54 protein-coding genes and 1 tRNA gene (1 of these 55 only partly in view) are annotated in these 55791 nt (G+C 66.3%); 33 read left to right on the top strand and 22 right to left on the bottom strand.

Annotation, left to right across the window (positions count from 1 at the left end; genetic code table 11):
• Positions 1-87: the 3' portion of a LysR substrate-binding domain-containing protein gene (locus tag ACNA0R_RS21045; protein WP_415828022.1), read on the top strand. It extends 804 nt beyond the left edge of the window; 87 of the gene's 891 nt are visible here — the last part of the coding sequence; the start codon falls outside the window, past its left edge; its stop codon occupies positions 85-87.
• 18 nt (positions 88-105) lie between these two features.
• Here ACNA0R_RS21045 and ACNA0R_RS21040 read toward each other — a convergent pair whose 3' ends face one another.
• The 5 genes from ACNA0R_RS21040 to ACNA0R_RS21020 are packed head-to-tail and all read right to left on the bottom strand — an operon-like array spanning position 106 to position 5503.
• Positions 106-1083 (bottom strand): ABC transporter ATP-binding protein, encoded by a 978-nt coding sequence (locus ACNA0R_RS21040; RefSeq protein ID WP_415828021.1) that lies wholly within the window; start codon positions 1081-1083, stop codon positions 106-108.
• Positions 1080-2075 carry an ABC transporter ATP-binding protein gene (locus ACNA0R_RS21035; RefSeq protein WP_415828020.1) on the bottom strand — a complete coding sequence of 332 codons (996 nt, stop codon included), beginning with the start codon at positions 2073-2075 and terminating at the stop codon, positions 1080-1082. Before ACNA0R_RS21035 ends, ACNA0R_RS21040 begins: the two co-directional genes overlap by 4 nt.
• Position 2076: 1 nt before the next feature.
• A complete protein-coding gene (locus tag ACNA0R_RS21030; RefSeq protein WP_415828019.1) occupies positions 2077-2985 on the bottom strand; it encodes an ABC transporter permease in 909 nt (302 codons plus the stop codon).
• A 2-nt stretch (positions 2986-2987) separates the two neighbouring features.
• On the bottom strand, positions 2988-3905 hold the full coding sequence (locus ACNA0R_RS21025) for an ABC transporter permease (protein WP_415828018.1): 918 nt from the start codon (positions 3903-3905) through the stop codon (positions 2988-2990).
• 29 nt (positions 3906-3934) lie between these two features.
• Positions 3935-5503, bottom strand: a complete 1569-nt coding sequence (locus tag ACNA0R_RS21020) for an ABC transporter substrate-binding protein (protein ID WP_415828017.1) — start codon at positions 5501-5503, stop codon at positions 3935-3937.
• 302 nt (positions 5504-5805) lie between these two features.
• Between ACNA0R_RS21020 and ACNA0R_RS21015 the strand changes: the two genes are divergently transcribed.
• Positions 5806-6858: a serine hydrolase domain-containing protein gene (locus ACNA0R_RS21015; RefSeq protein WP_415828016.1), complete on the top strand. Its 1053-nt coding sequence runs from the start codon at positions 5806-5808 to the stop codon at positions 6856-6858.
• An 84-nt stretch (positions 6859-6942) separates the two neighbouring features.
• On the opposite strand, the gene ACNA0R_RS21010 is transcribed toward ACNA0R_RS21015, so the two are convergent.
• The 3 genes from ACNA0R_RS21010 to ACNA0R_RS21000 form a co-directional block, all read right to left on the bottom strand.
• Complete coding sequence (locus ACNA0R_RS21010) at positions 6943-9072, bottom strand: FUSC family protein (RefSeq protein ID WP_415828015.1); 2130 nt, start codon at positions 9070-9072, stop codon at positions 6943-6945.
• 150 nt (positions 9073-9222) lie between these two features.
• On the bottom strand, positions 9223-10914 hold the full coding sequence (locus ACNA0R_RS21005) for an ATP-binding cassette domain-containing protein (protein WP_415828014.1): 1692 nt from the start codon (positions 10912-10914) through the stop codon (positions 9223-9225).
• Positions 10911-12704: an ATP-binding cassette domain-containing protein gene (locus ACNA0R_RS21000; protein ID WP_415828013.1), complete on the bottom strand. Its 1794-nt coding sequence runs from the start codon at positions 12702-12704 to the stop codon at positions 10911-10913. Before ACNA0R_RS21000 ends, ACNA0R_RS21005 begins: the two co-directional genes overlap by 4 nt.
• A 129-nt stretch (positions 12705-12833) precedes the next feature.
• On the opposite strand from ACNA0R_RS21000, the gene ACNA0R_RS20995 reads away from it, so the two are divergent.
• From ACNA0R_RS20995 to cydX, 3 genes are read left to right on the top strand one after another with little or no spacing between them, the layout of a single operon-like run.
• Positions 12834-14396: a cytochrome ubiquinol oxidase subunit I gene (locus tag ACNA0R_RS20995; RefSeq protein ID WP_415828012.1), complete on the top strand. Its 1563-nt coding sequence runs from the start codon at positions 12834-12836 to the stop codon at positions 14394-14396.
• An 11-nt stretch (positions 14397-14407) separates the two neighbouring features.
• Positions 14408-15556, top strand: coding sequence for a cytochrome d ubiquinol oxidase subunit II (gene cydB / locus ACNA0R_RS20990; RefSeq protein WP_415828011.1), 1149 nt, complete (start codon positions 14408-14410; stop codon positions 15554-15556).
• 17 nt (positions 15557-15573) lie between these two features.
• Positions 15574-15690: a cytochrome bd-I oxidase subunit CydX gene (gene cydX / locus ACNA0R_RS20985; RefSeq protein WP_415828010.1), complete on the top strand. Its 117-nt coding sequence runs from the start codon at positions 15574-15576 to the stop codon at positions 15688-15690.
• A 108-nt stretch (positions 15691-15798) separates the two neighbouring features.
• Here the strand turns inward: cydX and amt are convergent, their stop codons facing one another.
• Both amt and ACNA0R_RS20975 read right to left on the bottom strand, forming a co-directional pair.
• Entirely contained in the window at positions 15799-17037 is a 1239-nt protein-coding gene (amt, locus tag ACNA0R_RS20980; RefSeq protein WP_086064325.1) for an ammonium transporter, read from the bottom strand.
• Positions 17038-17070: 33 nt separating this feature from the next.
• Entirely contained in the window at positions 17071-17409 is a 339-nt protein-coding gene (locus ACNA0R_RS20975) for a P-II family nitrogen regulator (protein WP_066347801.1), read from the bottom strand.
• 243 nt (positions 17410-17652) lie between these two features.
• Here ACNA0R_RS20975 and ACNA0R_RS20970 point away from each other — a divergent pair, with 243 nt between their 5' ends.
• Entirely contained in the window at positions 17653-17970 is a 318-nt protein-coding gene (locus ACNA0R_RS20970) for an accessory factor UbiK family protein (RefSeq protein ID WP_415828009.1), read from the top strand.
• Between the two features lie 130 nt (positions 17971-18100).
• On the opposite strand, the gene ACNA0R_RS20965 is transcribed toward ACNA0R_RS20970, so the two are convergent.
• On the bottom strand, positions 18101-19069 hold the full coding sequence (locus ACNA0R_RS20965; RefSeq protein WP_415828008.1) for a LysR substrate-binding domain-containing protein: 969 nt from the start codon (positions 19067-19069) through the stop codon (positions 18101-18103).
• Between the two features lie 304 nt (positions 19070-19373).
• Here ACNA0R_RS20965 and ACNA0R_RS20960 point away from each other — a divergent pair, with 304 nt between their 5' ends.
• The 7 genes from ACNA0R_RS20960 (at position 19374) to ACNA0R_RS20930 (ending at position 25950) form a co-directional block, all read left to right on the top strand.
• Positions 19374-20735: an acyclic terpene utilization AtuA family protein gene (locus ACNA0R_RS20960; RefSeq protein ID WP_415828007.1), complete on the top strand. Its 1362-nt coding sequence runs from the start codon at positions 19374-19376 to the stop codon at positions 20733-20735.
• 20 nt (positions 20736-20755) lie between these two features.
• Positions 20756-21067 carry a DUF4387 domain-containing protein gene (locus tag ACNA0R_RS20955; RefSeq protein WP_415828006.1) on the top strand — a complete coding sequence of 104 codons (312 nt, stop codon included), beginning with the start codon at positions 20756-20758 and terminating at the stop codon, positions 21065-21067.
• A gap of 46 nt (positions 21068-21113) precedes the next feature.
• On the top strand, positions 21114-22034 hold the full coding sequence (locus ACNA0R_RS20950) for an SMP-30/gluconolactonase/LRE family protein (protein WP_415828005.1): 921 nt from the start codon (positions 21114-21116) through the stop codon (positions 22032-22034).
• A 21-nt stretch (positions 22035-22055) separates the two neighbouring features.
• The gene (locus ACNA0R_RS20945) at positions 22056-23126 is read left to right on the top strand and encodes an Ldh family oxidoreductase (protein WP_415828004.1); all 1071 of its coding nucleotides are present in this window, start codon (positions 22056-22058) and stop codon (positions 23124-23126) included.
• A 74-nt stretch (positions 23127-23200) separates the two neighbouring features.
• Positions 23201-24178: a tripartite tricarboxylate transporter substrate binding protein gene (locus ACNA0R_RS20940; RefSeq protein ID WP_415828003.1), complete on the top strand. Its 978-nt coding sequence runs from the start codon at positions 23201-23203 to the stop codon at positions 24176-24178.
• Between the two features lie 88 nt (positions 24179-24266).
• Positions 24267-25781 carry a YifB family Mg chelatase-like AAA ATPase gene (locus tag ACNA0R_RS20935; RefSeq protein ID WP_415828002.1) on the top strand — a complete coding sequence of 505 codons (1515 nt, stop codon included), beginning with the start codon at positions 24267-24269 and terminating at the stop codon, positions 25779-25781.
• 10 nt (positions 25782-25791) lie between these two features.
• Positions 25792-25950, top strand: a complete 159-nt coding sequence (locus ACNA0R_RS20930) for a hypothetical protein (protein WP_415828001.1) — start codon at positions 25792-25794, stop codon at positions 25948-25950.
• A gap of 157 nt (positions 25951-26107) precedes the next feature.
• On the opposite strand, the gene ACNA0R_RS20925 is transcribed toward ACNA0R_RS20930, so the two are convergent.
• The gene (locus ACNA0R_RS20925) at positions 26108-28405 is read right to left on the bottom strand and encodes a phosphocholine-specific phospholipase C (protein ID WP_415828000.1); all 2298 of its coding nucleotides are present in this window, start codon (positions 28403-28405) and stop codon (positions 26108-26110) included.
• Positions 28406-29061: 656 nt separating this feature from the next.
• Here ACNA0R_RS20925 and rpmI point away from each other — a divergent pair.
• The 10 genes from rpmI to ACNA0R_RS20875 all read left to right on the top strand — a co-directional run bounded on the left by rpmI (position 29062) and on the right by ACNA0R_RS20875 (position 36421).
• A complete protein-coding gene (gene rpmI, locus ACNA0R_RS20920; RefSeq protein ID WP_006387997.1) occupies positions 29062-29259 on the top strand; it encodes a 50S ribosomal protein L35 in 198 nt (65 codons plus the stop codon).
• Between the two features lie 19 nt (positions 29260-29278).
• The gene (gene rplT, locus ACNA0R_RS20915; RefSeq protein WP_086064334.1) at positions 29279-29638 is read left to right on the top strand and encodes a 50S ribosomal protein L20; all 360 of its coding nucleotides are present in this window, start codon (positions 29279-29281) and stop codon (positions 29636-29638) included.
• 100 nt (positions 29639-29738) lie between these two features.
• Positions 29739-30761, top strand: a complete 1023-nt coding sequence (gene pheS / locus ACNA0R_RS20910) for a phenylalanine--tRNA ligase subunit alpha (protein ID WP_415827999.1) — start codon at positions 29739-29741, stop codon at positions 30759-30761.
• Positions 30762-30774: 13 nt separating this feature from the next.
• Positions 30775-33192 (top strand): phenylalanine--tRNA ligase subunit beta, encoded by a 2418-nt coding sequence (pheT, locus tag ACNA0R_RS20905; RefSeq protein ID WP_415827998.1) that lies wholly within the window; start codon positions 30775-30777, stop codon positions 33190-33192.
• Positions 33193-33225: 33 nt separating this feature from the next.
• Complete coding sequence (locus ACNA0R_RS20900; RefSeq protein WP_415827997.1) at positions 33226-33555, top strand: integration host factor subunit alpha; 330 nt, start codon at positions 33226-33228, stop codon at positions 33553-33555.
• A 59-nt stretch (positions 33556-33614) separates the two neighbouring features.
• Positions 33615-34064, top strand: coding sequence for a MerR family transcriptional regulator (locus ACNA0R_RS20895; protein WP_415827996.1), 450 nt, complete (start codon positions 33615-33617; stop codon positions 34062-34064).
• 66 nt (positions 34065-34130) lie between these two features.
• Positions 34131-34207 (top strand) — tRNA-Pro (locus ACNA0R_RS20890).
• A gap of 489 nt (positions 34208-34696) precedes the next feature.
• Positions 34697-35206 (top strand): MarR family winged helix-turn-helix transcriptional regulator, encoded by a 510-nt coding sequence (locus ACNA0R_RS20885; protein ID WP_415827995.1) that lies wholly within the window; start codon positions 34697-34699, stop codon positions 35204-35206.
• Positions 35203-36048, top strand: coding sequence for a sulfatase-like hydrolase/transferase (locus ACNA0R_RS20880; RefSeq protein ID WP_415827994.1), 846 nt, complete (start codon positions 35203-35205; stop codon positions 36046-36048). Before ACNA0R_RS20885 ends, ACNA0R_RS20880 begins: the two co-directional genes overlap by 4 nt.
• Before the next feature lie 172 nt (positions 36049-36220).
• Positions 36221-36421 (top strand): hypothetical protein, encoded by a 201-nt coding sequence (locus tag ACNA0R_RS20875; protein ID WP_415827993.1) that lies wholly within the window; start codon positions 36221-36223, stop codon positions 36419-36421.
• Between the two features lie 49 nt (positions 36422-36470).
• On the opposite strand, the gene ACNA0R_RS20870 is transcribed toward ACNA0R_RS20875, so the two are convergent.
• The 3 genes from ACNA0R_RS20870 to ACNA0R_RS20860 all read right to left on the bottom strand — a co-directional run bounded on the left by ACNA0R_RS20870 (position 36471) and on the right by ACNA0R_RS20860 (position 39590).
• Positions 36471-37568, bottom strand: coding sequence for a porin (locus ACNA0R_RS20870; protein WP_415827992.1), 1098 nt, complete (start codon positions 37566-37568; stop codon positions 36471-36473).
• 191 nt (positions 37569-37759) lie between these two features.
• The gene (locus tag ACNA0R_RS20865; protein ID WP_415827991.1) at positions 37760-38122 is read right to left on the bottom strand and encodes a response regulator; all 363 of its coding nucleotides are present in this window, start codon (positions 38120-38122) and stop codon (positions 37760-37762) included.
• 34 nt (positions 38123-38156) lie between these two features.
• Complete coding sequence (locus tag ACNA0R_RS20860; RefSeq protein WP_415827990.1) at positions 38157-39590, bottom strand: ATPase domain-containing protein; 1434 nt, start codon at positions 39588-39590, stop codon at positions 38157-38159.
• Positions 39591-39888: 298 nt separating this feature from the next.
• On the opposite strand from ACNA0R_RS20860, the gene ACNA0R_RS20855 reads away from it, so the two are divergent.
• Positions 39889-40020 (top strand): glycine zipper 2TM domain-containing protein, encoded by a 132-nt coding sequence (locus ACNA0R_RS20855; RefSeq protein ID WP_415828158.1) that lies wholly within the window; start codon positions 39889-39891, stop codon positions 40018-40020.
• 549 nt (positions 40021-40569) lie between these two features.
• The gene (locus ACNA0R_RS20850; protein ID WP_415827989.1) at positions 40570-40785 is read left to right on the top strand and encodes a hypothetical protein; all 216 of its coding nucleotides are present in this window, start codon (positions 40570-40572) and stop codon (positions 40783-40785) included.
• 66 nt (positions 40786-40851) lie between these two features.
• Here the strand turns inward: ACNA0R_RS20850 and ACNA0R_RS20845 are convergent, their stop codons facing one another.
• Both ACNA0R_RS20845 and hpaI read right to left on the bottom strand, forming a co-directional pair.
• The gene (locus tag ACNA0R_RS20845; RefSeq protein WP_415827988.1) at positions 40852-41235 is read right to left on the bottom strand and encodes a hypothetical protein; all 384 of its coding nucleotides are present in this window, start codon (positions 41233-41235) and stop codon (positions 40852-40854) included.
• A gap of 39 nt (positions 41236-41274) precedes the next feature.
• Positions 41275-42081: a 4-hydroxy-2-oxoheptanedioate aldolase gene (gene hpaI, locus ACNA0R_RS20840; protein ID WP_415827987.1), complete on the bottom strand. Its 807-nt coding sequence runs from the start codon at positions 42079-42081 to the stop codon at positions 41275-41277.
• A 77-nt stretch (positions 42082-42158) separates the two neighbouring features.
• On the opposite strand from hpaI, the gene ACNA0R_RS20835 reads away from it, so the two are divergent.
• From ACNA0R_RS20835 to ACNA0R_RS20820, 4 genes are all read left to right on the top strand, one after another.
• Positions 42159-42377, top strand: a complete 219-nt coding sequence (locus ACNA0R_RS20835; RefSeq protein WP_415827986.1) for a hypothetical protein — start codon at positions 42159-42161, stop codon at positions 42375-42377.
• Complete coding sequence (locus tag ACNA0R_RS20830; RefSeq protein WP_415827985.1) at positions 42374-43504, top strand: AGE family epimerase/isomerase; 1131 nt, start codon at positions 42374-42376, stop codon at positions 43502-43504. The genes ACNA0R_RS20835 and ACNA0R_RS20830 overlap by 4 nt, the downstream gene beginning before the upstream one ends.
• A 183-nt stretch (positions 43505-43687) precedes the next feature.
• Positions 43688-43933, top strand: coding sequence for a hypothetical protein (locus ACNA0R_RS20825; protein WP_415828157.1), 246 nt, complete (start codon positions 43688-43690; stop codon positions 43931-43933).
• A gap of 159 nt (positions 43934-44092) precedes the next feature.
• A complete protein-coding gene (locus tag ACNA0R_RS20820; RefSeq protein WP_415827984.1) occupies positions 44093-44755 on the top strand; it encodes a nucleotidyltransferase family protein in 663 nt (220 codons plus the stop codon).
• Positions 44756-44801: 46 nt separating this feature from the next.
• Here ACNA0R_RS20820 and ACNA0R_RS20815 read toward each other — a convergent pair whose 3' ends face one another.
• Together ACNA0R_RS20815 and ACNA0R_RS20810 are read right to left on the bottom strand one after the other, a co-directional pair.
• Positions 44802-46658 (bottom strand): ABCB family ABC transporter ATP-binding protein/permease, encoded by a 1857-nt coding sequence (locus ACNA0R_RS20815; RefSeq protein ID WP_415827983.1) that lies wholly within the window; start codon positions 46656-46658, stop codon positions 44802-44804.
• 36 nt (positions 46659-46694) lie between these two features.
• Entirely contained in the window at positions 46695-47675 is a 981-nt protein-coding gene (locus tag ACNA0R_RS20810) for a LysR family transcriptional regulator (RefSeq protein ID WP_415827982.1), read from the bottom strand.
• 126 nt (positions 47676-47801) lie between these two features.
• On the opposite strand from ACNA0R_RS20810, the gene ACNA0R_RS20805 reads away from it, so the two are divergent.
• The 3 genes from ACNA0R_RS20805 (at position 47802) to ACNA0R_RS20795 (ending at position 50222) form a co-directional block, all read left to right on the top strand.
• Positions 47802-48608, top strand: a complete 807-nt coding sequence (locus tag ACNA0R_RS20805; protein ID WP_415827981.1) for a Bug family tripartite tricarboxylate transporter substrate binding protein — start codon at positions 47802-47804, stop codon at positions 48606-48608.
• A complete protein-coding gene (locus ACNA0R_RS20800) occupies positions 48581-48817 on the top strand; it encodes a tripartite tricarboxylate transporter substrate-binding protein (protein ID WP_415827980.1) in 237 nt (78 codons plus the stop codon). The genes ACNA0R_RS20805 and ACNA0R_RS20800 overlap by 28 nt, the downstream gene beginning before the upstream one ends.
• A gap of 67 nt (positions 48818-48884) precedes the next feature.
• Positions 48885-50222, top strand: a complete 1338-nt coding sequence (locus ACNA0R_RS20795) for an amidase (protein ID WP_415827979.1) — start codon at positions 48885-48887, stop codon at positions 50220-50222.
• A gap of 34 nt (positions 50223-50256) precedes the next feature.
• On the opposite strand, the gene ACNA0R_RS20790 is transcribed toward ACNA0R_RS20795, so the two are convergent.
• A complete protein-coding gene (locus tag ACNA0R_RS20790) occupies positions 50257-51120 on the bottom strand; it encodes an NAD(P)-dependent oxidoreductase (RefSeq protein WP_415827978.1) in 864 nt (287 codons plus the stop codon).
• A gap of 143 nt (positions 51121-51263) precedes the next feature.
• Here ACNA0R_RS20790 and ACNA0R_RS20785 point away from each other — a divergent pair, with 143 nt between their 5' ends.
• A complete protein-coding gene (locus ACNA0R_RS20785) occupies positions 51264-51977 on the top strand; it encodes a metallophosphoesterase (RefSeq protein WP_415827977.1) in 714 nt (237 codons plus the stop codon).
• A gap of 67 nt (positions 51978-52044) precedes the next feature.
• Here ACNA0R_RS20785 and ACNA0R_RS20780 read toward each other — a convergent pair whose 3' ends face one another.
• Positions 52045-54732, bottom strand: coding sequence for a penicillin-binding protein 1A (locus ACNA0R_RS20780; protein WP_415827976.1), 2688 nt, complete (start codon positions 54730-54732; stop codon positions 52045-52047).
• A gap of 238 nt (positions 54733-54970) precedes the next feature.
• Positions 54971-55791: AraC family transcriptional regulator (locus tag ACNA0R_RS20775; protein ID WP_415827975.1), on the bottom strand; the 821-nt coding region annotated here is incomplete at its 5' end.

Raw genomic sequence — 55791 nt, 5'->3', positions numbered from 1 at the left:
CTGTATCCCGCCAGCAAGCCCATATCACGCATCGCCGAAGCGTTCATGCAGGAGGTGATGGCGGAACTGGCGGGGTTCGCGGAATAGCGAGATCGGCCCGGCGCGCTATTCCGGCGCGGTCGCCGGCGTGTCCCCGCCCGCGGGATAAAGATGGCAGGCGATGCGCGTTTCCTGGTGCGCAAGCAGGGCCGGCCTTTCCTGCGCGCAGCGTGGCATCGCATGCCTGCAGCGCGGGTGGAATGGACAGCCCGCCGGCGGGTCCATCGGATCCGGGAACGACAGGCCCAGGCCCGTGTCGGGGATGCCGAGGCCGGGTTCGGGCGTCAGGACGGACGCCAGCAAGGCCTGGGTGTATGGATGCCGAGGCGCGCGGAAGACCCGCGCCGCCGGACCCGATTCAACGATTCTGCCCAGGTACATGACCGCGACCTCGGTGGCGATGTGTTCGACGACGGCCAGGTTGTGGCTGATGAAGATATAGGTCAGGTTGAACTCGCCGCGCAGGTCCATGAGCAGGTTCATGATCTGGGCCTGGACCGACACATCGAGCGCCGACGTGGGCTCGTCGCAGATGACGACTTCCGGATGCATGACGAGGGCGCGCGCGATCGCCACGCGCTGGCGCTGTCCGCCGGATAGTTGGCCCGGCGTACTGCCGGCCAGCCGCGCGGGCAGTCCGACGCGTTCCAGCATGTCGATGGCCTTGCGTTGGCGGGGATTGTCGATGCCATGCACTTCCAGCGGCAGGGATACGATGGATGCGATGGAGCGGCGCGGATTCAAGGACGAATAGGGGTCCTGGAACACCGGCTGCACGCGCCGCGCCAGTTGCCGGCGAGGCATCTCGCGTATGTCGCTGCCGTCCAGGCGTATCGTGCCGCCGCTGGGCGCCGTCAGGCCGAGCAGCAGGCGGGCCAGCGTCGACTTGCCGCAACCCGATTCGCCGACGATGCCCAGCACGCCGCCGCGCGGCACGGCGAGGTCGACGCCGTTGACGGCATGCAGCGTACGCTTGGGCTTGAACATGCCTGCCCGCACGGAAAAGCTGCGCGCAACGGCCTGGGCCTGGATGAGTGGCGTCATGGCGCCACCAGGGCATCTTCGGCCTGGCGGATGCAGCGCCAGGCATGTTGATCGAGATGGCGGACCGGCACGTGATGGACGCAGGCCGCTTCCGCGCAGGGGCAGCGGTCGCGGAACGCACAGCCCTTCAGCTCGCCGGTGAGCGCGGGCACCACGCCCGGGATCGTGCCCAGGTGCTGGCCCGGCGCGCTGCGGCCGGGCACGGGAATACAGGCCAGCAGGCCCTGCGTATAGGGATGGCGGGGCCGCTCGAATAGCGCGCCCACCGGTCCCTCTTCCACGATCTGGCCGGCGTACATGACGGCGACCCGGCTGGCGATGCGCGCCACGACGCCCAGATCGTGCGTGATCAGGACCAGAGCGATGCCGAGTTCGGCCTGCAGGTCGGCCAGCAGCCGCAGGATCTGCGCCTGGATGGTCACGTCCAGCGCGGTGCTGGGTTCATCGGCGATGAGCAATTCCGGTCCGCACATCAGCGCCATGGCGATCATGACGCGCTGGCGCAGTCCGCCGGACAGCTGGTGCGGGTATTGGCCCAGGCGGCCGCCCGCCGCGGCGATGCCCACCCGCTCCAGCAGTTCGACAGCGCGGTCGCGAGCTTGTGCGGCGCCGGTGCGCCGGTGGTACACGTAGTGCTCGGTCAACTGGTCGCCGATGGTGTATGCGGGATTCAGCGCCGTCATGGGCTCCTGGAAAATCATCGCCATTCTGTCGCCGCGCAACGCGTTCAGGCGCCGGTTGGACAGGGTGGCGATGTCTTTTCCGAGGACCGCGAGGCGGCGCGCGCGGCGGCGCGCGGCCTTGGGCAGCAGTCCCATGATGGCCAGCGACGTCATCGATTTGCCGCAGCCCGATTCGCCTACCAGGCACAAAGTGTCGCCGCGGGCAACCTGGAAGGAAACGTCGCGCACCGCGTGCAGGGGCCCGCGCTGCGTATCGATATCGACGTGCAGGCCCTGCACATCCAGCACGATGTCGGCATGGGTCGCCATGTCAGCTCCTTTCGCCGGGCGCCAGCAACTGGTGCAGTCCGTCGCCGGCCAGGTTGATGGCGAAGATCAACAGGGCCAGCGCGCTGCCCGGGATGGCGATCAGCCAGAAGGAAAAGAACATATAGGCCTTGGCTTCGGAAATCATCAGACCCCACGACGGCGTCGGCGGCTGCACGCCGAGGCCGAGAAAGGACAGTGCCGCTTCCAGCAAAATGGCGCTGGCGGCCTCCAGCGTGGCGATGACGATCAGGTGCGGCATGACGTTGGGCAGGATTTCCCCGCGCACGATGCGCCAGGTGGAAGCGCCCGCCGCGCGCGCCGCGGCGACGTATTCCAGCGAGCGGACCTGCTGGGTCGCGCTGCGCATGACGACCGCGAAGCGGTCCCACTTCAGCAGGCCCAGCACCAGGATGACGACCCACAGCGACCCGCCCAGGATGGCGACCGTGGCCAGCGCGACCAGGATGACCGGCATTGACAGGCGGGTGGAAATCAGGAAGGACACCACCATGTCCACCTTGCCGCCGAAATAACCGGCCGCCATGCCGATGGCCGTGCCGATCACGCCGGATATGCCCGCCACGCAAAGACCGATCAGCAGCGAGATGCGGGCGCCGTAGAACAATCGCGACAGGTAGTCGCGGCCCAGCGGGTCCGTACCGAAGGGGTGCGCCCACGAACCTTTGGCGTACCAGGCCGGCGGTATGTTGCGCGCGGCCAGATTCTGCGCGTAGGGATCGTGGGGGGAAATCCATGGCGCCAGCAGGGCGATCAGGACGATGGCCAGCAGGATACCTCCCCCGATCAGCAGCGCGGCGTTGCCGCCGAGGCGGCGCTGGCGCCTCGATGCCGGCGTGCCGTCGGCGGAGGGCGCTGCCTGGGCGGCGATGGGAAGGGTAGGCGCGGCCATGGTCAGGAAACCCGGATGCGCGGGTCCAGCCACGCGTTGGCGACGTCGGCGGCCAGCGTCAGCAGGACATAGATGACGGACAACAGCAGCACGATCAGCTGCATGACGGGAAAGTCCTTGAACGTGATGCTTTGATACGCCAGGTAGCCCAGGCCGTCGAGCGCGAAAATGGTTTCGATGACGACGGAGCCGCCCAGCAGGTAGCCCAGCTGGACCGCGGCCAGCGCCACGACGGGCACGATGGCATTGCGCAAGGCGTGCTTGAAGATGACCGTGCCGGCGGGCAGGCCCTTGGCTCTGGCGGTGCGGATATAGTCCGCGTCCAGGACTTCGATCATGCCCGCGCGGATCAGCCGCATGAAGGCCGGGGCGACGTAATAGCCCAGCGCGATGGAGGGCATGACGAAGTGCTGCCACGTGCCGCTGCCCGAGACCGGCAGTACGCGCAGCGTCAGCGAGAACAGCATGATCAGCAGCAGCGCGAAGAAAAAGTTCGGCAAGGCCTGGCCCAGCACCGCCAGGGCCAGGCAGAGGCGGTCGATCGGGCCGTTCCTGTACAGCGCGGCGAGCACGCCGAACGGCACGGAGATCAGCAGGGCCACGCCCAGCGAATACAGGCCCAGCAGCAGCGTGGTCCCGAGCTTGGACAGGATCAGCGGCCCCGCATCGGTCTTGAAGTACACCGATGTGCCGAAATGCCCGCGCAGCACATCCCAGAGCCAGTTGGCGTATTGCACGACGATAGGCCGGTCCAGCCCATAGGCCTTGCGGATCATGTCGATGTCGGCCTGCCGCGCGCCTTCGCCGGCCAGCGCCACGGCGGGGTCACCCGAAAGATGCAGCAGCATGAAAGCCAGGATGGACACCGTCAGCGCCACCAGCATGGCCAGTCCCAGTCGACGGATCGTGAAGCCGAGCATGTCGTTTCCTCAGTCTGTTCGTCCGCGGGCTATTTCCAGCTCATCTCCCAGAAGCGCACCAGTTCGTCGGGATAGGGTTTGAAGTTCAGTTCCTGGCTGGCGACGTAATAGACGGGGAGCGACCAGAGCGGTACCGCATAGGCCTGGCTGGAGATCCGCGCCAGGGCTTCCTGGTAGGTGGCGTCGCGCTTGGCCGGGTCGATGGTGCGGTCGGCTTCGTCGAGCAATTGCTTGACCTTCTCATCGCGATTGATGTCGTCGGAGCCGAACGCGAAATACACCGGTGTCGACGCGGATGTGTCGTTCACCAGGTTCGAGCCCCAGGTCTGGTGCGTCAGCGACGCCTTGCCGGCGCGGATCATGTCGCGCATCGCGGCGTATTGCAGGAAATTCAGCTTGGCGCGGATACCGACCGCGCGCAGGTAGTTGATGATCGCTTCCGTCTGGTTGCGTTCGCGATAGGCCACGATGTCGATGTCGAAGCCATTGGGATAGCCGGCCTCGGCGAGCAGTTTTTTGGCTTGCGCGGGATCGTAGTTGTAGATGGTCGCGCCCTTGTCGGTGCAGCCTACCTGCGATGGCGTGCAAATGGTGTTCAGGATCTTCGCATCTCCGCCGACGATGTTCTTGATGATGGCCTCGCGGTCGATGGAAAGAGCGATGGCCTTGCGCACCCTTGCGTCCTTCAACTGCGGGGCGGGGGTGTTGGGCAAGGTATTCATCTGCATGAAGACGATGCGCATCGTGTTGCCGCTGACGGCCTGCAGATTGGGCATGCCGGCCAGCTGCTCGGCCTGGTCCTTGGGCACGCTCATGATGAAATCTTCCTGCCCTGAAATCACTTCCGCCATCTGGGTCTGGCGGTCGGGGATGAAGCGGATGACCACTTTGCCGATCTTCGGCTGCGGCTTGGGAGATTCCTTGAAGTAGTCGGCGTTGCGCTCCAGCGTGATGGATTTGCCGGGCTGGTAGTCGGTCACCTTGTAGGGCCCCGATCCTACCGGCTTGGCGTTCATGCCGGCCGGGCCGACTTGCTTGTAATACACGGCCGGATGGATCACGACCGTGGTGGACAGGTATTCCTTGGCGGCCGGGAAGGGCTCCTTGGTATGGATGCGGACGGTGTATTGGTCGACCTTTTCGACGTGGTCTATCCACTGCACGTTCTGCTGCGTCGTGGCCTTGTTGCGCGGGTCCGCGACGAAATTGAGCGTGTAGACGACCGAATCGGCGTCGAAGGGTTCGCCGTTGTGGAATTTGATGCCCTTGCGCAGCTTGAACTCCAGCGTCTTGTCGTCCGTCTGCTTCCAGTTTTCGGCCAGCTGGCCCTTGTACTCGTTGGTCAGCGGGTCGCGGTACAGCAGCGTGTCCCACACATTGGCCGCGATGATCACGCCCACGCGGACGTTGTTGAAATACGGGTCGACGCTTTCCGGGGCCTGGTCGTAGGCCATGCGCAGCGTATCGTCCTTCTTGCTCGCCCACGCCGGAGCAGCCAGGCACAGCGCGATGGTCGCGACGCATACCGCTATCCGGCGTACCGCCGTTGTAGTGGACGCGGGTGGCGAGACAAGGGAAACAGCGCGACGATCAGCCATGTGGGCTCCTGTGTGGACCTGGAACGGGTACGACAAGGTGCTGCGGTGCTGCGCGAAAGGACTGCCCTGCCTTCCCGGCGATCGAGGCAGTAAGCGGACGACCGCATGGGGAATGCCCTAAATCACCGGTATGGCGCGATGGGATAGAGTGATGCGGCCGCGGCGGCGATCGGCCGCCGCGGCGCTGTCGGGCGAGTGCGTGTCGGCTGTCTTTGTATAACAGAGCTTACGTTCGCCCCATCCATGTTTTCCCTGAACGTGCAAAGCCTGCCTTGCTCCACCAACTGCTTCCGGACATCTTCATGAACAACGCGCTCATGCAACAAGCCATCCAGTTCGCCAACGAGCATGAATCCGCGTGGGATCGTTCGGTGCATGGAGAGTGGGGCGTGCACCAGAAGGATCCGCCACCCTGGAACCGGCTGCTCGGGCCGGTGCATGACCGTGGCCCGGTTTCGGGCACGGTGGTCGTCGACGGCGAGACCATGGCGTCATGGGGGGAACCGCTGCGCGCGGACCTGACCTTCAGCGTTGCCAAGATGTACCTGGCCTTGCTTGCCGGCGTCGCGCATGATCGCGGCCTGCTGCCCGATGTGGACGAGACCGTGGGCAGGCGAGTGCCGGGCATCGGTTTCGACGCAGGGCAGAATGCCGACATCACCTGGCGCCAGCTGTTGCAGCAGACCAGCGAATGGGAAGGCGAACGCTTCGGCGTCCCGGATCAGGTCGATCGCTATCGCGCGGTGACTTTTGGCGATCCGCCTGACGGCAAGAAGGGCGATCCTCGCCCCCTGCGCAGACCGGGCACCTATTGGGAATACAACGATGTGCGGATCAACCAGCTGTCGTTCGCGCTGCTGCATCTGTTCAGACGTCCCTTGCCGGAGATCTTCCGCGAAGCCATTACGCGGCCGATCGGCGCGAGCGAGAACTGGCAATGGGTGGGCTACGACAATGCCTGGGTCGAGATCGACGGCAAGCGCATGCAGTCGGTGCCGGGCGGATCGCATTGGGGCGGCGGCATGTCCATCAGCAGCGTGGACCAGGCCTTGATCGGCCAGATGCTGCTGAACGAGGGCAAGGCCAACGGCCGGCAAGTGCTGTCGGCGGAATGGATACGGGCCATGCGTGAGCCCTGCGCGATCGCGCCTTACTACGGTTTCCTGATCTGGCTGAATCACGAACGCCGCGTGTTTCCCAGCGTGCCGGCATCCAGCTTTTTTGGCGTCGGCGCGGGCAGTTCCTTCACCTGGGTCGAGCCGGAGCGCTGCCTGGTGGCCGTGGTGCGCTGGCTGGATTCCGCTTACGCCGATGCCTTCTTCGGCAAAGTGCTGGGGGCGGTGGACGCGGCTTAAGCGTGTCAGTGGGAAGCGCACCCTGGCGCCTGCACAGGCCTTTGTGTGCGTTCACACGTCCGTTCGCCTGCGTTTTGCGTGCGTCTACGTACCGCTACGCGCCTCCACGCGGCTGGAAGCAGTCCGCCGCAAGGCCGAGGCCAGACGGGCATTGGCGCGTTGCATGGAGCGCGCCGCGCCCAGCAAGGGCGCCAGGCCGGGCAGGGCTTGCGGTTCCGCGCCGGTGTCCGGGATCCGCCTGCGGGCAGCAGGCCTGTTCTCGTCATTGTCCGCCGGCACCGCGCCGTCCAGGGTCCGGTCGACCAGTTCCGCGCCTTGGCGGTAGCCGGCCGGCAGCACGGCGCCATCGTTCGACCGCCGCCACTGTCCCAGTGCGGCCAGCGCCGCGATCATGACGTTGCAGGCGGCGAGCCACATGCCGATTTCGGCGCCGGAGCGCTGCTGCGCGCGCGGCTCCTGCAGCATGCGCTGATGCGCGGCCGTCAGCGCCCTGACGCTGACCAGCGCCGAGCGACGGGTGACGCGGTAACGTGTCATGTCGAAGCCATCGGCGAAGACCGCGGCGGCGTAATCGCGGCAGGCGAGCCGCGCGGCCGCCAGCTTGGCGTCCAGGCCGCGGTATTCCCATGCCGGCAACAGGAAAGCGCCGATCGCCCCGATGGCGCCGCCGATCAGGGTGTCCAGGCCGCGCTGTTCGATCATGGACCACCCCGGCACCAGCAGATGGTAAAGCAGCAAGACGGCGACGGTGCCGAAGAAAACGCTGGGCAGGTAGCTGGCCGGTCGCGCCAGGGCGAAGCAGGTACCGTAGCTGACGACGATCAGGCTTGCCACCAGCCAGGGGGCCTGCACGCCTAGCCAAAGCAGAACCGCCGTGCCCAGGCAGCCCAGCAGCGTGCCGGCGATGCGTTGCCGGCTGCGCTGCTGGTTGGCGCCGAAGGTAGGGCTCATGACGATCATGATGGTCAGGATGACCCAGGTGCTGTGACCCCCGATCCAATTGGCCACCAGGGTGCCGGCGGCCATCGCGGCGGTCAGGCGCAAGGCGTAGCGCGCGGCGGCGGGCGAGGCGCGTACGGCTTGCCACGGCGTCGGCGGCTTGGCGGGCGGGTTCCAGGTGCGCAGGGCGACAGCGACCTCCGCGCGAGCCGCGTCGTCGCTTGCCGACGTGGACTGCATCTTGCCGCCGCGCGCGCCGGCATTCGCATCACGGGCGAGTCGCGTGAGTATGCCGGCCAGCACATCCAGGCGGGCGTTGAAGCCCTGCGCGGGCGCGCCATCCCGGCCGCGCCACGCCAGGCCCGGCGGAGGCGCGGCCACCGTCTTTCCCACCACGTAGCGCGGCACCAGGTCTTCGATCCACCGCGCCATATCCTGGATGGCGTCGTGTACGCGTCGCGCGGCCCTGCCTTCCGCGCCGCCGGTGCGCAGCGCCGTGAAGTCGTCGTGCAGCGCCAGCGAGATGTCGTGGACGTCGATCGCGTCAGTCAGCGTATCGAACAGATGCAGGCGACGTTCCTGCCGGCCAGGCTGGGCGGTGAGATCGCCCAGGACCACATCGCGGGCGATTTGCTGGGCATCGATCGCCGTCGATTGCGCTTCAGCGAGCCTGCGCCGGCATTGGTCAAGCGGTATTCCAGGTATGAAGCATTCCGCGCGCCGCCGCAGATGCGCGGCCGCCGCCATCAAGGATTCGCCTACCGCGCGACGCGCAATCTGCTGCGGGAACAGGGCGCACAGGGCCGTGCTGAAGGCGGTGTACCAGAGACCGCCGCACACCATCCAGCCCATGAACGGCCATGGCGGGCCGCCGGCATCGTGCTGCGCCAGCATCAGATCCACGCCGATCAGCGCGCACAGCCCGATGAGCGTGCCCGGTGTGCCATAGGCGGTGGCCAGTCCCGCGCAGAAGGCGACCACGAGGAGCACCACCCAGGCGGCCAGCGGATGATGCATCACCACTGTGATGGCGGCCGCCGCCAGCCCGAGTATCACCGTCGCCGCCAGCATGCGGCGCGGCTTGAGGCGGAACGCTTCCGGAATGTCCACCAATGACACGCAGAACGCGCCCAGGGCCAGGCCCAGGCCCAGATCGATATTGTCGAACATCAGAACGCCATAGCCCGCCGGCAGCATGACGCCGAGCAGCGTGCGCAAGGCAGTGAACGCATGCTGGCTGTAAAGAAACTGCAAAATGATCTGGGTGGCGGGCATGGAAAACGGCTAAGCGCGGGCAGGACCTGGATGCCAAATGTACCGCGCGTCTCCACGCCAGGCGTGTACGAGATATGGAAACGAATGATTCCGCCCCCATGGAAAAGGCTTTTCCGTCGAGGTCTTTCTATTTTCCGGACAGGGCCGGTTTCAATGATGGGATGATGCGCTGCCTTGCGCTTCGATCCGGGCCCGGCACAGCCGCAGGGGGGCGGGGCGGTGGCTGACCAGAAGCAGGCCCTGGCCGGTAAGGCGTAGACGCCGCTCGAGCGCTTCGATAACCTGGCGTTCCGTACCGGCGTCCAGGCCTTCGGTAGGTTCGTCCAGCACCAGCCATGGCGCCGGCCGCAGCAGCGCGCGCGCCAGTGCCAGGCGCCGGCATTCGCCGCCGGAAAGGGCGAGCCCGCCGTCCCCGAGCCAGGTCTGCAGGCCATGCGGCATGGCGCGGATACGGGTGGCCAGGCACGCATCCGCCAATGCCTGCCAGAGAGCGGTGTCGTCCGCCAGCGGAGCGCCCAGGCGCAGGTTGTCCGCCACGGTTCCCGTCAACGGGCTGGGGTCCTGGGGCACGTAGGCGAAGCAGGGGCGCGCCCAGCCGATGGGATGGTTTTCCAGTGCCGTGCCGTTCACCGCGTAGTATCCCGGGGACGCCGCGCGCAGGCCCAGCAGGGCTTCCAGCATGGCGGTCTTGCCCGATCCGGATGGGCCGGCGATGCCGACCCGCGAGCCCGCGGGAAATACGCTGCCGCCGATGCGCAGGGTGGCGGCGGCGCCCGGCGCCAGCGTGGGATGATCGTGGGGCGTGTCCGGCGCGTCGCGATCCATGGCCTCGTCCAGGCGCGCGCAGGCTTCCTGCAGGGCGCCATGCTGCTGGGCGGCCCGTAGCAAGGGCGCCGTGCCCTCCATGGCCGCCAGCGTGGCGAGCACGGCCAGGGCCAACAAGGGCAGCGCGGCGCCGGCGGACAGCGCGGCGATGGCCAGCAGCGTGGCGCCGGTAATGCCGGCGTGGATGGCGGCGAGATCCGCTTGCGCGTGATTGCGCCGCAGGATCGCGGCCCCGAGTTCGGCGTCGCGCGCCATCACGGCGTCCACGGCGCCCGCCGTCAGGCCGAAGCAGCGCAGCTCGGCGGCGGCAGGCAGATAGGCTCCCACGGCGTCCTTCAAACTGCCCGTGGCGCGCAGCGCGTCGCGGCCCGCATCGCCGCACCAGCGCCGCGCCAGGCGCCGGCCGACGGCGAGTTGGATGCCCATGCCGATGGCGTACGCGGCGGGCGCCCATGGCGAGGCGAGCGCCAGCACCGACAGCGCCGCGCCCGCGGCGGCGGCCGCGACCCAGGGGGCGGGACGCCGCACGAAAGCGGCTTCCACGGCATCGACGTCCTGCACCAGGCGCGCGGATGCCTCGCCGGTGGAAAGCGCGAGCGCCTTGTGGGGCGGGGTGGCGGCGATGCCGGCGAACAGCAGCGGACGCAACTCGGCCAGGGCGGCGAAGGCCGCGCGGTGCCCGAATAGCCTTTCACCGTAGCGGCCCGCCGTGCGCAGGATGGCCAGGCCGCGCATGCCCGCGCTGGGCAGCAGATAGTTGAAGGCCTGCACGGCCGCGGGCCCCGCGCTGCCGGCCAAGGCGGCGCCGGCCAGGAACCAGCCGGACAGCCCCAGCAGCAGGGTCGCGGCGCTGGCCGCGATCGCGCCGCTGGTCGCCGCCAATGCCAGGTCGGCGCGCCGCAGGCGTGCCTGCGTGCGTATGAAGCGTCCGATCGTGGAGCGGCGCGGGACGCGTGTCGCTTCCGGCGCCGGGATGCGCGCGGGGAGATCGGGAAGGAAGGGGAACGACATCTTCATGCCAATCGCAACGTACAGGCGGCCGCGGCGGCCAAGGCATCGGAATGGGTGGCCGCGATCACGGTGCGGTCACGCGCCGCTTCGCGTATCAGCTGGACGATGCGCTGTTCCGACGCGTCGTCCAGTTCGGCGGTGGGTTCGTCCAGCAAGAGCAGGGACGCGGGTTTCAAGAGCGCTCGCGCCAGGGCCAGCCGGCGCCGCTCGCCGCCGGAGAGGCCGGAGCCTCTTTCATCCAGAACGGTATCGCCGCCCAGTGGGCGCCGGGCCAGGGCGGGCCCGAGGCCTACGCGCATGGCCATGGCAAGCGCCGTTTCGCGCGTGGTGCCGGGCGCGGCAGCCATCAGGTTTTCCAGGATGGTGCCCGGCAGGAAGACCGGTGCCTGGCCGGCCCAGGAAACCTGCGCGGGGTCGGCGGTCCAGCTCGGGGTGATGGTGCCTGATTTGAGCGGCGCGCGGCCGAGCAGCGCGGCCAGCAGCGTCGATTTGCCGGCGCCCGTGGGGCCGCGGACGACGGTGAGCGCGGCGGCCGGGGCGTCCAGATTGATCGGCCCGATCTCGAGTTCGCCGGCGGCGACGACGGCGTCGCGGCAATGCACGGCGGGCGCGGATGCCGGAGCCGGCGCCGATGCGGGGTCCTGCGCCGCCGCGCGTGGTTTCGATGCCGATGCGGAAGCGGAGGCCTGCTCCGGCATGCCGGCGGCGAACGTCCCGCGGTCGCGGCGGCCAGCCAGGCGCGTGGCGGCTTGGGAGGATGTTGCCGTCTGGGCGGGGAGAGCGTCCCACAGCGGCAGCAGGCGCGCGGCCGCTGCCTCGCCCAGCTGCTTTTCATGGTACGCGGCCGCCAGGCGCCGTAGCGGCGCATAGAACTCCGGCGCCAGCGCCAGCGCGTAGAACGCGGTGGGAAAAGCCAGGGTTTCCAGCGGCTTGAAGGGCAACAGGCCCAGCAGCGCGAAACCGCAGTACACCGCGACGATGGCTACCGAGATCGCCGCGAAGAACTCCAGCGCCGCCGATGAAATAAAGGCCACGCGCAGCACATTCATCGTGCGGCGGCTGACTTCCCGGGCGGCCGTGGCGACGCGCGCGGTCTCGGCCTGTTCGGCCTGGAAGGCCAGGATGACCGGCAATGCCCGCACCCGATCGACGAAATGGCCGGACAGCCGGGCCAGTGCTTCGAACTGGCGCGTCGCCTCTATGCTGGCGGCGCCGCCGGCCAGCGCCATGACGGCGGCAAACGGCACCAGGGTCGCCAGCAGGATGGCGGCGGCGACCGGGCTGGCCGGCGCCACCGCCGCCGCGATCAGCAGCGGGCCGATGCGGGCGTCCAGTTCGGCGGGGCGATACTGGCTGAAATAGCCGTCCAGCGCTTCGATCTCGTCGACCACGGCGGCCAGGGTGGCGCCCGCGGAGCGTCCGGGACCCGCATCGGCGGTCAGGGGGGCGGTCGCGGTCGGCGTGGAACCCACCACCGCGCCGAGCGCGGCCGTGACGGTCTGGCGGCGTAGTCGCGACTTGATCGCGAAGGCCTGCCAGGCCGCCGCCCGCGATAGGGAGCGGGATACCCAGGCGCGTCCCGCCGTAGCGGCGGCCAGCGCCAGCAGCGAGACCAGTGACGCCGCCTGGACCAGGACCAGCGTCAAGGCCAGCGCCCAGGCCGCCACGCAGGCGGTATGCAGCACGGTCAGCAGCGTCAGCCGGCGGTTGCCGGCGGCATCGCCGCGCGCCAGCGTGCGCAGCGCCCGCGCGGCGGCGCGGGTGTCGGCGTTGGAGCGTTGTAATTCTGCGGACATCGGTGGCGGTGCGAGAATGGGGCAGGCTCAGTGTGCCCCGCTTTATTCGCGCGACCTTTGAGCTATGTCATGGGGCGAGCGGATAAGCCGCCATACGATGGCGCCGTTACGTACTCCAAGGCCGATCTCATGGACGTAGTCGAACTGTCCCGTCTGCAATTCGCCCTGACGGCGATGTACCACTTTCTTTTCGTCCCGCTCACGCTGGGCCTGTCCTTCATCCTGGTCATCATGGAGAGCATCTATGTGATGACCGACAAGCCCATCTGGCGCACCGTTACCCGCTTCTGGGCCACCCTCTTCGGCATCAATTTCGTGCTGGGGGTGGCCACTGGCCTGACCATGGAGTTCGAATTCGGCACCAATTGGTCGTACTACTCCCATTACGTCGGCGACATCTTCGGCGCGCCACTGGCGATCGAAGGCTTGATGGCCTTCTTCCTGGAGGCGACCTTCGTCGGCCTGATGTTCTTCGGCTGGGAGCGGCTGAGCAAGCGTGGCCACCTGTTCGTCACTTTTATGGTGGCGCTGGGCTCCAACTTGTCGGCCCTGTGGATCCTGATCGCCAACGGCTGGATGCAGAACCCGGTTGGCGCCATCTTCAATCCCGACACCATGCGCATGGAAGTCAGCAGCTTCCGTGAAGTGCTGTTCAACCCCGTCGCACAGGCGAAATTCGTGCATACCGTCAGCGCGGGCTACGCCACCGCCTCGGTGTTCGTGCTGGGGGTCTCGGCATGGATGCTGTTGCGCGGCAAGTGGCGCGCCGTGGCGCAGCGCTCCTTCGCCGTGGCGGCCGCCTTCGGCCTGGCTTCGGCCTTGTCGGTGGTGGTACTGGGCGACGAAAGCGGCTATGCGCTGACCGACAACCAGAAAATGAAGCTGGCTGCCCTGGAAGCCATGTGGGAAACCGAACCGGCCCCCGCGGCCTTCACCGCCTTCGGCATCCCCAGCCTGGCGGACCGCAAGACCCACGCCGAAGTAAAGATCCCCTATCTGCTGGGCCTGATCGCCACACGATCGATCGATAAGCCTGTCGCCGGGATTTTCGAGCTCGTCGCCGTATCGCAATCGCGCATCGAAAGCGGCGTGCAGGCCTACGACGCGCTGGAGCGCCTGAAGCAGCAGCCCGGCGATACCGCGGCGCGCGCGCAGTTCGAACAGCACCGCCGCGACCTGGGCTACGGCATGCTGCTGAAGCGCTATGTGCAGGATCCGCGTACGGCCGACCGCGCCACCATAGAGAAGGCCGCCTGGGATACGGTGCCGGACGTGCCGGTCATGTTCTGGGTGTTCCGCATCATGGCCTTGATCGGTTTCATACAGATCGCGGTGTTCGCGGTGGCGTGTGTCATGGCGGCGCGCCGGCGCTTCGACGTGCGCTGGCTGCTGAAGACGGCGATATGGATCATGCCGCTGCCCTGGATCGCCGCCGAAGCCGGCTGGGTGCTGGCGGAGCTGGGGCGCCAGCCCTGGGCGGTGGACGGCGTGCTGCCGACTTTCCTGGGCGTATCCAGCCTGACCGTCGCGCAGTTGTGGACCACGATCGTCGGCTTCACCCTGTTGTACGGCGCGCTCGCCGTCGTCGAGGTCGGCCTCATCGTCCGGACCGTCAAACGTGGTCCCTACGCTCATCACGAACCGGCCCCGCAAGGCCACGACGTGGCCGGTGGCCTGGCCGCTGCTGAATAAGGAAAACCGACATGGATATCCCGCTCGATTACCCGACGCTGCGCGTCATCTGGTGGGCGCTGATGGGCGTGCTGCTGATCGGCTTCGCCTTGACCGACGGCTTCGACCTGGGCGTCGCCGCGCTGCTGCCCTTCGTCGCCCGCAACGACAACGAAAGACGGATGGCCATCAACACCATCGCGCCCACCTGGGAAGGCAACCAGGTGTGGTTCATCCTGGGCGGCGGCGCCATCTTCGCCGCCTGGCCCTTCGTCTATGCCGTCAGCTTTTCCGGCTTCTACATCGCCATGTTCCTGGTATTGGCGGCGCTGATCCTGCGGCCGGTGGGCTTCAAGTACCGCTCCAAGCGGTCGTCGGCCACCTGGCGCAACGGCTGGGACTGGGCGCTGTTCGTCGGCGGCTTCGTGCCCGCGCTGGTGTTCGGCGTCGCCGTGGGCAATGTCCTGCTGGGGGTGCCGTTCCACTTGGACAGCGACCTGCGCGCGATCTATGACGGAAGCTTCCTGGGCCTGTTCAGTCCGTTCTCGCTGCTGTGCGGCCTGTTGTCGGCAACGATGCTGATCACCCACGGCGCCGCATGGCTGACGATAAAGGCCGAGAACGGCGACGTGCGCGACCGCGCGCGCCGCATCGGTTCGGTCTCGGCATTCCTGGTGATCCTGCTGTTCGCCGCGGGCTATGTCTATGTCGCGCATGGCGGACTGGGATACCGGCTGGAAGGCGCGGCCGATCCGGCGGGGCCGTCCAACCCGCTGCGCGCCGGCGCGGTTGCCGCGGCGGGCGCCTGGCTGGCGAATTTTTCCACGTACCCGTGGATGATCGTCGCCCCGGTTCTGGGCTTTGCCGGCGCGCTGCTGGCTTTGATCGGCATACGCCTGGGCCGCGAATGGCCGGCCTTCGGGGGCTCTTCGCTGTCCGCGCTGGGCATCATCGCGACCGTCGGTCTGTCGATGTTCCCCTTCATCCTTCCCAGCAGCGTGGACCCGCGTTCCAGCCTGACGGTATGGAATGCGTCGTCCAGCCATACGACGCTGTTCATCATGCTGATCGTGACGCTGGTGTTCCTGCCCATCGTGCTGCTGTACACGGCATGGGCCTTCAAGGTGATGTGGGGCCGGTCCACGATCAAGGCCTTGTCCACCAATCCCGACCTTTACTGAACGACTGGGAGTACGTCATGTGGTATTTCGCTTGGGTGCTCGGGCTCGGCCTGGCGGTGTGTTTCGGTATTCTGAACGGGATCTGGCTGGAGTATCACCAGCTCGATGACCCGGATGCCGAGGCGCAGCAATAAGGGCTGGCGCGGTACCAAACCCGGGGCATAAACCCCGGGCATAAAAAAGGCGCTCCTTACGGAGCGCCTTCTTCTTTCCAGCGGTCTTTCCTGGACCGATCAGCCGTATCAGCTGTGGTAGGCGGATTCACCGTGGCAGGTGGTATCCAGGCCTTCGCGTTCGACGTCTTCCGGTACCCGCAGGCCGCAGACCATGTCGGCGATCTTGTAGGCGATCCAGGCAACGACGCCCGACCACACCAGCGTCAGGACGACGCCTTCGAACTGCACCCACAGCTGGCCGCCGATTTCGCCGGCCGTCTTCAGGCCCGGGCCGCCCAGGACTTGCGCGTTGAACACGCCGGTCAGCAGGGCGCCCGTGATACCGCCCACGCCGTGCACGCCGAACACATCCAGCGCATCGTCCGCCTTCAGCATGCGCTTCAGGCCGTTGACGCCCCAGACGCAGATCACACCGCCGGCGATGCCGATGACGAAGGCGCCTACCATGCCGACCAGACCGGCGGCCGGGGTGATCGCCACCAGGCCCGCCACGGCGCCGGACGCAGCGCCCAGCATCGAGGGCTTGCCCTTCAGCGCCCATTCGGTGAACAGCCAGGCCAGCACGGCGGCGGCGGTGGCGATCATCGTGTTGAAGAAAGCCAGGGTGGCCTGTTCGTTGGACATCAGCGCGGAACCCGCGTTGAAGCCGAACCAGCCCGTCCACAGCAGGGCCGCGCCGGTCATGACCATGGGCAGGTTGTGCGGCTGCATGGCTTCACGGCCGTAGCCGACGCGCTTGCCGATGACATAAGCGCCCACCAGGCCGGCGATACCGGCGTTGATGTGCACCACCGTGCCGCCGGCGAAGTCCAGCGCGCCCTTGGCGTTCATCAGGCCAGGCGCGGTCTGCGAAGCGAACCACACCATGTGTGCGATGGGCACGTAGGCGAAGGTGAACCAGATGACGGTGAACAGCAGCACCGCGGAGAAGCGGGCGCGTTCGGCGAAGCTGCCGACGATCAGCGCGCACGTAATGCCGGCGAAAGTCGCCTGGAACGAAGCGAACAGGAGCTCCGTCAGCGAGCCGGTCATCGCGTACTTGCCGTCGGCCGGCGAGAACATGCCGGAGAAGAAGACGCGCGAGAAACCACCGAAGAACGCGTTGCCTTCGGTGAAAGCAAGCGAATAGCCGTAGATGAACCACAACACCAAGCCGACGACGAAGGTCCCCATCACCTGCATCAGGACCGACAACACATTCTTGCTTCGTACCAATCCGCCGTAAAACAGGGCGAGGCCGGGTACTGCCATCATCAACACCAGCAGTGTCGAGACCAGCATCCACGAGATATCTGCTTTATCCATTTCTTATGGCTCCAGTAGCGTCTTTATTTATGTTTACAGTGCTGCTTCGCCGGCTTCACCCGTGCGGATGCGAATGACCTGCTCCAGCCCGGCGACAAAAATCTTGCCGTCGCCGATCTTGCCCGTGCGGGCGGCTTGCTCGATGGTCTCGATGGCTTGTTCGACCAGGCTGTCCGGCACGGCGGCTTCCACGCGCAGCTTGGGCAGAAAGTCCACGGCGTATTCGGCGCCGCGATAAAGTTCGGTGTGGCCTTTCTGCCGGCCGAAGCCCTTGACTTCCGTCACCGTCAGTCCCTGGACCCCTATACCGGACAAAGCCACTCGCACCTCGTCGAGCTTGAAGGGCTTGATGATGGCGATGATGAGTTTCATGGCTGGTTCCTCTCATGGTTGCACGTTGGCCCTGCGTCTAAAGCAAAATCGATGCCATCTTTTTGGCTGAGGGCGCGGGCGTTTTGCCGTGGTGAGGGCAAGCCGGCGTGGCCGACTGCACCGCATCGGTGCGCACCGTCAGAAGGCATGCTCGTCATTGGTGCATTTCCGGGTGCGCGCGCTGCAAGGCCCGGCGCAACGCTCTACACTGAGGACTGTCTTAGGCATAGGTAAGAGGACGCCATGAACGCCACCCAATGGATGGAAGACCTGCAGAAGAACATCTCGGACCTGATCGCCCGCAGTCCCGCCGCGGACCTGGAGCGTAATGTCCGCGCGATGATGGCGCAGGGGTTTTCGCGGCTGGACCTGGTCACGCGGGAAGAATTCGACGTACAGGCCGACTTGCTCGCGCGCACGGTGGCGCGCGCAGACCAGCTGGCGGCCCAGGTCACCCAGCTTGAGGCGCGCATCAATGCGCTGGAGGCGGCGCAGGCCAAGGCCGCCCCGGCGGCGCCGGCCGCCGCCGCTACTTCGGCGGGCTCGGCCATACAGGGATAGCGGCCCCGGCGGGCGCGCGGTGGCCATATCGCGTTGTCCGGCCGGAGGCAGCCCGCCGCGCGCATGCGGCCGGCCCGCGGAAGCACGGTAGGAACGGCGCTCCGACAGTAGTGCGCGGCGACGCGGCATGCTAAGCGCCGGCGGGCGCCTGGCGTGTCTGGAACTGGCGGGTCAGGAAGTCCAGCAGCGTACGCGCCGAGGCCGACAGCGTGTCCTCGGATCGGTAGGCGATCAGGATGCGTTTGTTGGCCCACGACTCCGCCAAGGGCACCGCGGCAATGTTGAGGATGTCCTGGTACATATCCGCCAGCTGCTTCAACACGAATGAAATGCCCAGGCCCGCATGCACCATGCGGCACAAGGCGTCGAAACTGTTGACGCGGATTTTCATGCGTATTTCCCTGCCTATCAGCGCGGCCTGCTGCACCAGCTTTGCGTTGTAGGCGCTTTCGGCGTGCAGGCCGATCAGCGGCTCGTCCAGCAGCTCGGCGAAGCGGACCGTGCCCAGGCCGGCCATGCGGTGGGCGCGGGGGAAGATCGCCACCAGGCTGTCTTCGCGATAGGGACGGCTGACGGCGGCGGCTTCGCCCAGGTACCAGTCGTTGCCGATGCCCAGGTCGGCGCTGCCGTCTTCCACGCTTTTCAGGATTTCGCCGCCGCGTTTTTCTTCCAGTTCGATGCTGACGTCCGGGTACGTCTGCGAGAAGGCCGCGATGTCTTCCGGCAGGTATTGGTCGATGGAGGAAATGTTCGCGACCACGCGGACGGTGCCTTGCAGGCCGGACGCGTAGCGGCCCAGGGCCGTGCCCATGTGCTGGAGTTCGGCCAGCGCCGCGGAGGCGTAGCGCAGGACGGTTTCGCCGGCTGCCGTCGGTGTGATGCCACGTGGGGAACGGTAGAGCAGGGGCACGCCGACTGACTTCTCCAGGTCGGAAATTCGCCGGCTGACGGCGGACGGGACGATGCACGCCCGCGCGGCGGCGGCCGCGATGCTGCGCGCTTCGCAGGCGTCGACGAATAGGCGCAGCGATGTCAGGTCCAGCCTGCGCATCAGGGAATCGATTGCGTCGCCTGCGTCGGGCGCGCTGCTCGGGTTCATGTGTCTCCTCCGTGTGTACGGGTGCAGGGTGCTTTGCGGCCTTGGCTGCACGCGCGGCCTGGGCGGTCGCGCCTAGGCGGCCCCGCCTGACCGGCCGTGCCTAGGCGGCCCCGCCTGACCGGCCGTGCCTGACCGGCCGTGCCTGACCGGCCGTGCCGAATCAGCATGCCCCCCCTCTTGAATGATCGCTTGTCGCCGCCGGTCGCCGGGGCGAAAGTGCCGGTCTGTTGTGGCCGGCAAGGCGGCGGCCGGCCAGGCGCGCGGCGAGCCGACATCATTCCACAAAAGCGCGGGAGGTAGACACATGACAAACGAAGTGCGCATGGTTTCGGCCAGCGGAATTCTGGGCTATGGCTTCCCCGAAGCCTCCTTGGAGACCGCCCTGAAGGCGCGCCCGCACATGATAGGGGTCGATGGCGGCAGCTCGGATCCCGGTCCGCATTACCTGGGTTCCGGCAAGACACTGAACTCCGCCCTGCAGATGAAGCGCGACATCCGCCTGCTGCTGCGCGGCGCGATGGAACTGAACATCCCCATGATGATAGGCACCTGCGGCGGCGCCGGCGGCGAACCGCACCTGCAGGCCTGCGCGGCGCTGGTGCGCGAGATCGCGCGTGAAGAGGGCATGCATTTCAAGATGGCCCTGATCCACGCCGAGCAGGACAAGCAAGCGCTGAAGGCCGGCATCCGCGCCGGCCGCGTGCGCCCGCTGGGCAAGGCCGGCCCCTTGAGCGTAGACACGGTGGACCGCGCCGAACGCATTGTCGGCATGATGGGCCCTGAACCGCACCTGGCGGCGTTGCAAGCCGGCGCCCAGGTCATCCTGGCCGGCCGCGGCACCGACCCCGCGCCCTGGGTCGCGCTGGCCACGCATCACGGCATTCCGCCGGGCCCGGCGTGGTACGCGGGCAAGTTGCTGGAATGCGCCTGCAATGCCGCCTTGCCGAAAAAGCACGACTGCCTGATCGCCACGGTCGGATCCGATTATGTGGAAGTCGAGCCCGCCAATCCGGAGCTGCGCTGCACGCCCTTGTCGGTATCGGTGCAGGCCCTGCACGAAAGCGCCAGCCCCATCGTGCGCTACGAACCGGGCGGCGTACTGGATACCAGCGCCTGCGTCATGCAGGCGCTTTCCGATCGCCGCGTGCGCATCTCCGGCATGGTCTGGCAGCCCGCGCCCTATACCATCAAGCTGGAAGCCGCCGCCCGCTCGGGCTACAGCGCGATCGCCTTCGCCGGCACGCGCGATCCGGGCCTGATCGGCCAGCTCGACAGTTTCATCGCCGCGGTTACTGAAGCCGCGCACACCAAGATAGCGGCGCTGGGCATCCCGCGCGACCGCTACCGCATCGTCATCCGCCTGTACGGCAAGGACGGCGTGATGGGCGAGTGGGAGCCGCTGCGCGATGTACGCAGCCACGAGATCGGCATCCTGGCGGAAGTGGTGGGCGAAACCCAGGAAATCGCCAATGCCGCGCTGGCCCTGACCCGCGTGACGCTGCTGCACAGCGATTTTCCTGGCCGCCTTTGCCGCGAGGGCAATATGGCCTTCCCGTTCTCGCCCTCCGACATCGAACGAGGGCCCGTGTACGAGTTCACGATGCAGCACGTGATCCACACCGACGACCCGTTGGGGATGTTTCCCATCGAGTACGAGACCCTCTAGGCCTGTGCGGGAGCCCTTCCATGATCAAACTGAAAGACATCGCCAAGGCCTGCAAAAGCAAGAACGCCGGCCCCTTCGAACTGACGCTGGACATCATGTTCGACAACGCGGAAACCTTCGAAAAAGTGCGCCGCTGCGGCGTGATCACGCGCGAACGCATCGCCGCCCTGTACGGCGTGTCCCCTGAAGACGTGCTGTTCACCGAATATCCGCCGGCGCTCGCCTTCAAGGCGACCTTGCCGCGCCGCATCGTGTCCGGCGCCATCGGCGACACCGATGTCTACGGCGCCCAGCAGCATGCGCCGCTGCTGGACCTGGAGCTGCCGCTGTAGCGCGGGAAGCGTCGCCGCGCGACGCGAACGAAAAAAGGAGACCGACATGTACGCCGCCCCCCCGGTGATGAAGACCGAGGTCTTCACGCGCATACCCGATCGATATCGCAAGGCCGGCCAGTTGTCGGAAGAACGCCTGCGCGCCGGCAAGGGCACGCGCGCCACGGACAGCTACATCGAAGGTCCGTCCTTCGACAGGCAGGGCAATCTGTATCTGGTCGATATCGCCTTCGGCTTGATCTTCCGCGTGTCGCCCGCCGGCGAGGTCACCCAGTTGGTCGAATACGACGGCGAGCCCAACGGCTTGAAGATCCACCGCGACGGCCGCATTTTCGTGGCCGATCACAAGAACGGCATCCTGCTGTTGGACCCGGACGCCGGCCGCGTAACGCCTTATATCCGCCGGGCGCGCACCGAAGGCTTCAAAGGCCCCAACGATCTGTTCTTCGCCGCCAATGGCGATATGTACTTTACCGACCAGGGGCAGACGGGGCTGCAGGATCCGTCCGGCCGGGTTTACCGGCAGGGCGCCGATGGCTATTTCGAATGCCTGCTGGACAACGTGCCCAGTCCCAACGGCATCGTCATGAACCCGGCGGAAACCCTGCTGTACGTGGCCGCGACGCGCGGCAATTGCGTGTGGCGCGCGATGGTGCTGCCGGACCGGTCGCTGACCCGCGTCGGCCTGTTCATCCAGATGTCCGGCGGCGCCGGGCCGGACGGCATGGCGGTGGACCAGGCCGGCAATCTGTATGTCGCGCATGCCGGCATGGGCGCGGTGTGGAAGTTCTCGCCACGGGGCGAGCCGCTGCTGCGCATCGATTCCTGCATGGGGCACATGACGACCAATATTGCCTTCGGCGGCAAGGACAATCGCGACCTGTTCATCACCGAATCGGAAACCGGCAGCGTGCTGGTGGCGCGCATGGATACGCCGGGCCGGCCGATGTATTCGCACGCGGACTGAACACGACTCATAGGAATCATCATGGAAGACACCACATCCGCCCAGGCGGGCGCAAAACGCGTGGACCCCGCACGCGTGCGCGAACTGGCCGCCGCCGTCTACGAAAGCGCCGGCGTGCCGGTCCAGGACGCCTTGCTGGCGGCCGATACGCTGGTGCAGGCCGACCTGTGGGGCCATCAGTCGCACGGCATGCTGCGCCTGGGCTGGTACTACGCCCGCCTGCGCTCCGGCGCCATGAAGGCGGTCACCGAAACCCGCCTGGCAGTGGATGCCGGCGCGGTCGCCGTCCTGGACGGCGGCGACGGCCTGGGCCAGGTCGTGGCGCGCCGCGCCGTCGACGAAGCGGTGGGGCGCGCGCGCAAGCATGGCGTCGGCGTGGTCTCGATCCGCAATTCGAATCACTTCGGTACCTGCATGTACTACACGCGCATTGGCGCGGAGCAGGGCTGCGTGATGATGTTGATGAGCAACGCGGGGCCGAACATGGCGCCCTGGGGCGGCCTGAAGAAAAAGATAGGCACCAATCCCTGGTCCATCGCCGCGCCGGGCGGCAGCCACCCGCCGGTCGTGATGGACATGGCCAATTCGGGCGTGGCGCGCGGCAAGATCTATCTGGCCAACAAGCGGCGCGAGCCCATCCCGCCGCACTGGGCCATCGACGCGCAGGGCAACCCCACGACCGATCCCAAGGCCGCGCTGGAAGGCTTCATCCTGCCCATGGCCGGGCACAAGGGCTATGTGATGGGCGTCATGGTCGACGTCCTGTCCGGCGTGCTGTCGGGCAGCCAGTTCCTGGATCGCGTGCATGGTCCCTACGATCCGGTCAATCGCAGCGGGGCGGGGCATCTGATGATCGCCTTGAATGTGGCGGCATTCCAGCCCATCGAGGAATTCAACCGCCGTATCGACGAGTACATCGCGTCCCTGAAGGATGTGCCGGTGGCGCCGGGGCATCGCCAGGTCTATTACCCCGGCGAGATGGAAGTCCAGGCCGACGCGGAAAACCGCGCAAATGGCCTGCTGCTGCCCGCCGATACGCTGGCCGACGTCGAGCGCGTGGCGCGCGAAGCCGGCGTGCCGTATCCATTCTGACCCTTTCGAGTTCGGCCGCATCGGCCGTCTCACGTGCAATCGGGGCGGGACCCCAAAAAAAAGGAGGAGATTCCATGAACCGCAGACTGATCATCCAGGCCGGCGTCGCCCTGTGCGCGCAGGCCATGATCGCATCGGCGTCGGCCCAGGCCGCGGCCGACTTTCCGACGCGCACCGTGCGCATCGTGTCCGGCCTGGCGGCCGGCAGCAGCATGGATCTGGTCGCCCGCACCATCAGCCCCAAGCTGGCGGAGCTGTGGGGCCAGGCTGTCATCGTCGAGAACCGCGCCGGTGCGGCGGGCAATATCGCCGCCGAGCACGTCGCCCGTGCCGACGACGGCCATACGCTGTTGATCGCGCAGAACGCGATTACCGTCAGCGCGTCGCTGTATCCGCGCCTGAAGTACGACCTGCGCAAGGACCTGAAGGCGGTCTCGCAAGTGACCGCCATGCCGCACGTGGTGGTGGTGACTCCGACGCTGCCGGTGAAGAACCTGCAGGACTTCATCGCCCTGGCCAAATCCAAGCCCAACCAGCTGAACTTCAGCTCCGCGGGTATCGGCAATGCCGACGATATGGCGGCCGAGCTGTTCGCCACGATGGCCCATTTGCAGATGATGCATGTACCGTACACCGGAGGTTCGCAGGCGCTGACGGCGGCCGCGGCGGGCGATGTGCAGCTGTATTTCCCGGGTCTGCCGGTCAGCCTGCCGCTGGTCAAGGCCGGCAAGGTGAAGGCATTGGCGGTCACCGGCAAAACCCGCTCGCCTGCCTTGCCGGACGTTCCCACCATGCAGGAAGCCGGCTTGGCCGGCTACGAAACCGTGCTGTGGTATGGGGTGTACGCGCCGGCGTCCATGTCCGACGCTACCGTCGAGCGCATCTCCGCCGACATCCGGAAAGCCTTGCAGATGCCCGACGTGAAGGAAAAGTTGAGCGGCGCGGGCATCGATGTGGTGGGCAGCACGCCGGCGCAATTCCAGGCCTTCACCAATGCGGAAATCGACCGTTGGGCGATTATCGTGCGCGAGCGTAATTTGAAGGTGGATTGAGTTTTACGCGTGACAATTTCATCTCCGCCATCACATTCGATGGCGGTTTTTTTTCATACTGCGCTTTTCCGTTTGAACAAGCGTAGCCATGAGTCTTGCGGTCTTGAACAGCCGCGCGCTGGTGGGGCTGCACGCGGCGCCTGTCCACGTTGAAACACACCTGGCCGCGGGCTTGCCGTCGTTCGCGGTGGTCGGCCTGGCCGACGTGGCGGTGCGCGAAAGCCGCGAGCGCGTGCGCGCCGCGATCCAGAACAGCGGTTTCGAGTTTCCCGCCGGCCGGCTCACCGTCAGCCTGTCGCCGGCGGACCTGCGCAAGGAATCGGCGCGCTTCGATCTGCCGATCGCGGTGGGCGTCCTGCTGGCCTCGGGTCAGATCGCCATGCCGGAATTGCTGTGCGGGAAGGGTGTGTCCACGCTGTCCAGGCTGGTCATGGCGGGCGAGCTTTCCTTGACCGGCGTGCTGGTTCCCGTGGCCGCGCCCTTGGCGATCGCGCTGGGCGTGGCGCGCGACCAGCCGGACGCTACGGTGATCCTGCCCGCGGCCAGCGCGGCGCAGGCCGCCCACGTGCCGGGATTGCGGGTGTTGTCCGCCGGGACGCTGGCCGACGTGGTGGCCCATTTATGCGAGCAGGCACCTTTGCCCGTCGCGCAACCCGCGCCGTGGCCTGTCGTGGCGGAAGGCCCTTGCTTGTCCGAGGTAAAAGGGCAGGGCGGCGCCCGCCGCGCGCTGGAGCTCGCGGCCGCGGGCGGGCACAGCTTGTTGATGGTGGGACCGCCCGGCGCGGGCAAGAGCATGCTTGCGCATCGGCTACCTGGGCTGCTGCCGCCCTTGGCCCATGTCCAGGCCCTGGAAGTATCCGCGATCGCCGGGCTGGCGATGGGCGATGCGGCCTTCAGCCTGCGGCCGCCGTTTCGCGCGCCGCATCATGGCGCCACCGCGGCGGCGCTGGTGGGCGGCGGCTCGCGCGTGCGCCCCGGCGAAATCAGCCTGGCCCATCATGGAGTGCTGTTCCTGGACGAACTGCCGGAGTTCGACCGCCGCGCGCTGGAGGCCTTGCGCGAGCCGCTGGAAACCGGCCGCGTGTCGATCGCCCGCGCGGCCCGCACGCTGGAGTATCCCGCGCGCTTCCAATTGATTGCCGCCATGAATCCCTGTCCATGCGGCTGGCGTGGCCATCCGCGCATTGCCTGCCGGTGTACGCCGGAGCAGGCGGATCGCTACCGCGCCAGGCTGTCCGGCCCCTTGCTGGACCGCATCGATCTGCAGGTGGAGCTGCCGCCGCCAGCGGCCGACTGGATGGACGCCCCGCCCGGCGAGCCTTCGGCGCACGTACGTGAAAGGGTCGTGGCCTGCCGCGAGCGGCAGCAGGCCCGGCAAGGCAAACTGAATGCGCGGCTCGATGCGCGTGAATTGGATCAGCATTGCAGGTTGACCGGCGAGGCCCGCGCTTTGCTGAGGCAGGCGATGATCCGCCTGAACGCCTCGGGCCGTGCCGCGCATCGCGTGCTGCGGGTGGCCAGGACCGCGGCCGATCTGCAAGGCTCGGATATAGTCGGTCCCAGTCATATCGCCGAAGGCGTTCAGTTACGGCAGCCATCATGAGGAGATGAACATGCATGACCGAACGAAGGCCCGCGCTGCCATTGCCGCCATCCTGCTGGCGATGCTATTGAGCGGCTGCGCCGCCGATCCCGCGCATCGCGTGAACGGGGACGCCTGGCGCTACGGCTTCAGCTATGCCGGCCCCAACTACCCGGATACGGGATGGTGATCGCGCCGGCGGCCATGCGCGCCGCACGGTGCGGCGTGCAGGTTTGCTCGGACCGTCCCGCCATCCCTGCACGGGATTGGCATTGCTGGCCGAGCGGTCGGGACCGGCCGCGCCGGCCGACCCAGGCCGGCGCGTACCAATGGGAGGCTGGAACGGCTCAGAACCCGTCCGCCAAGCCCATGGCCGGATCGCTGACGGAATGGCGGCCCGTCTCGATGCGGCCCGCCACGCGGCGCACGAAGCTGGGGTCCGAATCCGCCGTCACCAGCAGGTCGTACCAGTTGCCGGTGTCGCGCAGCACCAGCGTCATGATGGCCTGGCGGCCGGGGCGCACCGTGGCCGTCCATGCGCCATTGCGCCGGTTGAGGTCGAAGTCGCCGCCGCGGGCCCGCAGGTCGCCGTAGGCCTTGTTGGACTTGACGGTGAATTCCACCGGACGGTCGCCGTCGTTGCGGGCGGTCAGGCGCACATTGCCGCTACGGCCGTCCGGCTCGAATTCGATCTCCGGCGCGGCGGCGCGGCGCTTATCCTGTACGCCCAGGTCTCCCGCCAGATGGCGGTGGAATCCGTTGGGACCCAGGATCCACAGGTCGTACTTGCCATTGTCGGCGCTCACCGCCCAGTCGTCCTGCAGCGAGCGGTGCGCCTCCACCACGTAGCGGCGCGGCACGCGATCCAGGTGCAGCTTGTCGTACACATGGAAGACCGCGCCGGCGTCGCCCGTATTGACGAACTTCAGCGTCACCTGGTCGCGGCGGGCGTCGGTGTCGACCTCCAGGCCCAATTCGTAGGGCAGGGCGCGCGACGGGCGTATGCCGCTGGCCTGGACCGGCATATTGGGCGTGGTCGGCGGGGTGATCTTGGGCGCGCTTTGCTGCGACGCCGTTAGCGCGTCCACCTGATCCTTGGTCGCGCTGCCGTTCAGCACGGGCAGCGGTTCGTTATTGGGGTTGTCGAAATTGAACGCGCTGGTCAGGTCGCCGCACACCGCGCGGCGGTATTTGCTGATCTGCGGCTCTTTCACGCCGAAGCGCTTCTCCAGGAACATCAGGGTGGACGTATGGTCGAAGACCTGCGAATTGACCCAGCCGCCGCGGCTCCAGGGCGAAACCACCCACATCGGTACGCGCGGTCCGGGACCATAGGGCCGGCCGTCCTGTGCCGGCTGGCTGGGCGTCGCCGGCGTGTAGTTGTGGTATTCGACCGCCATGTCCTCGGCCCGCAGCGTGGCGCCACCGGCCAGGCTGCCGTCCGGATTGTGCGACGGCGCGGTCGGCGGCGGCAGGTGGTCGAAAAAGCCGTCGTTCTCGTCGTAGTTGATCAGCAGGACGGTCTTGCTCCAGACGTCCGGGTTGGCGGTCAGCGCGTCCAGCACTTCCTGCACGTACCAGCCCCCCTTGATCGGGCTGGACGGGCCGGGGTGCTCGCTATAGGCCGACGGCGCGATGATCCACGATACTTCCGGCAGCTTGCCGGCCTGGATATCGGCGCGGAAAGTTTCCAGGAAACCCTGTGGCATGGTGTTGGCGAAGCCCTTGGCCAACGGGCTGAGCGCGTCGTCGGTCAGCGGATCGTAGGCCGGGCCGGCCAGGTTCACGTCCTGCGTGATGTCGGTCTTGGGCACGTAGACGGGGCGGCGCGACGGCGGCATCTTCTCGATTTCGGCGCGCCAGTGGCGAAAGCTCATCATCTCGTTGCAGCCGTAGTTGTCGATCAGGCTCTGGTAGACCTTCCAGGATACGCCCGCCTTTTGCAGCCGGTCGGCGTAGGTGGTCCAGGTCCAGCCTTCGGTGGACGGGCCGATGTCGTTGCCGCCGTTGTATTGGTTGTTCAGCACGGCGACGTTAACCGGGCCGCCTTCCGCCGGATCGCGGCCGTTCGGACCGTTAGTGCCGGTCCAATAGAACAGGCGGTTGGCGATCGTGCCGGTATGCATGCCGCAGTGGTAGTGGTCACAGAGCGTGAAGGCCTCGGCCAGCGCGCGCTGGAAGGGCACCTCGGCTTCTTCGTAATAGCCCATCGACAGCGGATTCTTGGCATCCGGCCAGTTGCTCATGCGGCCCTGGTCCCACGCCGCCTGCGTGTCGGCCCAGCTGTGCGGCGTGCTGCCGGCGCGCTGTGCGTTGCCCTGGTTTTCATCCAGGTGATAGGGGGTGTAGGTGGTGGGCGGGCTGGTCTTGCTGTAGGTCTGGTAGAAGATGTTCTGGCCGTTGGCGGCCGGCGCCGCGAAGCGGTCGCCAAAGCCGCGCACGCCGCGGAACGTGCCGAAGTAGCTGTCGAAGGACCGGTTTTCCATCATCAGCAGGACGACGTGCTTGACGTCCTTGATGGTGCCGGTGTCACGATGCGCGGGTATGGCCAGGGCGCGGCGGATGCCGGGCGGGAAGGTGGCCAGCGCGGCGGCCGATAGGCCGGTGGTGGCGACGTTCTGTAGGAACTGGCGGCGGGAAGTCATTGGATGCGTTTCCTTGGGCGTGGCTGCGAGGCCGCCGGAATCGGCGACGCGACAGAGCCTAGGGATGGGATGTGACCGTTGATTGGCGAGTCTTCGGAACGGGCGGCGCAGTCGCCCGGGACGGCCGTAGTGTGGGCAGATTCCGCAACTTAAGTAACAATTGCTGACATTGCCTGGCGAGGGGATAGGCGCGTGGCCGCCGGGCGCTCCGCCGCGCGGCCGGGAAGGGATTAGCTCGTGTGGCGTAAAAAGTGTTTCGAATTGGGAAATTGCGCGCGAGGCGGGCGGGTCGTCGCCTAGGCGCTACACCGCCGCGTTGAAATACGACTGCAATTTGCCTCTGTCCCTGGGCGCCGGCTCCCGACCCGGCCACGCCGGCGGTGTTGGCACCATGTGCCGGCGGGGTTGGACAGGCCGGCTAAAAATGCCATATAATCAAAGGCTTTCCAGCTTCAGCGTAGGCTGGAGAATCCAGCAGTACCCAAGTAATAGCCAAGCAATACCCAAGCAATACCCCCCACAAATGGTCCGGGTGGCTGAAAGCCATCGAAGACTTGCGTCGGGAATACCCGGCTGGCAAGCACCTGCGAGGCCATAACGTTAATCAACCTGCGTCCGGCAATGGACGTCACTCCGAAAGGAAGCAAGGGACTATCATGCCCAAGATGAAGACCAAGAAAAGCGCCGCCAAGCGCTTTCAGGTTCGCGGCAGCGGATCGATCAAGCGAGGCCAGGCGTTCAAGCGCCATATCCTGACCAAGAAGACCACCAAGAACAAGCGCCAGCTGCGCGGTTCGGCGGCCGTGCACGAGACGAACGTCGCCTCGGTCAAGGCCATGATGCCTTTCGCTTGATAGATTACGGAGATCCACTATGCCTCGCGTCAAACGCGGCGTTACCGCCCGCGCCCGTCACAAGAAAGTTCTCAACGCCGCCAAGGGTTATCGCGGCCGCCGCGGCAATGTATTCCGCATCGCCAAGCAGGCGGTCATGCGCGCCGGGCAATATGCCTATCGCGATCGCCGCAACAAGAAGCGCACCTTCCGCGCCCTGTGGATCACGCGTATCAATGCCGCGGTGCGTGAGCACGGCGTCACCTACAGCGTGTTCATCGCCGGCCTGAAGAAGGCGTCCATCGATCTGGACCGCAAGGTGCTGGCCGATCTGGCCGTGCGCGACAAGGCCGGCTTTGCCGCCGTGGTCCAACAGGCCAAGGCTGCCCTGTCCGCCTGATCGTTTTCGACGTATCGCGCATTGCTGCAAACGGGGCTGTCATGGCCCTGTTTGCGTTTTTGACGGCCGCATTCCGTGCCGCGTTTCCTAGGCTGATGCCATGACACTGTTGGTCGATGACCTGATCGCCCAGGCGAAAGAACGATTCGCGGCCGCGCCCGACGCCGCCGCGCTGGAAAACGCCAAGGCGCGCTTCCTGGGCAAGGAAGGCGCGTTGACCGTGCTGCTGCGCGGCCTGGCGCAACTGACGCCGGAAGAAAAGCGCGAAATGGGCGCGCGCGTGAATCGCGCCAAGCAGCAGATCGAAGAACTGCTGAACCAGCGCCGCGCCGAACTGGCGCAGGCCGAACTGGACCAGCGCCTGGCTTCCGAAACCATCGACGTGACACTGCCCGGCCGGGGGCGCGGCGTGGGCGGCATCCACCCGGTGATCCGCACCTGGGAACGGGTTGAAACCATCTTCCGCTCCATCGGTTTCGACGTGGCCGACGGTCCCGAAATCGAAAACGACTGGACCAACTTCACGGCGCTGAACAATCCGGAAAACCATCCGGCGCGTTCCATGCAGGACACCTTCTACGTCGACATGAACGACGCCCAGGGCCTGCCGCTGCTGCTGCGCACGCACACCAGCCCCATGCAGGTGCGCTATGCGCGCATGAACAAGCCGCCGATCAAGGTGATCGCGCCGGGCCGCACCTACCGTGTGGACAGCGATGCCACGCACTCGCCGATGTTCCATCAGGTCGAAGGCCTGTGGATCGCCGAGGACGTCTCCTTCGCCGACCTCAAGGGCGTCTATACCGACTTTCTGCGCTGCTTCTTCGAAAGCGACGATCTGGTGGTGCGCTTCCGCCCGTCGTTCTTCCCGTTCACCGAACCGTCGGCGGAAATCGACATGATGTTCACCAACGGCCCGAATCGCGGCCGCTGGCTGGAAATTTCCGGGGCAGGGCAGGTGCACCCCGTGGTCGTGCGCAATTTCGGCCTGGATCCCGAGCGGTATATCGGCTTTGCGTTCGGCTCCGGCCTGGAACGGCTGGCCATGCTGCGCTATGGCGTGAACGACCTGCGCCAGTTCTACGAAGGCGATCTGCGTTTCCTTCGTCAGTTCAACGAATAACCTACGGCTGATCATGCAATTTCCCGAGTCCTGGCTGCGCGCGCTGGTCAATCCCTCCATCGACACTCAAGAACTGGCGCATCGGCTGACGATGGCCGGCCTGGAGGTCGAAGACCTGCAGCCCGCCGCGCCGCCGTTTTCCGGCGTGGTCGTTGCCCATATCGTCGAGATCGCCCCGCACCCGAACGCCGACAAGCTGCGTGTATGCCAGGTCGACGATGGGTCGGGCCAGCCGCTGCAGATCGTGTGCGGCGCGCCCAATGCGGCCGCGGGATTGAAGGTGCCGCTGGCGCGCCTGGGCGCGCAACTGCCTGGCGACATCAAGATCGGCAAGGCCAAGATGCGTGGCGTCGAATCGGCCGGCATGCTGTGCTCGGCGCGCGAGCTGGGCCTGTCGCAGGATCACGGGGGCCTGCTCGAACTGCCCGCGGACAGCGTGCCCGGCACCTCGCTGCGCGAGCTGCTGGATCTGGACGATACGCTGTTCACGCTGAAGCTGACGCCCAATCGCGCCGACTGCCTGTCCATTCTTGGCGTCGGCCGCGAAGTCGCGGCGCTCACCGGCGCCACGCTGAAGCAGCCCGTCGCCGAACCTGTGCTGCCGTCCTTCGACGAGGTGCTCTCCGTCGATATCCAGGCCCCCGACCTTTGCGGCCGCTTCGCCGGACGCATCATCCGCGGCGTAAACGCCCGCGCGGCCACGCCGCAATGGATGAAGACGCGCCTGGAGCGCGCCGGCCAGCGTTCCGTTTCCGCGCTGGTGGACATCTCCAATTACGTGATGCTGGAACTGGGCCGGCCCACCCACGTGTTCGACCTGGACAAGGTGTCGGGCGGCCTGACGGTGCGCTGGGCGCGACCCGGTGAATCGCTGAAGCTGCTGAACGGCCAGGAAATCGCGCTGGACCAGGACGTCGGTGTTATTTCGGCCGGCGAGACCGTAGAGAGCCTGGCGGGCATCATGGGCGGCGACGCCACCGCGGTGACGCTGGACACGCGCAACATCTATGTGGAGGCCGCCTTCTGGTGGCCCGAAGCCATTGCCGGCCGCGCGCGCCGCTACAAATTCAGTTCCGAAGCCAGCCATCGCTTCGAACGCGGCGTGGATTTCCAGGATATTCCCGAACACCTCGAAATCATCACGCGCCTGATCCTGGATATTTGCGGCGGCGAATGCGGTCCTATCCACGACAAGACCGTCAATCTGCCGCGCCGCGAGCCGGTGCGCATGCGCCTGTCGCGTTGCGAACGCGTGCTGGGCATCCAGATTCCGCGCGATGAGATTGCCGGTATCTTCACGCGGCTGGGCCTGCGCCACCAGATCGACGGCGACGTGGTGACGGTCGAGCCGCCGTCCTATCGTTTCGATCTGGCCATTGAAGAAGATCTGATCGAAGAAGTGGCGCGTGTCCACGGCTTCGAACGTATTCCGGACCAGCCGCCCATGGCGCTGGCCAAGATGCGCGTGCCCCGCGAAGCGCGGCGCGGCCCCCACGCGGTACGGCGGCAGATGGCGGCCCTGGACTACCAGGAAGTCGTGAATTTCAGCTTCGTCGAAGCCGACTGGGAACGCGATTACGCCGGCAACGCCGATCCCATCAAGCTGTTGAATCCCATCGCCAGCCAGCTGGCGGTCATGCGTTCCAGCCTGCTGGGCGGCCTGGTGGCGAACATCGTGCACAACGCCAATCGCAAGCAGTCGCGGGTGCGCGTGTTCGAACTCGGCCGCGTGTTCTTCCGCGATGCCTCCGTGGCCGATGGCGAGCTCGCGGTGGCCGGCGTGCGGCAGCCGCTCAAGCTGGCCGGCGCCGCCTGGGGCCCCCATCTGGAAGAACAGTGGGGCGCGCCGACCCGGCCCGTCGATTTCTACGACGTCAAGATGGATGTGCAGGCCCTGTTCGGCGCGCGCGGCGAAGACTTGCGTTTCGAAGCCGCTGAGTATCCGGCGCTGCATCCGGGCCGCGGCGCGCGCATTTCGCTGGACGGCAAGGCCATAGGCTGGATAGGCGAACTGCATCCGCGTTGGGCGCAGAAGGCGGAACTGGCTCATGCGCCCGTACTGTTCGAACTGGACGTGGAAGCCGTGCTCGAAGGCCGCCTGCCGCGGGTGCGCGAGCTGTCGCGCCAGCCCGTGGTGGTGCGCGATCTTGCCATGTGGGTGGATGCCGCGCTGCCCGCGCAGGCCATGCTGGACACCATCGAGCAGGCCATCGCCCGGGATCCGCAACTGTCCATCGTGCAGGACGCAAGGCTCTTCGACGTTTGGAGAGAAAAGACGCAAGTCGATGATTCTGCTAAAGAAAAAAGCCTTGCTTTCCGCTTCTGGCTACAGGACACTGACGCAACGCTGGACGAGCCGCGCGTCGCGGACTGCCTGAACCGCATCAGGGACAAGCTTATCCAGGCCCATGGCGCGCGCCAGCGCGCCTGACGCGCGCAGGGGTAAAAGAGGGGATTACAAACCATGCTTTCCGAGCCACGCACATTGACCAAGGCCGAACTCGCGGAGTTGCTGTTCGAACGGGTAGGTTTGAACAAGCGCGAGGCCAAGGACATCGTCGACACCTTCTTCGAGGAAATCCGCGACGCCCTGGCGCGCGGCGATTCCGTCAAGCTGTCTGGTTTCGGCAATTTCCAGGTGCGCGATAAACCGCCGCGTCCGGGACGCAATCCCAAGACCGGCGAGACCATCCCCATCGCCGCGCGCCGCGTGGTCACCTTCCACGCCAGCCAGAAGTTGAAGAGCATCGTCGAGAACACCGCGACGCCCGGCGAGTCCTCGTCGACCGATTGACGCAGCCGGCGCCGCGATGTGTATCCGGCCGCATGGGCCATGCCGCTAACGATCCAACCATGACTCGACCAGAACCTGCCGTTGTCTTGCCGCCGATTCCGGCCAAGCGTTACTTCACCATTGGCGAGGTCAGCGAACTGTGCGGCGTCAAGCCGCACGTGTTGCGCTACTGGGAGCAGGAGTTCACGCAACTCAAGCCGGTCAAGCGTCGCGGCAATCGACGCTACTACCAGCACCATGAGGTGCTCCTGATCCGCCGCATCCGATCGCTGCTTTACGAACAAGGGTTCACGATCAGCGGCGCGCGCAATCGCCTGGGCGACACGCGCGAAGCGCCGCCGCGCGATCAGGATGCCGCCGTGCGTTTCACCGGCGCGGAGATGCAGTCGCTGCGCGCCGAGCTGAGCGGCGTGGCGGCGGTGCTGTCGGAGGCCTTGGGCAGTGTGAAGCAGAACGCCGTGTCGGACACCGACGGCAGTGCGCGGACGTCCGCGGACGATACGGACTGAATACTGCTCGGTCGATGAGCGCGTGCCGCGCACGTACTCAATTCATCTGATATACTCTCGGTCTTTCGGGGCGTAGCGCAGCCTGGTAGCGCACTTGCATGGGGTGCAAGGGGTCGCGAGTTCGAATCCCGCCGTCCCGACCAGTAGTTCCAAGGGTGTTAGTGATAACAGTCACTAACACCCTTATTCTTTTGCGTGGCTTTTGCGTGGCTTTCGTCTGCGCGTCATGCCGCTCTCCTTCTCAAAATCGTCAATGCCGGACGACGCGTATCGGTGGTTGATACTCTGTCGGCGAACTCGATTCGATCGGCCTTCCCCGGCCACCATTTCGATCATGGGCACGGTGTGCGACCAAGGGCGCTTCTGATCGTCTCGCCATTCGCCATTCGCCGGCGCACAGATTCAGGAACCGCACCACGCGCTGCAAAGCGATGTTGATGGTCCGCGGTGCTGGTCCTCCGCTTCTTGACGGCCGCCGCCCTCGCCAGCCGCCGGACCCCGCGACAGTAGAGGGTAAACGCTAGCAGCCAGGCACTATGCAGACGGACTCTTATGGCCATACTAGTTGATAGATCAACTAGTTGTCTCGAATGAGATGTCGATAGCTTGGATAGATGGAAATTGCCTCGACTATGAGCCACACAGACCAGGATGCGGAGCCGTCCGCTTCGCCCCGCGCCGAAGGCAGAATGATCGCGTTCAGGCTGGCGAGAGTGGACGCACGACTCAATGCCCAAGCTGCCCAGCTTGTCGCGAACGCCGCCGGAATTTCGCTTGTCCAGTTCCGCATCATGCTCAGCATCGAGAAAATCGGAGCGGCAACCCCGACCGATATCGGCCGCCACTCGGAGTTCGACAAAGGACAGCTCAGTCGCGCCATCAAGGTAATGTTGGACGAAGGACTACTGAGAGCGAGTCATAACGCCGGCGATCTGCGCTCCCACCTGCTTTCCTTGACGCAGAAGGGCAGGCAGAAATTCGAGGCCGCGCAGATCCCCATGCTGAAACGCCAAGCGCAGCTTCTGAATGCGCTGCAGGGCGATGAGCTCTCAGTCTTAATGACGATACTGGATAAGTTGGAACGGGCTTCAGCGGGCGACATCGATGCGCCGCCGGATCCTAAAGGCAGGAAAAAGAAATGAAGAAAGCTTCAAACATGCTTGTCATCATGTCTGATGAGCATCAGGCCAGGGCGATGGGTTGCGCCGGTCATCCACTTGTGAAGACGCCCAATCTCGACGCGCTCGCCGCCCGTGGCGTGCGCTTTACGAATGCGTATACGCCCTCTCCGATCTGCGTCCCAGCACGCGCCAGTTTCGCGACCGGCCGATATGCCCACCAAACCCGGCTCTGGGACAATGCCATGCCTTACACCGGAGCGATACCTGGCTGGGGACATGCGCTCCAAGCGAAGGGAATTCCCGTCGAATCGATCGGCAAGCTTCATTATCGTTCCGAGAGTGACCCGAATGGGTTCGACGGCGAGCATCTCCCCATGATGGTTGCGGGCGGTGTCGGCATGGTCTGGGCTTCGATCAGGAATGAAGAAGATCGCATACATGGCCGGACTCGCATGCTGGGCGACTACATCGGACCCGGGGACAGCAGCTACACACGGTACGACGACGCCATTACGACTCGCACGGTCGCCTGGCTCAAGGATCGCGCGGCAAACAGCAACGCCAGTCCGTGGTGCCTGTATGTCGGTCTCGTGGCGCCCCATTTCCCGCTCGTCGTGCCGGACGCTTTCTACGATCTTTACCCTCTCGATCAGCTACCCGTTCCCAAGTTACGCCTGCAGGACGGTTATGTGCGGCGCCCGTGGGTCGAGAAGCAGAAGGCGTACCAGAACAGCGAAGCGCTCTTCAAGGACGACGAGGAAAGGCTACGCGCCACGGCGGCCTATTACGGTTTATGCACATGGCTGGACCACAATGTCAAACTCTCCGACGCCATGCATCGCGGCTGCCGGACTGAAGGCTGAATAAGCATGCCGGAGGCGGGAAGAGCGCCGGCACATGGGCGATGCCACGGCCCGCCGACAGCCCGCCTGAATCTTTTGGCGAACGCCGCAAGCGTGCTCGCGGACTCGCGGGACCGCTGCGCGAGCACATTATTTGCTATGTCTTGGTCAACTTTCCCAACGAGAGGAAATTATGCCCAAGAAGAAAGTCACCGCCGCGAAATTGCGCGACATCCTGCACGACGAGTTCACCCTGGTCGCGGGCGGCAATGTGCCGGCGCCGAAAATCGAACGCCGTGATGGCGACGATCCTAACTGGACGGTCGCCATCGCCAAGGATTCCGAGTTCCGCGCCGCGGTGGAACGGGTGATGGCGGAATACGATATCGAATAGGCCAAGCCGTCACGGAGCGCCGGCCATCGCCGACGCTCCGCCGCCCGGGCTAGAAGATATGCCTGATCCCGGTGGCCACGCCCACTTGGGTGGAACCGCTGGCGATCTCGGCGGTGGATGCGTCGTAGACGCGGTTGAAGTCCACGGTGCCGTAAAGCTGCGTGCGTTTGGACAACGCATATTCCGCGACGGCGACCAGCGCATAGCGCTTGCCTTTATCGCCTTCCTCGATCACGTTCCTGCTTTTGTCGAAGTACGCCGCGCCCGTGAAGGTCCACGGCGTGGCCATGGGTTGCCACGTAACGCCGGCGTAGTAGCCGTTGTCCTTGCGTTGCAGGCCGTTGTCCGGGACGTTGGGGATGCCCATCACCGTGTTGACGAAACCGGTTTCGTCGCGACCGTTGAAATAGCCGGCGAACAGGCGCGTATTGTCGAACAGCCGATAGGCCGCGTTCAGGTTCCAGACGCGTTGCGCATAGTCGGAGTTGGTCTCCGCGCGCGTAAGCTGGTAACCGCCGCCGACGGTCAGCGGGCCGGTGGTGTAGGTCAGCGTGCCGCCATACTGCTGGCCCAGCCTATGGTCGTCGAACGAGTCGCCGAAACCATACGACAGGATCAGGTCGAAGCCGCCCAGCTTGTTATTGCGATACCGCACCGAATCGGAAGTGCGGCCGCGCGACATGGCGACGGGCAGCCAGGAGTTCTGATCGTAATTGCCCACCGTCAAGGGATCGAAGGTATCGCCCAGGATCGTGAACAGCGGAGTGTCCTGCCGTCCCAGCGAAAGCGCGCCGACCTCGCCACCGTCCAGGCCCACGTAGGACTGCCGGTTGAACATGCGGCCGGGGTCGCTCTCGTTGCCGTTCTGTACGTTGAAGCCGCTTTCCAGCCGGAAGAATGCGGTATTCCCGTTACCCAGGTCCTCCGTGCCTTTCAAGCCCCAGCGGCTGTTCGTGATCGCGCCGTTTTCCATGGAGACGCGGCTGTGGTCCGGTTGATAGCCGGGGCCGGTGCTCAAATAGCGGACGCTGACGTCGGCGATGCCGTACAGCTGGACATTCGTTTCGGCGGCCTGCGCGGTGGTGCCGGCCATCATGCCCGCCATGGCCAACGCCATAGCGGATTTCTTCAGCAAAGGGTTGATCATCGATCTGCTTCTCCTCTCCCAGGCTGCGGCACGGGGTTGTGCCGTTCTCCAGAGCCGTGCCACCGTGCGGCGGATAGCCGAGGCGGCCGGCGCAGTATAGGTGAAACATTGTTGCCCACCCTTTAGGGAAAATCCTGTTTTGTGCCGTTATCGATGCAAACCTTGCGGCTTCGATGCAAGGAATTAAACGGTCATGCCCGCCGCAGCAAGTCTTCGATCTGTGCCAGCAGCGCCCGCGGATCGTAGGGTTTGTCGACGACCAGATTGAACAGGTCGGGGCTTTGCCTGGCCAGCAGGCCTTGCGCGCCCGTGACCAGGACGATGGGCAGATTTCGCATGGCACTTTCCGTGCGCACGGCTTCGGCCAATTCCAGTCCCGTCATCAGCGGCATCATGAAATCGGTGATGAGCAGGTCGGGGCGCCGGTCGCGCATCAGCTCCAGGGCCGCCTTGCCGTGCGGCGCCGTGAGCACTTCGTGCCCGGCATCCTCAAGGAGATCAGCCAGCATCTCGGCAAGCAGGATCTCGTCGTCGGCGACGAGTATCAACGCCATGGCGCGCGGCCTCCTGACGCGTTGCGAATCATCGTCAAGATCCGCCGAAGGTGGCCGCCGAGGTGCTCGTCCTGGGGGATGGTCCCAACTTGGGCCCCACGCGCAACCCCTTGCTCGTGATCTCCAGAAGGCGCGTACTGGCGACAAAGTCGCTATCGCGCATTTTCTGGACCGCGATCGTGCGCCTCAGGTCATTGTCATGCATGACTTGCCGCAGCAGGATCACGTTATCGAACATTGCCGACAATTGCTCCGCCGGCGCGGTAACGTCCTGGTCGATGATCTCGCGCAACTCCCAGGTAAAGACAGTGGTGACGCCTATGGCGCGCAGGCGGTTGGTCAGTGTCGTAAAGAATTCGACCAGGCGGGCGCGATGCGTCGCAGCCCGTTCGAACCCGCCTATGCCGTCGATGAACAGTCGCGTTACCTTGTGGCGGCCGACGTGTTCGAGCAGTTGCAGTCCCAGCTTGTCCAGCAGGTTTTCCGCCATCGGCGTCCACTGCACATGCAAATGCTCGGTGGACGGCAAGGTGATTCCCAGCGTGGCGGCTTTCCGCTGCAGCAGCGTCGACGTTTCGAAGAACCCGAAGTGCAGGGCCGGTTCCTGCGCCGAAGCGGCGCTTAAAAAGTGCAGGCCCATGGTCGTCTTGCCCGTGCCGGTGGGACCGACCAACAGCGTTACGGACCCGCGTGGCAGGCCGCCGCCTATCAGCGCGTCGACTTCGGCGTTGCCGCTGGTGACCCGCTGCGCCAATATCTGGGGCGAGGGCGGCATGAGCGGCCAGGACACGGCTTCCACCCGGGGATAGATGGTGACGCCGGCCTGGGTGATTTCATATTGGTGCAGGCCGCCCACGGCGGCGCTGCCGCGCGACTTGCGTACCTGCAGCTGGCGCACCGTGCGCACGCCGAAGATTTCGTCGCTCAGGTCGATCACGCCGTCGACCATGGTGTGCTCGGGGCTGCTGTCGTCCAGGCGCGTGCTGGTCAGGAACAGCACCGTGCAGCCCACAAAACCCGCCTGGCCCTGGACCTCCGCGACGAAAGTCTTGACGTCCAGATCCGTTTCGGCGCGTTCGCGGGCATTGAGCAGGCCATCGAAGACCAGCAGGGTGGCCTTGTGCCGCTTGGTTTCCTGCCGCAGTAGCTTCACCACGGCGCCCAGTCCTTCTTCCCGCAGGGCGTGGAAGACGCTGACATAGGCGATTTCCTGTCCCAGCTTTTCTTTCTGGAAGAAATCCAGCGTGGACATGGCGTGGAATAGCCGTTCATGGCTTTCCGCCAGCAGGGTGACATACAGCACCTTGCCGCCATTGGCCGCATGGGAAAACGCGATCTGGTTGGAAAGGATGGTTTTCCCGGCCCCGGGGCGGCCCTGGATGATGTAGGAAGCGCCTTCGACGAACCCGCCATTCAATATGCGGTCCAGCCCATCGATACCACTCGCCATACGTGCGAGATGTTGCACCACCAAATCCTCCGTTCTTGCCACCGCATCGCGGTGATCGCGCGAAAGTGTCCCGCATGTTGGAATTAGGCGTCAAGCGAAAACGTTAATGCCCCTGGCCGGTTGCGGCAGGGGGTTTGGAGGATCCGATGGGCGAAGAAAAACGCCTTCACGCATAAATCGTGCCCGGCGAGTGGCGCGCTGCCGCGGGACAGGTACGTGGCTTGCATGAGTAAGGTCCCACGTTATAGCCAAGGAGGCTGCTATGTACCGACTACGTAAGATCGCCGCGTTGGCGTTGGCCGCATGCGTCCCTTTGATGGCCGGATGCACCCTGGGCGGCGCCGCGGCCGGTGGCGTCATCGGCCATGAAACCACGCATAGCACGGCCGGCACGGTCGGCGGCGCGGTCATAGGCGGCGTGATCGGCCACGAGATCGGCAAGGATTAATGCTGATAGGCCCGTCCTGTAGCGGTACCTACGGTGTAGGTCCTGCCGCGGCGGGCGGGCTCGAAGACGGATAAGAAGCCTCGCTCGGTATCCGCAGCCATACCAATGGCGGAGGGGCGTGGCATCGGGCCGGCGATACGGATGTGCCGCTTTGGCCGGCAACCTAATATCTAGAGCGGCGGCGCCGGTCCGTATCCGGTGGGTGGATGCTGGCGCCTGGGATGAGTCCAGGCCGTGGCGTGGCGGTCCTTGCGCCCCGCGACGGCGCGAATGGCGTCATCCCTCGGATACCATCCCATCCGGCGAACGCCGGCGGGCGGCGGAGCCCGACGGCGGATCGCGCGGTCAAGCATGCTTGCATTTGCAAGCTTTGACGGTCTTGGCGCACATCGTCCCGCAGTGCGATATTACGCCACGCATCACGTATCAGATGGGCCGGCGTATACGGGGTGGACGCCGGTATTTCTGGCATGGGCCGCCGGGACGTGCTGTTCACCAAGGCGCTGTCCGTGCCATGCCGCTTGCCCCTGGGATGTTCGGAGCGAGCCCATGATCCAGTACAAGGACTTCATCATCGAGTGCGCGGTGGAAACACCGAAGAACGGCTTGTACCAGGCGCGCATCTTTATTTCCATGCTCGAAGGCGGCGATCCGGTGAACGGCTTCGCCTTTCCTCCATATCCCGGTACGTCCATACAGAACGAGAGCCTGGCCCGCACCGGCGCGGAACAATGGGCCCGCGAATGGATCGATGAAAATTTCTAGCGCGGACGCCTCGGCCGGCCGCGGCTGGCCGGCCGCACCTAGCCGGCCGCACCTGGCCGGCCGCACCTATTTGTTCTGTTCGCCCTGGTCCTGCTGCGCGTTCTTGGGCTGCGGAATGGGCGAGCAGGTGAAGGTGACGTAGGTCATCGGCCGCGTGAGCCCGGTCGCATGATTCGAAGACACGTCGGGCTCGGTCATCTTCATGCCCTGTGAAGTGCAAAATTCCCGTGCGCGGTCCAGGGCCTGGCTCTTGAGTTGCACCCACGAGGTAGTCAGGCCGCCGGAACGGCTGGTCAATGTGTACCGGCCTGGTTCGCCGGTGGGAATGATCGGGCCCGTGGTGGTGGTGCATGCCGCCAATCCGGCGAGGGAGCTCAGGAAAAGGGCGGCCCCCACGCTGCGCCGAAGGGTACGGCCCAGTGATCCCCGCAGGGCAAAACGAAAACGCATGTATCCTCCGATGCGGCGTGTGGGCGCTATTTTATGCGTTCAGTAAGGTCCTTGCTGCGCCGGGGCCGTCGCGGGCCGGCCGCGGCCGAATTGGGCGGCCAGCGATTCGGCGGCGCGCGCCAGCAGGATGGCGTCCACGCCGACGGCCACGAACGTCGCGCCCATCTCCAGATAGTGCTTGGCGCGGGCCGGATCGGTGTGCAGGATGCCGGCCGATTTGCCGGAGGCCACGATCCGGCGGATCGCGTCGTCGATCGCGGCGGTCACTTCGGGATGACCGGGATTGCCGAGATGGCCCATGTTGGCCGACAGGTCGGCCGGGCCGATGAAGACGCCGTCCACGCCATCGACGGCCAGGATCTGGTCGAGTTCGGCCAGGCCGGCCGGCGTCTCGATCTGCAGCAGGACACACATCTCGTCATTGGCGCGCGTCAGGTAGTCGGGGATGCGGTTCCAGCGCGACGACCGCGCCAGCGCGCTGCCCACGCCGCGGATGCCGGCCGGCGGATAGCGCACCGCGGCCACGGCGGCCTGGGCCTCCCCCGCGGACTGGATCATGGGAATGAGCAGGTTCTGCGCGCCGATATCCAGGATCTGCTTGATGCGCACGAAGTCGTTCCACGGCGGGCGGACGACCGGGGCCACGGGGTAGGCGGCGACCGATTGCAGCTGGGACAGCGTGCTTTGCAGTTCGTTGGGCGCGTGTTCGCCGTCGATCACCATGCAGTCGAAGCCGGCGCCGGCGCAAACTTCGGCTGCGTAGGGATGCGTCAACGCGGTCCACAACGCGATCTGCGGCTTGCGTTCGCGCAGCGCGCGTTTGAAGGAATTGCTCAGCGTGTCCATGCCTGGCCCTCTGTGGCGGTGAGAAAGATGGACGATAATAGGCGATTCCGCCGTCGTGGCGGCACGGAGGCGCGCGCATGGCGATGCATCAATTCAACAAGGGCGAGCTGGCCTATTGGCTGGGTGTCATCGCGGACGACAAGAACGACGCCGCCGAACCCGTGCCGCAGCGTTTCATCGATGCGCTGCTGGTACTGCGCTGCATCGAAATGGATCCGGCCGGCCAGCCGATAGTCACCGATAAGGGTCGCCTGGCGCTGCATATGGAAACCGCCAACCCGTATTCCGGATCATGAGCCTCGGCCATGGCGGGACGACCGATGCGGCGCTGGCGGCCAGCGTGGCGCAATTGCGCGTGCATTACGATGAAGTGGTGCTGCCGCTGTGGTTGACGCGCGGCTTCAATGCCGCTTTGGACCTGCCTTATGAATCGCTGGCCAGCGCGGACGCGCGGCCCTTGCCGCCGCAGCGCTACCGCACGATGGCCTGCGCCCGGCAGTTGTTCGTGTTCTCCATCAGCGATGCCCCGGCCGCGGCGGCGCACGCCGTTCGCCTGTTCGAATCGCTGCAACGGCGGTTCCGTCATTCCGCCGGCGGCTGGGTCTACAGCATAGACAAGGAAGGCGCGCCGCTGGAGACGCAGCACGATCTGTACACCTATGCCTTCGTCGTGTTCGCTTGCGCGACGTATTACCGCCGATCGCGCGACGCCCGCGCGCTGCAGGCCATGCAGGAAACGGTGGCGTTGATCGAGTCGCGCTTCGGCCTGAGCAGCGGCTTGTATGCGGCGCAACTGGCCGACGATGGACGGACGGCGACGCAAGGGCCGTTGCAGAATCCCATCATGCACTTGACGGAGGCGTATCTGGCGGCGCGCGACATCGGTGGCGCCGGCTGGTACGAAGACGCGTTGCGCCGCATCGCGCGCGGCGTGGCGGCGCTTTTCATGGACACGGCCACGCAATGCATATGCGAATTGCCGGCCCGCGAACCGGGCAATCGCATCGAGCCCGGCCACCAGTTCGAATGGTACGCGCTGCTGCAAAGCGCGCCGGAGGTTTTCGAGGATACCCAGCTAGCGGCGTCGATGACCCGCGCGGTGGATTTCGCGCAGCGGCACGGCGTGACGCCGGATGTCGAAGGGGTATGCGCCAGCCTGGACCTGCGCGGGACGGTCACCGACGCCACGCAGCGGATCTGGGCGCAGACGGAGTATGCACGCTGCCTGGCCGTGCGGGGCGATGAGGCTTCGCGGCGAGACCTGGCGCGACAGCTGGCGCGATTTCGTGAGCGCTTCCTGCATGCCCGTGGGTGGTATGAATGCCTGGACGGGGAAGGCCGGGTGGCGCGCGCCGACATGCCGTCGACCACGCCATATCACCTGGCGGCTTGCTACCTGGCGCTGCCCGACGGGACAGTCTGAGCGATCGGCCGTTCGCCCGACAGCCGCGGCGGACCGGCCGGGCGGCCCTGATTGGATGGCTGCTCTACAGTAAGTCCGTCCCCGAATGTTTCAGTTTATTCGGTTTTCTTGCAAAATATTTGGATTTCTGCGATGCTGCGCGCCAACGCCGGCGGCTGGCCGGTTCGTACAGGAGGCGCGGCGATGACTCCCAGGTTGATCAACGGTTTCACGGTTTACGCGTATTCGATTCCGCCCCAGGGGCGGGAACCGGCGCGAGCCTTTATGGAAACGCGAAGAGAAGGCCCGGAAAGCGAGCCGCAGACCTTCGAAATCTTTCTGTCGCGCCGCTTCCGCAGCGGTATCGAGGCAATGTCCGCGGCGCGCAATGCGCTGGCCACCGTCAAGTTCGTGGACGAGAACGGGGTGCCGGACCATCTGCCTGAATAAGGGCGTTTCGCCTTTGCGCCCGTGCCGCCCGGCCGGCCATGGGTCGCGCCAGGCTCACGCCGTCTCATCGCCAGCGTCGCCAGGCCCACGCCACCGCGGTGCCCGCGGTGCGGGCATTGCCCGCACGGGCCGGTCGGCCTCAGTCAGTAAACTAGGCCGATGAGCCTGGTATCGATCGATCGCCGGATCCGCGGCGCCTTGGACAACCGCTGTGTCGGCATTCTTCTCGCGGCCGGCCGCGGTGAGCGCTTTCGCGCATCCGCGGGGCGGGCAGGGGCGGAGAAGCTGCTTGAGTTATTGCCCGATGGGCGCACCGTGGCGGCGGCGTCCGCCGATGTGTTGTTGCGGACCGTGCCGCTGGTGCTTGCCGTGACTCGTCCGGATACGCCGGCCCTGCAGCGGGTTTTGGCCGAGCGCGGCTGCGTGGTGGTGGAAACGGCCGATGCGGCGCGCGGGATGGGCGCCAGCCTGGCGCATGCCGCCCGTGAATTGATGGCCGGCGTTGCGGCCGCGGCGAGCGGGGATGCGGCAGCGCGGGCGCCGCTCGGTTGCCTGGTGGCATTGGCGGACATGCCCTGGGTGATGGACGCGACCGTGCTCGCGGTGCAGGAGGCCGCGCGCGGTCACCGGATCGCCGCGCCGGTATATGAAGGGCGCAGGGGGCATCCCGTGGCTTTCGGGTGGACGCTCATGCCGGAGCTGGCCGGCCTGGATGGCGATGAAGGGGCCCGGGCGCTGTTGAAGCGCCATGGCGTGTGCGAAGTCCCATGCGCGGATCCTGGCGTGCTGCGCGATATCGATACGGTGGACGATTTGTCTTGAGGGCGCGTGGGCGCGGGCGCGCTCGGATGCGCACGCACGAGCTCCGTCAAGCCGCCGGTTCGGCGTCCGCCGGATCCGCGGCCAGGGTCTCTTCGGCGCCGGCGCCGCTGCGTTGCTGCCGATGCCACATGCCGGCATAGATACCGTCGCGCGCCAGCAGATCGGCATGGGTACCGCGTTCCACCACGCGGCCGTCGCCCAGGACGATGATTTCGTCGGCGTCGACGATGGTCGACAGCCGGTGGGCAATGATCAGCGTCGTACGGCCGATGCTGACCTCGCGCAGGTTGGCCTGTATCTCCCGTTCGGTATGCGTGTCCAGCGCGCTGGTGGCTTCGTCGAAGACAAACAGCGCCGGCCGCTTGAGCAGGGTGCGGGCAATGGCGACGCGCTGCTTTTCCCCGCCCGACAGCTTCAGGCCACGTTCGCCGACCACGGTGTCGTAGCCGTCCGGCATATTCATCACCAGGGTATGCACGTGCGCCATGCGGGCCGCGGCTTCGACCTCGGCGTCGCTGGCGCCGGGACGGCCGTAGGCGATGTTGTAGCGGATGGTGTCGTTGAACAGCACCGTGTCCTGCGGCACGATCCCGATGGCCGCGCGCACGCTGGCCTGCGCGACCTGGCGGATATCCTGGCCATCGATCAGGATGGCGCCCCCGCCGACGTCGTAGAAGCGGAACAGCAGCCGCGCCAGCGTCGATTTGCCGGCGCCCGACGGTCCCACCACGGCCAGCGTTTTACCCGCCGGAATGGTGAAGTCCACGCCTTTCAGGATGGCGCGCCGTTCGTCATAGCCGAACGTGACGCCGCGGAACTCCACGCGTCCGCCTTCGATCCGCAAGGCCGGCGCAGCCGGCGGATCCTGGATTTCGCGGTCTTCGCCCAGCAGTTCGAACATGCGCTCCATATCGATCAGCGACTGCTTGATCTCGCGGTAGATGAAGCCGAAGAAGCTGAGCGGATCGTAGAGCTGCAGCAGATAGGTGTTGACCAGTACGAAGTCCCCCAGCGTGTATTGTCCGCGTGTGATGCCGCGCGCCGCCATCCACATCACCAGCGTCAGGCCGACCGAGATGATGACAGCCTGCCCGATGTTCAGCAGCGAAAGGCTGACCTGGCTGCTGACGGCCGCCCGCTGGTACTGCTTGAGCGAGACGTCGTAGCGGCGCGCTTCATGTTCTTCGTTGCCGAAGTACTTGACGGTCTCGTAATTGAGCAGGCTTTCGACGGCCTTGGTGTTGGCTTCCGAGTCCGTCTCGTTCATGCGACGGCGGAACTTGGTGCGCCATTCGGTGATGACCAGCGTATAGGCCAGGTAGAGGATGACCGTGACCGCTGTCGTCAGCGCCAGCCAGATATCGAACATGCGCCAGAGCAGAACACATACCAGGACGATCTCGAATAGGGTGGGCAGTACGTTGAACAGCAGGTATTGAAGCAGCGTCTGTATGCCGCGCGTGCCGCGTTCGATGGCGCGGGTCAGCCCGCCGGTATGCCTGCCCAAATGAAAGCGCAATGCCAGCGCATGGAGGTGGCGGAACACCTGCAGGCCGACTTCCCGCACCGCGTGCTGGCCGACGCGCGCGAAGACGGCGTCGCGCAATTCGGAGAACAGCAGGGACATGATGCGGGCGCCGCCGTAGGCCAGTATCAGCCCCAGGGGCAGGGCGGCGGGGCCGCTGCCCGCGCCGTGGTTCAGCGCGTCCACGGCCGATTTGTACAGGATGGGGATGTAGACCGTGGCCGCCTTGGCCAGGAAGAGGAAGACGACCGCGGCGATGACCCGAAGCTTCAGGTCGTTGCGGCCGGGCGGCCATAGGTAGGGGCCCAGGGCGCGCAGCGTGGCAACGCTGCCGCGCGGCGTCGCCGCGGGCGGCGTGGATGAGGAAGGGGAAGCCATGGTGTTGCCGGGTAAGGCGGCGATGGGAAGCCGCCATTATCGTCCAAGGCCCGGCGTCCCGCGCCGCCCGCCATGCGTGCCGACGGCCTGCATGATGGCGATGAAGCGGTCGATCGCCGGGTTGACGCTGGACGGCTGGCGCGCCGCCAGCAATTCGGCGCGCATGGCGCCCGGCCCGCGCACGCCGGCGTAGACCAGCGTGTCGGTACGCATGCGCGATAGCGCGGCCGGCACGAGCGCCAGCCCGAAACCGGCTTCGACCAGCGTCAGGATGGTGGGGATCATGCTTTCCATGACGATGCGCGGCGGTTTTTGTCCCGCGCCCGGCTGCCCGAGGCCCGTCTGCACGGCGCCCGTCTGCACGGCGCCCGTATGCACGGCGCCCGTCATCAACTGCTGGATCTGGCTGAAGTAGCGCGAGTTATGCCGCGAATAGCCGATCAGGTCATGATCCAGCACCTGATTCATCGTGACCCATCGCTTGCGCGCCAGCGGATGGTCCTTGCGCATCGCCACCAGCATGGGCTCGTCATAGACGCGCAGCGGCGCCAGATCCGGGTCCGCGAAGGGCGGCCGCAGCAACGCCAGGTCCAATTGCCGCAGGTGCAGGGCCTCCGGCATGGCATTGGAGTTCATCTCCCGCAGGTCCAGGCTGACAGTGGGGTAGCGGCGGCGGAATTCATAGAGCACTTCCGACAGGTTGGAATACGCCGCGCTGGGCGTCAGGCCGATGACCAGATGACCGACTTCGCCCTTGGCCGTCTGCTGCACGGCGCGCACCATCGCTTCGGAATCCGCCGACAGCTGCCGCACGCGCCGATGCAGTTCCGCGCCCGCCGCGGTCAGCCGGACCGATCGGGTAGAGCGGATCAGCAGCCTGGCCCCCAGCGCTTCTTCCAGCTTGCGGATGCTTTGGCTGAGCGGCGGCTGGCTGATGTGGAGCCGTTGCGCGGCGCGGCCGAAATGCAGTTCCTCGGCCACGACGGAGAAGACGTGCAGCAGGCGGCTGTCGATCATGATTATGTCGTCGAAGATATTAATCAAGAATTTTTTGAGTATTAGACAACACAATTGCCGCTGCCTAGAATCTGCCGCATCGTAGGCTTGCGTCGCGCGCAGGCCTCGTTTCAAGAGGGGGATTCCATGGGTTCATTGCCACGCCCGGGCCAGGGCGCCCGATTCAAATACATACTGGCCGCCGCGAGTGCGCTGCTTCTGGCCGCGCCGGGACTGGCGCGCGCCCAGGACAGTTATCCGAACAAGGCCATCACCTTCATCGTTCCGTATGCCGCCGGTGGCAGTTCCGATACGCGGTCCCGGCAACTGGCCCAGAAACTGGGCGAGCGCTTGCACGTTCCGGTAGTAGTGGAAAACAAGCCGGGCGCGAGCGGCAATATCGGCACCGCGCAGATTGCGCGCGCGGCGCCGGACGGCTACACGATAGGGTTGGGCAACTTCGCGCCGCTGTCGGTCAACAAGTCGCTGTACGGCGGCAATCTGGGCTTCGATCCGGACCAGGGCATCGCGCCCATCGTGCTGATCGAGCGCGGCGCCATGGTGCTGGGCGTAAACAGCCAGTCCCCGTACAGGAACGTCGCCGATCTGGTCAAGGCGGCCAAGGCCAATCCGGATAAGCTGAACTACGCCACCACCGGCGCGGGCAGCGCGTCGCACCTGGTGACCGAGCTGTTCCAGGGCAATGCCGGCATCGTGGCGACGCACGTGCCGTATCGCGGCGGCGCGCCGGCCGTCAATGACTTGATGGCGGGCAATGTCGACTTCTATCTGGAATTGGCCAGCCTGTTCATCCCTTATGCCAAGGGCGACCAGCCGCGCCTGCGCTTGATGGCGGTGTCGGCCGATAAGCGCCTGGCGGCCTTGCCGGACGTCCCGACCTTCCAGGAGCTGGGCGTGCCCAATATATGGTGGCGTCGAACTGGTTCGGCGTGATTGCGCCGGCGGGAACGCCCGAGCCGGTCATCCGCAAGCTGAACGAGCAGATCAACGCCGTGCTGCGGGATCCCGGCTATCGCAGCGTCGTCGAGTCACAGGGCGCTGAAGTCGCGGGCGGCTCACCGTCGGACTTCACGGCTTTCATCGCCAGCGAGTCGGCGCGCTGGAGCAAGTTGATCGAAGACAAGCACATCACCATCCAATAACCCCACGCGGCTGGCGCGGGCTCCCATCCGGGGGCCTGCGCCGTTTCAGCAGAGAGACAAGACGCGCATGTTGCAGACCTCCCAGCCGGATAGCAAGACCGATCAGAACCGCGTGCGACGGGCCCTGCGCGCCATCGCCGAGGGAGATGGCGAATTGCGGGCCTTCGTGTGGCATGCCGATGCCGATGCCGCGCCGCCGGCCGCCACGGGCGGTCCGCTGGCCGGCATGCCGTTCGCGGTAAAGGACGTTATCGACGTCGCCGGCATGCCGACGCGCTACGGCGCGCAGGCAATGGAGGCGGACTGCAAACCGTTCGATGCGGCCAGCGTGGCGCTGCTGCGCCAGGCGGGCGCCGTGCCCGTGGGCAAGACCGTCACGGCGGAGTTCGCGCACGTCGTGCCGGGGGCGACTCGCAATCCGCATTTGGCCACCCATACGCCGGGCGGCTCATCCAGCGGCTCGGCCGCGGCGGTCGCCGCCGGCATGGCGGACATGGCGCTCGGCACGCAGACCGGCGGATCCGTCATCCGACCGGCCGCGTTCTGCGGCGTGGTCGGCTACAAGCCCACGTTCGGCCGCGTGCATCGCGGCGGCATGCAGGTGCTGTGCGACACGCTGGACACCTTGGGCTGGTTCACTCGCACCGTCGACGACACGATCGCCGTCGCCTCGGTGCTGATGTCGCCCGGTACGTCGTCCGGTCCGCATGTCGCCGCGCCGACGGGCTCGGCGCTGGATACCCCGGCCGGCGCGTCGCTCGGCTCACTGCCGGCTTCGCGGCTGGCGGGGACCGTCCGCGTGCCCAAGGTGGCGGTGCTTCCATGCGCGCGGCTGGGCGTCTTGAGCCCCGCCGCGCAGCTTGCGCTGGAGCAGTGCGTCCAGCGCCTGCAAGCCCGGGGCGCGGCCATCGTGCGCCCGGATCTGGATGCCGACATCGATACGCTGATGGACGCGCATGCAACCGTGATGCGCTATGAATTCGCCCGAGGCCTGCTGCCCATCGCGCGCACGCGGCCGCAAAGCGTGCATGCCACCACGCGCGAAACCGTGCGCAAGGGGCTGGCGATCGGCCATGGCGATTATCTCCAGCACCAGCATCTGCGCGCCCAGGTGGCGGCGCGCTGGCTGGGGGAGCTTGCCGACGTGGATTTCATCGTGACGCCCAGCGCGCCCGGCGAAGCCCCGGCCGGCCTGGATAACACGGGATCGTCGATCTACAACCGGATCTGGTCGCTGCTGGGTTGGCCCTGCATCCACTTGCCCACCGCCACGGGCGAATTGGGCTTGCCGGTGGGCGTGCAATGGGTGGGGCGTCCGGATACCGATGCCGACCTGCTGCGATGGGCCGCCGCGCTGCATGCAAGCATCGATACTCGCGCGTCCACGGACAGGCCGGCGGTTTGATCCCCGCGTTTCGCGGCGCGCGGCCGGCCGCCGGTCAGGACTGCTGGCCCGGCCGCGCTTCCTGCGCCAGGAAAGCGCTTAGCGCATCGATCTCCGCGCGTCCGTCAGCATCGTCGCGGGCCAGGCGCTCGTACAGGCGCGCGGCGCTTTCGAAGAAACGCTGCCCGCTTTCGTCCGGCGCCAGGAAGGCGGCGATTTCTTCCATCTCCGCGACCCAGCGATAAGCCTTGCCGAACATGTCCGGCACGCTGCGCGAGAAATGCTTCAGCAGGTGCGGCTGGCTTTCGGCCAGCTCTTCATACAGGGCCTGCGCGGTGCCGTTGCGCGAGGCGCCCAGCATCATGGTCGATGCCAGCGCGACCAGGCCCTTGGTGATACCCGCATAAGACATCTTCAGCGCCGAGGCCGCGCTAAGCTGATCCGAGAGCACGCGTACGCGCAGCCCCCCTTCGCGCAGCGCGGTGACCGCGCCGGCGGCCGGACCGGAACAGTACAGGGCAGGGCCGGGCGTCGCCGGCCGCGGCGGGCCGCCGATGATGCCGCCGTCGACGAAGGCCGCGCCGCTTTCCAGGATGATGGCGCCGATCTGCTCGGCCGTGCGCGGATTGACGGCATTGCAATCGACATACACGGGCGCGCGGCCGTTCTCCTTGAACAGGCGCGCGAAGCGCCGCGCCAGGCCTATGGCTTCGGCCGGGGGGACGATGGACAGGAAAATATCGGCATGCGCCAATTCGACATCGGTACGGTGATGCATGCCGCACAGGCGCGCGCGCTTCACGCTGGCCTCGCTGCGGCCGGTCAGTGAAGTCAGTACCTGGAATCCATGTTCATCCAGCCGCTGTCCGATGGCGCTGCCCATGGCGCCGGGCGCGACAATGGCGACGCGTGGCTTCATATCGGGTCTCCTTGGCGGGAAATAGCCGGGTAAATCGCATCACTGTACACCCGTGGCCGCGCCGGCCCGCGCGCCGGCCTGCCCTGTAAGATGGACACACCGGAATGGCCGCGACGTGGCATTTCGCCGTACGGAATATCCTCATGCCCATTGATGTCGAACGATTCGAGCGCAATACCGCCGGCCGCGATTGGGCCGTGGGAGACGTCCATGGCCACTTCTCGCACTTGCGCGCGGCGCTGGATGCCGTGGATTTCGATCCGGCGCGCGATCGTCTGTTCTCGGTGGGCGACCTGACCGACCGCGGACCCGAATGCGGCGAAGCGCCGCGGTGGCTGGCGCAGCCCTGGTTTCACGCGGTGCAGGGCAATCATGAGGACTACGCCGTGCGCTACGTGCGTACCGGCCTGGTGGATACGGAGAACTGGCGCCTCAACGGCGGCGGCTGGTTCCTGGCGCTGTCGCCGGAAGAGCAGCGCACGCACGCGGAAACCTATGCCACGATGCCGCTGGTGATCGAGGTGGAAACCGAAGGCGGCCTGGTGGGCCTGGTGCACGCGGACTGTCCGGTGCGCGATTGGGACAAGCTGGCGCGTTACCTGCGCGATCGCTACAAGCGCGCGCGCGGCGTCTGCCAGTGGTCCCGCGAAAGGCTGGCGCGCGGCGATACCTCGGGCGTGCGCGGCATACGTGCCGTGGTGGTCGGGCATACGCCGCTGGCCGCGCCGACGATACTGGGCAACGTGTACCACATCGATACGGCGGGCTGGATGCCCGGGGGCTATTTCACCCTGCTGGACCTGGCGACCCTGCGCACCACGCCGCGCGATGCGGTCAAGGACGTGGTGCCCGAATAAGCCGACCACTGCCCGGCGCGAAGGTAATCCGTGCGGGCCACTGTTTCGCGCGCTGGCGCCGCGCGCCTCAGGGGCGCACCGCCATGGCGGTGGCCGGCCGCGGCGCGGCAGCGCCGGCCAAGGCGAGACGCGGTGGAGCGAGGTCCGCGGCATCGACGCGCGGCACGGGGATGGGCGGGATGGCGACCGGCGTCGCGGGTGCGGGCTGCGTCGCGGAGGCGGGGTTCGCCGCCGGGGCGGCGCCAACCGCCGGCGCCGGCCGCGCGGGCCTGCCTTCATCGGCTCGCGGCACCGGAATAGGCGGGAAGGCCGAGCCGCCAGGGCTGCCGCCCGCCGGTGGATTGCCGGAAGGCGGCGTCGCGGGCTGCCCATTGTTCATCATCGGAACGCCGCCCGTGCCGCCACGATTCAGGAAGTCGCTCAGCGGATCATCCGTCGGCAAGTCCAGCGAGGCCACGGCCTGGCCCGGCGGGAATTCCGATAGATAGTATTCGCCATTGGCCGTCAGGATATTGGCCGGCATCGGCCGCTTGGGCGCCACGGGAATCCCCTTCAGCGCCGTCTGCATGTATTGCAGCCACGCCGACAAGGTCAGCCCCGCGCCGAATTCGTTGGAGCCCAGCGATTTGGGCTGGTCGAACCCCATCCACACCGTGGTGGTCAGCGCGGGCGTATAGCCGGAGAACCAAACGTCCACCGACTCGTTGGTGGTGCCGGTCTTGCCGGCCACGTCGTCGCGCTTCAGGACCTGATGCGCGCGCGCCGCCGTGCCGTAGGTGGCCACGCCGCGCAGCATGTCGTCCATGATCCAAGCCACGCGCGGATCGACCACGCGGTTGGCCTCGTCGCCGGCATGCTGCGGCTGCGATTGCATCAGCACCTTGCCGCTGCTATCCGTGACCTTGTCGATCAGGAAGGGCGTGACGCGATAGCCGCCATTGGCCCAGACCGAATAGGCATTGGCCACCTGCAGCGGCGTCGCGGAACCCGCGCCCAGGGCGATCGGCAGCACCGCCGGCCAGCGGTTCTTTTCGAAGCCGAAACGCGTCAGGAACTCCTGTCCGTAGGCAGGGGTGATTGCCTGCAGGATACGGATGGACACCATGTTCTTGGACTTGTACAGCGCCTGCCGCAGCGTCAGCATGGGTTCGTAGGCGTTGCCGTCGTTCTTCGGATTCCAAGCCTTGGACCCGGTCTGTTCCGCGGTCAGCGAAAAAGGCATATCCGAGATCTGCGTGGCCGGCGTCAGTCCGCGCTCCAGCGCCGCGGAATAGATAAAGGGCTTGATATTGGACCCGGGCTGCCGCCACGCCTGGACCGCGCGGTTGAAATTGCCGCGATAGAAATCGAAGCCGCCGATCATGGCGCGGATGGCGCCGTCGTCCGGCGCCTCCGACACCAGGGCGCCTTGCAGCGTCGGCATATTCAGCACTTCCCAGCTGTCGCCGTTCTTGTGCACGTAGACCACCGAGCCGCGGCGCAGGCGTTCGTCGTCCTTGGCCTTGGGATTCAGCGCGCGCGCGACGATGGCCAGCGCTTTCTTGTCGTCGATGGTGATGATGTCGTGCGAGCCGCGCGCCACCGTGATCGACGTGGGGCTGGCGGCCAGCACGACGCCCATATACATGTCGCCGCTGTCGGGATACTTGTCCTGCAGTCCATCGATCAGGTCGTCCAGCGCCTGTGGGTCTTTCTCGATGTCGTCGGGCAGATCGATCTGGTCTTCCGGACCGGGATAGCGGGCGCGCCGCGTGTAGTCGAGGATGCCGGCGCGCACCGCCTGGTAGGCCGCTTCCTGGTCCTTCGAGTTGATCGTGGTGTAGACGTTCAGGCCGCGCGAATAGGTCTCGTCGCCGAACATGCCGTACATCAGCTGCCGCGCCAGTTCGGCGGGATATTCGCCATGCACGCGGAAGGCATTGGGGCCCGTGTCGCCCATCCCGCGTATGGTCAGCCGCTGGGCCATGGCCGTCTGGTATTGCTCGTCGGTGAGGTAGCCCAGCGCGCGCATGCGGCCCAGCACGTAGTGCTGGCGGATCTCCGCGCGCTGCAGATTGGTGATGGGGTTGTAGCGGGAGGGGGCCTTGGGTATGCCGGCCAGGATGGCCGCTTCCGCCGGCGTCACATCGGCCAGCGGCTTGCCGAAATAAGTGCGCGCGGCCGCCGCGAAACCATAGGCGCGATGACCCAGATAAATCTGGTTCATGTACAGCTCCAGGATCTGGTCCTTGGTCAGCGCGGACTCGATCTTGAAGGTCAGCAGCAGTTCGTACAGCTTGCGCGTATAGGTCTTTTCGGAAGACAGGTAGAAGTTGCGCGCCACCTGCATGGTGATGGTGCTGGCGCCCTGCGATTTCGACATGCTGAGCGCATTGGTGACCATGGCGCGGAATACGCCGGTCCAGTCCACGCCGCCGTGCTGGTAGAAGCGATCGTCTTCGGCCGCCAGCACCGCGTGCTTCATCACATCGGGGATTTCGTCGAAGCGCAGCACATTGCGGTGCTCTTCGCCGAACTCGCCGATCAGGACATTGTCGGCGGTGTAGACGCGCAGCGGAATGCGCGGCCGGTAGTCCGTCATCGCGTGCAGGTCGGGCAGGCTGGGCCAGGCCAGCGCGATGGCCAGGCACAAAGCGATCAGGCCGCATGCGCCCAGGCCGGCGACGACGATGCCGGCCTTGACGGCGAGCCGGGACAGGCTGAAGCCCGTCTTGGTCTGGGACTGGGCTTGCTTGGGTTGCGGGTGGTTGGTCATTCGCTCGCGAATCTGGGGCAGAGCTGCATAGACCCGGCCTCGTCGGTGAAGGTTTCAACAACGTGCATTATCGCAGGCCGGGATGACGTGCCCATCTACGGGGGACGGAGCGGTGCCCGCGCGTGTCGTTCATGTCGTGGCGTCGCGCGCAACCTGACTTCAGGCTGAAACGGGGTGGGTTCCAGCCGGCCGACGCCTGTGCCTGAAGCAGGGCCGGTTCAAGCAGGCGCCCGGCGCTTCAGCCCGAGGCGGGCTGGTTCAAATAGGTGTTGGGCGCGGTGCCCATGGCACGGCGGAACATGGCGGCGAAGGCGCTGGGGCTGCGGTAGCCCAGTTCGGCCGCGATGCGCGCCACCGGCTGCCCCAGGGATAGCCGGCCCACGGCGTCGGCCAGCCGGACCTGCTGCACCCATTGCCGGTAGTTCAGGCCCAGTTCGGCCTGGAACAGGCGGATGAGCGTGCGGCCGCTGGCGCCGACTTCCTGCCCCCATTCGTCGACGGTGCGCTCCAGGCCGGGCTGGGCCAGGATCGCGCGGCATACCGCCTGCAGGCGCCGATCGGCGGGCCAGGGGATGTGGATGGGGAGTACCTTGGCTTCCGCCAGTTCGGCCAGGATCAGGGCCGCTATCTGCCCGGCGCGCCCGCCCAGGGGGTATTCGATGGGCAGCCCCATCAGCGCCAGGATCAGCTCGCGCAGCAGCCCGTTGACTTCAATTACGCAGCATTCCGGCCACAAGGCCTGGGCGGCCTCCGGGGCAACGTACAGCGTGCGCATGGACACCGGACTCACCATCTCCACCTGGTGTTCGATGCCGGCCGGCACCCAGAAGGCCCGCAGGGAAGGCAGCGCCCACATGCCCTGCGCCGTGGTCACGCGCATGACGCCTTCCACGGCGTACAGCAGTTGCCCGCGCGGGTGCTGGTGCGGCCCGGTGGTGGCGCCCGCCGTGAATTCCTTGGCCATGGCGGTGACGGCGCGCGGTACGCCCTGGTAATCGTCGGCGTCAATACTGCGGGTGGGGTAGGCGGCGGGGGGATGCGCGGGCATGGGCTTGGAAC

The sequence above is a fragment of the Bordetella sputigena genome (genome assembly GCF_965137885.1).
GTDB classification, from domain to species: Bacteria; Pseudomonadota; Gammaproteobacteria; order Burkholderiales; family Burkholderiaceae_B; genus Bordetella_C; species Bordetella_C sputigena.
Note: the sequence above shows the minus strand (reverse complement) of the source record. Positions and strands in the feature narration are given on the sequence as shown.

Bases quoted from the DNA above. Each gene is read 5' to 3' on its own strand.
- ACNA0R_RS20965 (WP_415828008.1), bottom strand. From the start codon at position 19,069: ATGAACCCGAGCAGCGCGCCCGACGCAGGCGACGCAATCGATTCCCTG.
- cydX (WP_415828010.1), top strand. From the start codon at position 15,574: ATGTGGTATTTCGCTTGGGTGCTCGGGCTCGGCCTGGCGGTGTGTTTC.
- ACNA0R_RS20885 (WP_415827995.1), top strand. From the start codon at position 34,697: ATGAGCCACACAGACCAGGATGCGGAGCCGTCCGCTTCGCCCCGCGCC.
- ACNA0R_RS21030 (WP_415828019.1), bottom strand. From the start codon at position 2,985: ATGGCCGCGCCTACCCTTCCCATCGCCGCCCAGGCAGCGCCCTCCGCC.
- ACNA0R_RS20865 (WP_415827991.1), bottom strand. From the start codon at position 38,122: ATGGCGTTGATACTCGTCGCCGACGACGAGATCCTGCTTGCCGAGATG.
- ACNA0R_RS20830 (WP_415827985.1), top strand. From the start codon at position 42,374: ATGAGCCTCGGCCATGGCGGGACGACCGATGCGGCGCTGGCGGCCAGC.
- ACNA0R_RS20970 (WP_415828009.1), top strand. From the start codon at position 17,653: ATGAACGCCACCCAATGGATGGAAGACCTGCAGAAGAACATCTCGGAC.
- pheT (WP_415827998.1), top strand. From the start codon at position 30,775: ATGCAATTTCCCGAGTCCTGGCTGCGCGCGCTGGTCAATCCCTCCATC.
- ACNA0R_RS20895 (WP_415827996.1), top strand. From the start codon at position 33,615: ATGACTCGACCAGAACCTGCCGTTGTCTTGCCGCCGATTCCGGCCAAG.
- ACNA0R_RS20810 (WP_415827982.1), bottom strand. From the start codon at position 47,675: ATGATCGACAGCCGCCTGCTGCACGTCTTCTCCGTCGTGGCCGAGGAA.
- ACNA0R_RS20800 (WP_415827980.1), top strand. From the start codon at position 48,581: ATGGTGGCGTCGAACTGGTTCGGCGTGATTGCGCCGGCGGGAACGCCC.
- ACNA0R_RS20955 (WP_415828006.1), top strand. From the start codon at position 20,756: ATGATCAAACTGAAAGACATCGCCAAGGCCTGCAAAAGCAAGAACGCC.
- ACNA0R_RS20780 (WP_415827976.1), bottom strand. From the start codon at position 54,732: ATGACCAACCACCCGCAACCCAAGCAAGCCCAGTCCCAGACCAAGACG.
- ACNA0R_RS20925 (WP_415828000.1), bottom strand. From the start codon at position 28,405: ATGACTTCCCGCCGCCAGTTCCTACAGAACGTCGCCACCACCGGCCTA.
- ACNA0R_RS20835 (WP_415827986.1), top strand. From the start codon at position 42,159: ATGGCGATGCATCAATTCAACAAGGGCGAGCTGGCCTATTGGCTGGGT.
- ACNA0R_RS20820 (WP_415827984.1), top strand. From the start codon at position 44,093: ATGAGCCTGGTATCGATCGATCGCCGGATCCGCGGCGCCTTGGACAAC.
- ACNA0R_RS20825 (WP_415828157.1), top strand. From the start codon at position 43,688: ATGACTCCCAGGTTGATCAACGGTTTCACGGTTTACGCGTATTCGATT.
- ACNA0R_RS21015 (WP_415828016.1), top strand. From the start codon at position 5,806: ATGAACAACGCGCTCATGCAACAAGCCATCCAGTTCGCCAACGAGCAT.
- ACNA0R_RS21035 (WP_415828020.1), bottom strand. From the start codon at position 2,075: ATGGCGACCCATGCCGACATCGTGCTGGATGTGCAGGGCCTGCACGTC.
- rpmI (WP_006387997.1), top strand. From the start codon at position 29,062: ATGCCCAAGATGAAGACCAAGAAAAGCGCCGCCAAGCGCTTTCAGGTT.
- ACNA0R_RS20790 (WP_415827978.1), bottom strand. From the start codon at position 51,120: ATGAAGCCACGCGTCGCCATTGTCGCGCCCGGCGCCATGGGCAGCGCC.
- ACNA0R_RS20940 (WP_415828003.1), top strand. From the start codon at position 23,201: ATGAACCGCAGACTGATCATCCAGGCCGGCGTCGCCCTGTGCGCGCAG.
- cydB (WP_415828011.1), top strand. From the start codon at position 14,408: ATGGATATCCCGCTCGATTACCCGACGCTGCGCGTCATCTGGTGGGCG.
- ACNA0R_RS20785 (WP_415827977.1), top strand. From the start codon at position 51,264: ATGCCCATTGATGTCGAACGATTCGAGCGCAATACCGCCGGCCGCGAT.
- ACNA0R_RS20995 (WP_415828012.1), top strand. From the start codon at position 12,834: ATGGACGTAGTCGAACTGTCCCGTCTGCAATTCGCCCTGACGGCGATG.
- ACNA0R_RS21020 (WP_415828017.1), bottom strand. From the start codon at position 5,503: ATGGCTGATCGTCGCGCTGTTTCCCTTGTCTCGCCACCCGCGTCCACT.
- ACNA0R_RS20880 (WP_415827994.1), top strand. From the start codon at position 35,203: ATGAAGAAAGCTTCAAACATGCTTGTCATCATGTCTGATGAGCATCAG.
- ACNA0R_RS20950 (WP_415828005.1), top strand. From the start codon at position 21,114: ATGTACGCCGCCCCCCCGGTGATGAAGACCGAGGTCTTCACGCGCATA.
- ACNA0R_RS20855 (WP_415828158.1), top strand. From the start codon at position 39,889: ATGGCCGGATGCACCCTGGGCGGCGCCGCGGCCGGTGGCGTCATCGGC.
- ACNA0R_RS20805 (WP_415827981.1), top strand. From the start codon at position 47,802: ATGGGTTCATTGCCACGCCCGGGCCAGGGCGCCCGATTCAAATACATA.
- ACNA0R_RS21025 (WP_415828018.1), bottom strand. From the start codon at position 3,905: ATGCTCGGCTTCACGATCCGTCGACTGGGACTGGCCATGCTGGTGGCG.
- rplT (WP_086064334.1), top strand. From the start codon at position 29,279: ATGCCTCGCGTCAAACGCGGCGTTACCGCCCGCGCCCGTCACAAGAAA.
- ACNA0R_RS20930 (WP_415828001.1), top strand. From the start codon at position 25,792: ATGCATGACCGAACGAAGGCCCGCGCTGCCATTGCCGCCATCCTGCTG.
- ACNA0R_RS20935 (WP_415828002.1), top strand. From the start codon at position 24,267: ATGAGTCTTGCGGTCTTGAACAGCCGCGCGCTGGTGGGGCTGCACGCG.
- ACNA0R_RS20870 (WP_415827992.1), bottom strand. From the start codon at position 37,568: ATGATCAACCCTTTGCTGAAGAAATCCGCTATGGCGTTGGCCATGGCG.
- ACNA0R_RS20945 (WP_415828004.1), top strand. From the start codon at position 22,056: ATGGAAGACACCACATCCGCCCAGGCGGGCGCAAAACGCGTGGACCCC.
- ACNA0R_RS21005 (WP_415828014.1), bottom strand. From the start codon at position 10,914: ATGAAGATGTCGTTCCCCTTCCTTCCCGATCTCCCCGCGCGCATCCCG.
- ACNA0R_RS21040 (WP_415828021.1), bottom strand. From the start codon at position 1,083: ATGACGCCACTCATCCAGGCCCAGGCCGTTGCGCGCAGCTTTTCCGTG.
- ACNA0R_RS20815 (WP_415827983.1), bottom strand. From the start codon at position 46,658: ATGGCTTCCCCTTCCTCATCCACGCCGCCCGCGGCGACGCCGCGCGGC.
- hpaI (WP_415827987.1), bottom strand. From the start codon at position 42,081: ATGGACACGCTGAGCAATTCCTTCAAACGCGCGCTGCGCGAACGCAAG.
- ACNA0R_RS20845 (WP_415827988.1), bottom strand. From the start codon at position 41,235: ATGCGTTTTCGTTTTGCCCTGCGGGGATCACTGGGCCGTACCCTTCGG.
- ACNA0R_RS20900 (WP_415827997.1), top strand. From the start codon at position 33,226: ATGCTTTCCGAGCCACGCACATTGACCAAGGCCGAACTCGCGGAGTTG.
- pheS (WP_415827999.1), top strand. From the start codon at position 29,739: ATGACACTGTTGGTCGATGACCTGATCGCCCAGGCGAAAGAACGATTC.
- ACNA0R_RS20795 (WP_415827979.1), top strand. From the start codon at position 48,885: ATGTTGCAGACCTCCCAGCCGGATAGCAAGACCGATCAGAACCGCGTG.
- amt (WP_086064325.1), bottom strand. From the start codon at position 17,037: ATGGATAAAGCAGATATCTCGTGGATGCTGGTCTCGACACTGCTGGTG.
- ACNA0R_RS21010 (WP_415828015.1), bottom strand. From the start codon at position 9,072: ATGCCCGCCACCCAGATCATTTTGCAGTTTCTTTACAGCCAGCATGCG.
- ACNA0R_RS20850 (WP_415827989.1), top strand. From the start codon at position 40,570: ATGATCCAGTACAAGGACTTCATCATCGAGTGCGCGGTGGAAACACCG.
- ACNA0R_RS21000 (WP_415828013.1), bottom strand. From the start codon at position 12,704: ATGTCCGCAGAATTACAACGCTCCAACGCCGACACCCGCGCCGCCGCG.
- ACNA0R_RS20875 (WP_415827993.1), top strand. From the start codon at position 36,221: ATGCCCAAGAAGAAAGTCACCGCCGCGAAATTGCGCGACATCCTGCAC.
- ACNA0R_RS20975 (WP_066347801.1), bottom strand. From the start codon at position 17,409: ATGAAACTCATCATCGCCATCATCAAGCCCTTCAAGCTCGACGAGGTG.
- ACNA0R_RS20960 (WP_415828007.1), top strand. From the start codon at position 19,374: ATGACAAACGAAGTGCGCATGGTTTCGGCCAGCGGAATTCTGGGCTAT.